This window comes from Hephaestia sp. MAHUQ-44 (assembly GCF_023806085.1).
In the GTDB taxonomy this organism is placed as follows: Bacteria; Pseudomonadota; Alphaproteobacteria; order Sphingomonadales; family Sphingomonadaceae; genus Sphingomonas.
On record NZ_JAMSLX010000008.1, the window covers coordinates 1 to 57,543 of the forward strand.

Below are 57,543 nucleotides of genomic sequence, written 5' to 3' on the forward strand. Positions count from 1 at the left end.
CGCCGAACGATCCCACGAAACAACATGGCGACGCATCGGCACCTTGCTCGACGCCTTCCCGCCAGCAGAATGCCGCAACTATCTGCTCAACGCAGGATACGGGTCAGCATGAGGTCATCTGACTCTAAAGCGCCATCGCCGCGTGGAGCGTCAGCGCGATCAGGCACAGCGTTGACAGCGCGAAGATCGAGAAGCGGATGATGACGCGGTTGGTCGTCACCTGCACCAGGCTGTGGAGCACACGCAGGCCGACATAGCCCCAGGCGATCATCGCGTTCATGCCGTCGCCCCAGCCGAGCAGTGCCAGCGTGATCGCGATCGCGTAAAACAGCGTCGGCTGTTCCATCAGATGGTTGTAATTGTCGGCGGGCCATTGCGCCTTGGGTTCGATCAGCTGGCGCAAATCACTGCCGGTGCCACCGACGAGATTCTTGGTATCGATCTTGGCGCGCGCCATCGCGGGAATGCGCGTCGCGTACATCCACACCCACATGACGAGTGACCAGGCGACCAGCGCCACCACGGGCGCGAGAATAGGCGAATGCTCGATCATGGTGTCCCCCCTGATGAATGAGGGGAATGCTGCGCGATTCGCGGCGATCCCGCAAGCCGCATGATCAGGCGTGCATCGTCATCCAGTCGGAGAAGTTCTCGGGCCAGCGCCGCGCCGATCGCGCCTCGGCAACGATGTTGTCGGTGCCGAAGCCGTGGTTGCCCTTTTCGTACAGATGCGCCTCCACCGGCACCTTGGCGGCACGGCACGCGGCGAGCATCGCGATCGAGTTGCCGGGATCGACCAGCCCGTCGTTCATCGCGTGCGCAAGGAACACCGGCGGTGTCGCGGCGGTAACGCGCTTGTCGATCGTATAGCGTGCGCTGATCGCCGGATCGGGGTTGGAGCCGAGCAAATTCTTGAACGTGTCGCCGCTGGCGCCGAACATCGGGTTGATCACCGGATAGATCAGCCCCGCAAAGGCCGGCCGCGCCGATTGCGTATCGGCGGCGTCCACGGCCGCGTACACCTTGTCCTCGAAGCTCGTCGCGAGCGATCCGGCGAGATGCCCGCCCGCCGAAAAGCCGACCACGCCGAGCTTGTCGGGGTTGATCGCCCAGGTGGCGGCCCGCGCGCGGATCAGCCGCATCGCGCGTTGGCCGTCCTGCAAGGGCACGTCCCATCGCGGCGTCCAGCCTTCGCCCGGCAGGCGATAGGCGAGCACGAACACCGTGATCCCCTCGGCGGTATAGGTTTTGGCGACCCCGATCCCTTCCTTCTGCACCGATACGAAGCTGTAACCGCCGCCGGGGATGGTTAGCAACGCGCGGCCATCGGGGTTGGGCGGGCGATAGACCGCCACGATCGGCTCGGGGATGCCATAAAGCCAGAATTGTCGGTTGGCCGCCGGGCCGTTCATCGTGTTGCGTGGGGTGGGCAGCGTCGCGGGCGCGCCGGGGATCTTGCCCTGCGGCCACAGCTTGAAATGCTCGGGCGGCCAGACGGGGCGATCGGGTGCCCCTTCGGCCGGCGTCGGCGACCCCCAGTCCTGCGCCCCCGCCGCGCTCGCGAGGCTGAGGCCAAGTCCGGCCCCGATCAGGCTGCGACGATCGATCGGCATCTGTGTTGTCCCCTTTGATTTGTCGCGACTTTAACCGCAGCACGGCCAAAACGAAACCTCGGAGGCCCATGCGGGAAGGGCATTATGAAGAAGGGGCCGAGGCTTCACGCCCCGACCCCTCGTCATCATCTGCCGCTTCAGCGCGTCATCAATCGAACATCTTGCCCCAGCGACGCACGGGCCGATCCTTCCAATGGCCGCGATGATAGGCGTCCGATGCCAGCAGCGGCATCACGCTGCCCGCTTCGGCATAGACCATCTGTTCGAGCGCGGTATCGACCTTGCCCCAGCTCGCGGCTTCCTTGAGCGTCGACGACGAGCACGCGCCGTCGCGAACGTCGGCGACGGTGATCTGCACCGCATATTTGTGCATCTCGGTGTTTTCGTGACCGAGGATTTCCGCGCAAACCACGGTATCCTGGATGAAATTCTTGGGCACCCCGCCGCCGATCATCAGCAGCCCGGTGGTGCCGGCTTCGATCTTGATGTCGGTCAGTTCGCGGAAATCGGCGACCGCGTCGATCGTGAGGTAAGGCTTGCCTTCCTTCATCCGCTCGACCTGATGCTTGACGAGCCCGAAGCCCGCCGAGCTGTCGACAAACGCTGGGCAGAAGATCGGCACATCATGCTCATAGGCGAGCTTGACGAGGCTGTTCTCCTTCTTGCCATGCTCGGAGAGATAGCGGCCCATCTCGCGGATGAACGCGCGCGACGAATAGGCCTTGGGCTCGAGCGCGTCGGCGATCGCGCCGATCGTGCCGTCGCACTCCTGCAGCTGTTCCTCGTCGATATAGGTATCGTAGATGCGGTCGATATAGAGCGAGCGCAGGATGTTATCGTCAGGAATTTCAAGCGCCTGATAGTGTTTGTGGCCTAGTCCTTCAAAGAAATCCATGTCGACGATCGTCGCACCGGTGGCGACCACGCCGTCGATCATGTTCGAGCGCAGCAGCTCGGCATAAAGATCCATGCACCCGCCCGCCGAGGTGCTGCCGGCGATGACGAGGAAGATCGAGCATTGCTTGTCGGCGAGCATCTGGTTGTAGATGCTCGTCGCACGCGCGAGGTCGCGGCTGGTGAAGCTCATCTTGCCCATCGCATCGATGATCGGGCGCGCATCGAAGCTGGTGATGTCGACATGCTCGACGGTCGTCGACAGCAATTCGGCCTTGCGCACGTCGTTGGCTGGGGCGTCGGGGTGCGAAACGGTCATTGATCAACTCCATGATTCCCCTCCCGTTTGCGGGCGGGGTTAGGGGAGGGCATGTCACGGCGCTCCCACGGATATCGAAACAAGCCCTCTCCCAACCCCGCCCGCAAACGGGAGGGGGGAAGAGTAGCGAAGCAAATTGTGCCTTACAGCGTGACGACGTTCGATGCGACCTCGGTGTCGGGCTCGAAATAGAGCGACGCCATCGGTTCGTCGGTGACGATCACCGTCTCGTCCGAGCCGAAGCCGTTGAACGCGGTGCGCATCGCCGCGCCGTATGCGCCGAGCATCCCGATCTCGATATAATCGCCTGCCCGCACGTCGGCGGGCAGTTCGAACGGGCCGGTCATCTGATCGAGGTCATCGCAGGTCGGGCCGTAGAAGCTGAACGGCATGTCGCGCGTGCTGCTCTCGGGCTCGCGCAGCAGGCGAACCGGGAAGCGCCAGCCGATATGCGCGGCATCGAACAGCGCGCCATACGCGCCGTCGTTGATGTACAGTTCATCGCCGCGCCGCTTTTCGACCCGCACGACCAGCGACGAATATTCGGCGCACAGCGCGCGGCCGGGCTCGGCCCACAATTCGGCCGAATAGCTGATCGGCAGGCTCTCGAAGCAGCGGTGAATGGTCTCGAAATAACGTTCGAGCGAGGGCGGTTCCATGCCGGGATAGACGCTCGGGAAGCCGCCGCCGACATCGACCACGTCGACCGTCACCGCCGCCTCGACGATCGCGTCGCGCACGCGCTCCATCGCGTTGACATAGGCCTCGGGCGCCATCGCCTGGCTGCCGACATGGAAGCAGATGCCGAGCGCGTCCGCCGCCTGGCGGGCCGCGAACAGCAGCGCCTTGGTCTCGCCGGGCATCGCGCCGAATTTCGACGCGAGGCTGAGCTTCGACAGATCGGACGACACCCGCAGCCGGACGCACAGCGTCAGGTCGGTTGCATCGTTCGTCGCGCGCATGATCTTCTCCAGTTCCTCGATCGAATCGAGGCTGAAGGTGCGCACGCCGTGCGTCTGATAGGCTTCGCGGATCGCTTCCTCGGCCTTGACCGGGTGCATGAAGCACAAGGTCGCGCCCGGCAGCGTTCGCGCCACGAGCCGCACCTCGGCGATCGAGGCGACGTCGTAATGCGTGATCCCGTTATCCCACAGGATCTGCAGCAGGTCGGGCGACGGATTCGCCTTCACCGCATACATCGAGCGGCCCGGAAACTTCTCGACGAAGAATCGGGCGGCGCGCGCCGCGGCGTGCGGACGAACGAGCGTTACCGGCTGGACCGGCAGACCATTGGCGATGTCGATGCCACAGGTGACATCAAGGGGGGCTGTTGCTAGCCCCAGCGCGCGATGATGCTTGACCAATTCAAGGGACCTCCAGGGCGTAGTTCGACACAAAGAGCTGCCTTGCGGTTGGAAGTCCCTTGGGGCAGCGGAAGCGCGACATAGGGTCACCGAAGTGCGATGTAAAGCATTGTGGAATGACGAAGGGCAAGACGTGACGATCGTACGACAACCCACCCGGGCCGGGGTTCGCGACGCGGCGGCGAAAGTCGCGCAAATCCTGCCTTTTTCGTCGCTGTTCGTCCACGAACTGGGCGGCGTCCAAATCGCCTTCAAGGCCGAGTGTCTGCAACCGGTCGGCGCGTTCAAGTTGCGCGGCGCGTGGCACCGACTCACCGCGCTCGAGGATCATGTCCGTGGCCGCGGCGTGGTCGCCTTTTCGTCGGGCAATCACGCGCAGGGAATCGCCTGGGCGGCGAAGCGGCTCGGGATGCCCGCGACGATCGTGATGCCCGCCGATGCGCCGCGCGCCAAACGCGATGCCACGCTCGCACTCGGCGCCGAAATCGTCAGCTACGATCGCGCGACCGAAAGCCGCGAAGCGATCGCCGCCCGCCTTGCCGAGGCCCGTGGCGCCACATTGGTGCCCAGCTTCGACGATCCGTGGGTGATCGAAGGGCAGGGGAGCGCCGGCATCGAGGCGGCACAACAGATGGAAGAACGTGGGTTGGGAGCCCCTGCGCGTGTGGTGGTGCCGTGCGGCGGCGGCGGGCTGGCGGCGGGGATCGCGCTCGCGCTGCCCGATGCGGCGATCACCGTCGTCGAGCCCGAGGGGTGGGACGATATGCGCCGCAGCCTCGAGGCGGGCTGGATCGAGCCGGTCGGCCCCAATCCACCCGCCACCGCGTGCGATGCGCTGCAAACCCTACGCGTCTCGCCGCTGACCTTCGAGGTGCTCGCGAATCGCGACGCGCACGGGGTTGCGGTCAGCGAGGCCGAGATTCGCGCCGCGCAGCGCTGGGCGGCCGAAAAGCTGCGGCTGGTGGTCGAGCCCGGCGGCGCGGTGGCGCTCGCCGCGCTGCTTGCGCACCGGATCGAGCCCGCCGAGCGCACGCTCCTCATCCTTTCGGGCGGCAATGTCGATCTGGATCGCTATGCCGCCGTGCTCGGCGGTGAGATCGCCGTGGCGCGAGAGCCGGCATGAACGCGCTCGAACACGCCGCCCCCGCGATCGCGATGCTCGCCGCCTTCGCGCTTGTCATCGGCGGGATCGTCCTGATCCGACAGGGCCAAGACCGCCGCAAGGGCGTGCTGATGCTCGTGATGGCCGCTGTGTTGATAGGGAATGTGCTGATCTGGACAATGTGAAGCGAGGGATTGAACTGATGGGGTGGATGCTCCCTTCGGTCGGCATCGTATGATGCCTGACCGGCACTGTGCCGGTGACAGAGGAACATATGACCGACGTTCACATTCCCGCGATCGACCTTGCCAAGTGAGCTGCTACCCGCTGAGTGGTCCAGACTATCTTAGTCCCTGGGCCACTCAGCGGGGGGCAGACCAGTGCAGTGGCGCGGACGGATGCAGGGGAGACGAGGACCGATTTACGAGATGAGTTGGCGCGGAAGTTCCATCTTGCTTGCCGCGCCGGGGTCAAGGCCACCGACCCCTGCCATAAACATCGGGGCCAGCAGCGGGGACAGGTTCTTCTCCAGCCTGACGCTGCCAGTACCCTGCGCCTTCGGGCGTGGGGTGCTGCTATGAGGGCCGCTTACGCGCCGCGCTGCTGCTTATGATTTGCTTACGGGAAAACCGTAAGCAGTTTCGGAGCGATTTGCGCTGCGAGTATCTGCTTGATTTTATTGGTAAATATGGTGGACGCACTAGGGCTCGAACCTAGGACCCGCTGATTAAGAGTCAGCTGCTCTACCAACTGAGCTATGCGTCCGTCCCCCAACGGCGCTCATTGCGCGCGCCGTTCCGCGGTGGAGGCGGCCAACTAGCATCGCTTTGGGCGGTTGCAAACCCCTTGTTCGTACTTTTTCAGAAGTGCGGCGATTTGCGATTGTTGCGGTCGATCGACATCAGGATGCCCAGGCACATCAGCACGGTCATCTGCGCCGACCCGCCATAGCTAAATAGCGGCAGTGGGATGCCCACCACGGGGGCCAGGCCCATCACCATCGCCAGGTTGATCGCCACGTAGAAGAAGATCGTCGACGCGAGCCCGGCTGCGGCGAGTTGGGAGAAGCGCGTGCGCGCGCGCAGCGCCACGCCAATGCCCCAGCCGATCATCAGAAAGAAAGCGAGGATGAGCAGGTAACCGCCGACCAGTCCCCATTCTTCGGCCATCGTCGCGAAGGCAAAATCGGTCTGGCCTTCGGGCAGGTAATCGAGATGGCTTTGGGTGCCGTTGAGATAACCTTTGCCGAAGAGGCCTCCCGAGCCGATCGCGATCTTCGATTGGCTGATGTGATAGCCCGCACCGAGCGGGTCGCTTTCGGGGTCGAGGAAGATCAGCACGCGATCGCGCTGATAATCGTGGAGCATGAAATTGACCGCAAGCGGCGCGGCAATAGCAAATGCCAGCGCGCCGCCGATGAACAGCCGCAACGGCACCCCGGCGAGGAACATCACCGTCGCACCGCTCGCGCAGATCATCAACGCGGTACCCAGATCGGGCTGGAGCATGACCAGCAGTGCGGGCACCCCCAGCATGATGCCGGCAGGGATCAGCGAGGCATAGCGACGTGTCTCGTTGGGAGGGAGCATGTCGTAGAATTTCGCCATCGCAAGGACGATGCACGGTTTCATCAGTTCGGACGGCTGGAGCCGGATCGGCCCAAGATCGAGCCAGCGCTGGCTGCCGCCGCGGACCGCGCCGAGCAGTTCGACGAGGATCAGCAGCACCACCAGCACCGCATAAGCGGGCAGGGCGCCTGCGCTCCACACGCGCTCGCGGACACGTGACAGCATCATTGCGCCGACCAGGAACGCGATCAGCCTTGTTCCTTGCGGGATCACCCATGGGCGCACGCTGCCGCCCGCGGCCGAATAGAGCATCATCAGCCCGAAGCCGCCGATCATCAGCGTGAGCAGGATGACCTTCCACGGCAATTGCGCGAGCGGTTCGGGAACAACGTCGAGCGGTCTCATCGCGCCTCTCCGCCGCCACCGGCGTCGGGCGATCCGGTTTCGGCCGGGGAAACCCCGGTGGCGTGCGTGTTGGCAACGGCCTCGGCGCTCGCATCGGCCTGAGCGGTGGCCTCTTCGACGGCAGCGGAACTGGTGGGTGCGGCCGCGTCGAGTTCGGTCCCGGCGGGAATGCGTTTGGCGTGCGCGGCGCGGTAGACGGCTTCGTCGGTCGCCATGCGGGTTGCGATATCGCCTCCCCAGGTCTTTTCGGCCGCCTCAAGCGAGGCGATCGCACGCGGGCGATCGTACAGATAGGTATAGATGTCGCGCGCGATCGCGGGCGCGTCGAGATTACGGATCAGATGCGCGTTGTGTTCGAGCACGATGGCGAGCGCATAGCGCGGGTCGGCCGAGGGTGCGAAACTGATGAACAGTGCGTGGTCACGCAGCTTGTAGGGAAGGGCGGCGTTGTTGAGCACGCCCGTCCGGCGCTCGGCCATCGTGATCCGGCGCACCTGCGCGGTACCGGTCTTGGCGGAAACGTCGATGCCGGGCAGGTAGAGCCGTGAAGCGCCCCCCGTGCCGCCGTCATTGACCGTGGCGTACATCGCGTCGCGCACGATTGCGAGATGCTTCTGATCCATCGACAACACGGGCGCAACCTCGTGCGGCTGATCGAGAATCAGCCGGGGCACGACCTTGCGGCCCGACGCGATCCGCGCCGCCATTACCGCAAGCTGGAGTGGATTGCTCAGCACATAGCCCTGGCCGATCGAAGCGTTGAGCGAATCGGCCACGGTCCATTTGGTATGATATTTCTTGAGTTTCCACGCGCTGTCGGGGACGGTGCCGTAGCGTTGTGAGGGGAAGGGGATATCGAATTCCTGCCCCATGCCCAATTCGCGCGCGGTGGGGGCGAACGCATCATAACCCAGCTCGCGCGCCATCTGGTAGAAATAGATGTCGCAGCTCTGCGAGACCGCGCGGCGCATATCGACATGGCCGTGCCCGCGCCGCCGCCAGCAGTGAAAGGTGCCGGTCCCGACTTTGAGAGCGCCGCTACAGAATACGGTCTGGTGCGGATCGATGCCGTTGCGCAGCAGCGCCAGCGAGTTCATCGGCTTGACGGTCGAACCCGGCGGATACAGCCCCTGCAACACCTTGTTCATCAACGGAACATGGTCGTTTTTCGAGAGCATGTTCCATTCGAGGTGGCTGATTCCGTCCGAAAAGGCATTGGGATCGTATGACGGCATCGAGCACATCGCGAGCACGTCGCCGGTCAGGCAATCGAGCACCACCGCCGAACCCGAATTGGTGCCCAGTCGCCGCGCGGTATATTCCTGAAGGCCGGCATCGATCGTGAGCCGCACGGTATCGCCTGGCTGATCGGGTCTCGTCGCGAGTTGACGGACGAGCTTACCGCGCGCGGTGACTTCCTCGCGTTTGGCGCCCGGCTTGCCGCGTAGGCGATCCTCGAGCGCGTGTTCGAGCCCATCCTTGCCGATCTTGAAGCCGGGGGTGACGAGCAGCGGGTTCTTGGATTTCTGATATTCTTCGGCAGATGCGGCGCCGACATAGCCGGTCAGATGCCCTACCGCCGCACCGGCGGGGTAATGGCGGGCAAAACCCTGGGTGCGCGCAACGCCGGGCAGTTCGGGCATCCGCACGCTGATCGCGGCATAGCGTTCCCACGGCAGGTTCTCGGCGACCTGAACCGGCTGGAACCCTGCCGCCTGCTTCAGATCAGCGAGGATTCGCGCCATGTCGTCGGGGGCAAGCCCGAGTAGTTCCTGGAGCAAGGCCAGCGTGCGGTCTTTGTCCTCGAGCCGATCGGGGATGATGTCGACGCGGAAGTCGGTGCGGTTGTCGGCGATCGGGTGGCCGTTGCGATCGATGATCCAGCCGCGGCGCGGCGGGATCACCGTATTGTTGATGCGGTTGCTTTCGGAAAGCAGCTTGTAATGCTCGTTCTCGGCGATCGCGAGCCACGCCATTCGCCCGGCGAGGACGATGCCCACCGCGGCCTGCGCACCGCCCAGCACCACCGCGCGCCGGCTGAAGCTGAAGTTCTGCTGCGCTTGATTGATCGTGCGCGTGGGCTTGTTCATGCGCGCAGGCGCGTGCGGTCGAGCCGCGCGACCAGCCGCGCGATCAACGGAAACACGAGGATAGAGACCAGAATCTGCAAGGCCATGATCGTATCGACATGCGCCTCGATTGGCGAGGCCAGCGCGCGGCCGGCAAGCAGGGTAAAGCCGATCGCCCCCGCTGCGATCAGCCAATCTTGCCAGAAATCGCGGAATACCAGCCGGATCTCGATCAACTCGATGACGAAAAAGCACAATGTCCACAGCAGCATCGCGCTGCCGAACGGCTGGCCGCTCAGTAAATCATCGAACAGACCGAGCAGCACCGGCGTCCAGATCTTGAGCGATTCGGGGCGCAACAATCGCCATGCGAGCAGCATCATCAGCCCCAGCGGCGGCAGCAGTCCGCCGGGGAAGATTACGGGCACGATCGTGGCCAGCGAGCCCAGCATCACCGAAACGATGGGGATGATCCAGGTCCGCGGCGGGGTGCGTCCCGCGTCGTCCTCAAGCCCCATCGGGATGAGCGCGCTCACGGTGCCGGGTCCGGCGTCACGATCGTCGTCGGGGCCGGGGGTGCGTTGTGCGACGGCGGCAAGGGGGGAGGCAGTGGAAAGAACGCGCGCTGGACCATCGCCACGTCGAGCGTGCCGGGCCGGGCGAACGGACGCGCGATCGCGGCATCGCGCCCAACCTGGAGCACGCGCGCAACGGGGATGTCGGGTGGGTAGATGCCACCGATGCCCGACGACATCAGCACATCGCCCGGCTTGGGAAGCGGATCGCCCATGCTCACCGGCCGCACCTCGACCAGCCCGTCGCCGCGGCCGGTTGCCATTGCGGGCAGCCCGTCGCGCGTCCGGCGCACCGGCACGACACTGTCGGGATCGGTGATCAGCAGAATCCGCGCGACATCGGGTCCGACTTCGAGCACACGCCCGATCAACCCTTCGGGCCCGCGCACTGGCTGGCCTTCGCGCACGCCCTGTCGACGGCCTGCGTTGAGCAACCCGAACCGCCTTGTGCTCGATCCCGACGAACTGACGATCCGCGCCACCGCGACCGTGTCGCTGCTCCGTTCGCGCACTGCGAGCAGCGCCTTCAGCCGCCGATTGTCATAGGCAAGCGTGCGCGCGCGCGTCAGCAATACGCGCTCATCGGCGATCTGCTGCTTGAGGCGTCGGTTTTCGTCGACCGTTCCGAAATGATCGCCGATCGCACGGGGGATCGAGGTCACACCGCGGGTCACCGAGGACAGTGCCGTCGATACCGGCGCGGTCGCTTCTGCCGCGGCCATGCGCAGCGAGGCGAAGCCGCTGGGGTCGATCGCCGAGATGACAAGCAGGATCGCGCCGACAAGCGCGCCTGCGGCGGCGATCACATAACCGAGGAAGAGACCGTATTGCGCCCGCCGCGAAAATCCCGGGCGCCGGTTCTTTGGCGGCGCCATGGCCCGTATCCCCTTGAACCGATCAGGCGTTTACCAATACGCCGCGATAGATCGGGTCTTCAAGCGCGCGCCCGGTGCCGAGTGCGACGCAGGTGAGCGGATCCTCCGCGATCGTCACCGGCAGGCCGGTTTCGTCGCGCAGAACCTCGTCGATGCCCTGAAGCAGCGCGCCGCCGCCGGTGAGCACGATGCCCTGATCGACGATGTCGGCGGCCAGTTCGGGCGCCGTATTTTCAAGCGCGATCCGCACGCCCTCGACGATCGTTCCGACCGGTTCGCTCAGCGCTTCGGCGATCTGACCCTGGTTGATCTGGATTTCCTTGGGCACGCCGTTGACGAGATCGCGGCCCTTGATGTGGATCGTCTGGCCGATGCCATCGGCGGGCGCCTTGGCGACACCGACTTCCTGCTTGATCCGCTCCGCCGTGGCTTCACCGATCAGCAGATTGTGGTTGCGGCGCACATAGCTGACGATCGCTTCGTCCATCTTGTCGCCGCCGACGCGTACCGAGGTGGTGTACGCCAGCCCGCGCAGGCTGAGCACCGCGACTTCGGTGGTGCCGCCGCCGATGTCGACCACCATCGAGCCGATCGGCTCGGTGACGGGCATGTCGGCGCCGATCGCGGCGGCCATCGGCTCCTCGATCAGGAACACCTGACTCGCGCCTGCATTCTGCGCGGCGTCACGGATCGCGCGGCGCTCGACCGAGGTCGAGCCCGACGGCACGCAGATCACGATTTCGGGCCAGCGCATGAACTTGCGGCCGCCGTGCACCTTGCGGATGAAATGCTTGATCATCTCTTCGGCGACATCAATGTCGGCGATCACGCCGTCACGTAGCGGCCGAATCGCCTGAATGCTGTCGGGGGTCTTGCCCATCATCAGCTTGGCGTCGTCGCCGACGGCCTTGACGCGCTTGACGCCGTTCAGGGTTTCGATCGCGACCACCGACGGTTCGTTGAGCACGACCCCGCGTCCCCTCAGGTACACCACGGTGTTCGCGGTGCCGAGATCGATCGCCATATCGTGCGACATCATTTTGAAAAAGCGGGAGAAGAACATCAGTCGAGTTGGTCCGTCGCTGGCCGGGCGGTCCGGCGGTTCGCACAAGTGATCACGTCTGCCGCGCGAGCCTGGAAATCCACGCGCGGGCTCTGGGTCGATGCGGCTCGCGGGACGTCGCCGCTTGGGCTAGGACGCATAGCATGTCAATACGTCGCCTGCCCGAACATCTTGTCAATCGTATCGCTGCCGGTGAAGTGGTCGAAAGACCTGCCAGTGCGTTGAAGGAGCTTGTCGAAAACGCGATTGACGCCAACGCAACGCGGATTGCGGTGACGCTTGCGGCTGGTGGAATCGATCTGATCGATGTGGTCGACGATGGGGGCGGTATGACCCCCACCGAGATGCGTCTCGCGCTCGAACGTCACGCCACCTCCAAACTCCCCGACGACGCGATCGATTATGTGACGACGTTGGGCTTTCGCGGCGAGGCCTTGCCTTCGATCGCGAGCGTCGCGCAGCTTACGCTGGAAAGCCGGGTACGCGGCGCCGAAGGTTGGCAACTCGTCATCGATAACGGCGCGGTCGCCCGCGAAGGGCCCGCGGCGCTGCCGCCCGGCACGCGGGTCCGCGTCGAGCGCCTGTTCGAGCGGGTGCCCGCGCGGCGCAAGTTCCTGCGCACCGCCCGATCAGAATATGGCGCGTGCCTCGATGCGCTGCGGCGGCTGGCGATGGCGCGGCCGGACATCGCCTTCAGCCTCGAGCATGACGGGCGCCGGGTATTTTCGGTCGCCGCAGTCGAGGGGCGGCCCGATCGGGTCGCCGCGCTCACCGACAGCGCGCTGGTCGACAATTGTGTCGCGATCGATCTCGACCGGGAGGGCCTCAAGCTCGGCGGAATCGCCAGCCTGCCGACCTTCAACCGTGGCGTCGCCGATCATCAGTATCTGTTCGTCAACGGGCGACCGGTGAAGGATCGACTGCTCGCGGGGGCCGTGCGCGGGGCCTATGCCGAACTGCTCGCGCGCGATCGGCATGCGCTGGTGGCGCTGTTCCTCGATGTGCCCGCCGATGCCGTCGACGTGAACGTCCATCCGGCCAAGACCGAGGTGCGCTTCCGTGAACCCGGCATGGTACGCGGGCTGATCGTCAGCGGCCTGCGACGCGCGCTCGACGCCGAGGGATTCCGCAGTGTGCAACGCCCGAGCGAAGCGGCGCTCGGCATGTGGCAGGCCGAGCCCGCCGCGCCGCCGGCGCCCACCTTGTGGAGTCAGCCGGGGATCTCGCAGAGCAACGCGATGGTCGCCGATCGCCGGCCGTCATTCACGCCGCCACCCTTGGCGCGCGCCGAACCCGCTTATGCACCGCCCCCCGAATCGACCAGCTTTCCGCTCGGGGTCGCGCGCGGGCAGGTCGCCAAGACCTATATTGTCGCCGAGGCCGAGGACGGACTGGTGATCGTCGATCAGCACGCCGCGCACGAACGGCTGGTGCTCGAACGGATGCGCGCCGGCATGGCGGGGCAGGGTGTGCCGAGCCAGGCACTGCTGCTCCCCGAGGTGGTCGAGATCGACGAAGCGGGCTGCGATCGGCTGGAGGCGCGCGCCGGTGAACTGGCCGAACTGGGATTGCAACTCGAACGGTTCGGCCCGCGCGCGATGCTCGTACGCGGCGTGCCGGGGCCGTTGGGGCAAAGCGACGTCCACGGTCTGATCGCCGACCTTGCCGACGAACTGGGCGCCTATGACGACGCGCTCAGCCTCAAGGAACGGATCGATCACGTTGCCGCGACGATGGCGTGCCACGGTTCGGTGCGCGCGGGCCGCGTGCTCTCGGTCGCCGAGATGAATGCCTTGCTGCGCGAGATGGAAGCCACCCCGCATTCGGGCCAGTGCAATCACGGCCGCCCGACCTGGGTAAAGCTGGCCCACGGCGACATCGAGAAGCTGTTCGGAAGGCGTTGAAACTCAGGCGCCGCCTGGATCTTGCGGCCGATGGGGGACGAGGATCAGGGTGCGGCCCTCGACGCGCCAGGAGGCGAGCCGCGACAGGAAGTTCATGCCGAGCACATTGGTGTCGCCGAACGCGGGCGAGGTGACGACTGGCAGGTCGCGCGCGACGATCGTACCGAAGCGCAACTCGTTCACGGTGGCGCCACGCGCGGAGACCGTGCCGTTCGCGGTCTTGAGCACGATCGGGAACATCTCATCCTCGATGGTGATCCCGCTAGCCGCGACGGTAGTGTTCGACAGCGCGGTGATCGTGGCGCCGCTATCGATCAGCAGCCGCCGCGGCACGCCGTTGATCGTCGCGCGTGCCCAGAAATGGCCGTCGGGCGCCATGCGGATTCGCACTTCATCGCCAACCACCTGCTGATCGCCGATATCGAGCAATTCGGCGACACGCGCGAAATACGGGTCGAATCGGCTGCGCTGGTTGAGCAGGATCAGCAACGTCCCGACCATCAGCAGCGTGATGGCGATATTCACGACCACCCGGATCGGACGCACCCGCCGCGCCACGAGCAGCAGCACGAATACGATCGCAAGGATGATATAAAGCGTCGGGTGCGACGCCGGGTCGGGGATCATCCTGCCAATCTAAAGACTTTGTGCCGCGAATTGAAGCAAGTCCCTTTGCCGATTATTCCATGGCCACCCTCCCGCATTGCGCAGCATCCGTGGTCCGAAACACGTCTGGCGCGAGCGACGCAGTGGTTTGCGCCCCGATCTCAACCGATATGGGCCTGTGGTGGTGTCGGTGGCGCGGGGCCGGGGGTAGGCACATCGATGTCGGGTTGGGGCGGTATCACCTCGGGTGGAGGTGGTTGCGGGGTGGCCGGCGGCGTGGGTTGCGGGGGCTGGGTGGCCATCGTTTCTCTCCTTCCCCTTCCCAACGAAACAGGCTACCTCCGGTTGCCTCTGGACCCTCGCTGTATGGCTGCTATAGACGCCGCCGACCTCGCGCTGGCCGATGCGGGCGTGGCGGAACTGGTAGACGCGCCGGATTTAGGTTCCGGTATCGCAAGATGTGGGGGTTCGAGTCCCTTCGCCCGCACCAGATTCGTCGCCCGAAACCGGCGTAATTCCGATTTCTTCAAGCAAGGGCTTCGAACGAATGCAGACTGTCGAGACGTTGAACGAGGGCCTGAAGCGCGCCTATACGTTGACCATCACCGCCAAGGATATCGACAAGCGAGTCGATGCCGAGGTCAAGCGTGTTGCGCCGCAGGTGCGCATGCCGGGGTTCCGTCCGGGTAAGGTTCCCGCCAACCTCGTGCGCCGGATGCACGGCGAGGCGTTGATGCAGGACGCGCTCAACAGCTCGATTCAGGAAGGCGTGCAGAAGGTGATCGCCGATCACAAGCTGCGCCCGGCGATGCAGCCGTCGGTGGCGCTCGGTGAAGGCTATGAGGTCGGCAAGGATGCCGAGATCACGGTCGAACTCGAAGTGTTGCCCGATGTGCCCGCGCCCGCGATCGACGGCATCAAGCTCGAGCGGCTGACGGTGCCGATCGACGATGCCGAAGTCGACGCGCAGCTTGAGAAGTTTGCCGCCCAGCAGAAACGCTGGGACGATGCCGCCAAGAGCCACAAGGCCAAGACCGGCGATCTCGTCGTGATGGATTTCGTCGGCAAGGTCGACGGTACCCCGTTCGAGGGTGGCACCGGCGAGGACATGTCGGTCGAGATCGGCTCGGGGCGTCTGATTCCGGGCTTCGAGGACCAGCTCGTCGGGGTCAAGGCCGGCGACGAGAAGGTGATCGATGTCACCTTTCCTGACGATTACAACGCCGAGCAGCTCAAGGGTAAGCCGGCGACGTTCGATCTGACGATCAAGACGATCCGCACCGCCAGGGATGCGGTGATCGACGAGGAACTCGCGACCTCGCTCGGGCTCGAAAGCCTCGATCAGTTGAAGGGCTTGCTCAAGGGCCAGATCGAGCAGGAGCACAACAATCTCACGCGCACGCATATGAAGCGCAAGCTGCTCGATCAGCTCGCCGCGGGCCATGATTTCCCGGTGCCGCCGTCGATGGTCGAGGCCGAATTCCAGCAGATCTGGGCGCAGCTCGAGCATGAGGCGAGTCACGAGGAAGATCCCAAGGCCGCGCTGGCCGAAATGGAAGCCGAGCGCGACGAATATCGTGCGATCGCCGAGCGCCGCGTGCGGCTGGGGCTGCTGCTCTCCGAAATTGGCCAGGCGAATGGCGTCGAAGTGACCCAGCAGGAAATGAGCCGCCTGATCATGCAGGCCGCGCAGCAATATGGCCCCGAGGATCGCGAGCGCTTCATCCAATATGTTCAGCAGGAGCCGATGGCGGCGGCCCAGCTGCGCGCGCCGCTGTATGAGGACAAGGTCGTCGATTTCCTGTTTGAAAAGGCGGAAATCACCGATCGCGACGTAACTCGCGAGGAAATCGAAGCCGCGATCGAATCGGAGGAGGGTTTCTCGACGGGCACCCATACCCACGATCACGACAACCATAAGCCGGGCAAACCCTCGGCGGCAAAGAAGGCTGCTGCCAAGAAGGCGACAGCCAAGACTGACGAGCCCGTGAAGAAAGCGGCGACCAAGGCTGCGCCGTCGAAGGACGACGCGCCGGCCAAGAAGCCGGCCACGAAGGCGAAAACCGAGGCTCCGGTGAAGGACGCCGCGCCGAAGAAGGCACCGGCCGCGAAGAAGCCGGCAGCCAAAAAGACCCCGGCGAAGAAGGCCGACTAACGTACGTCAATCCGCAGAGGCGGGGCCTCCTTTCCTGACGAAGCCTTTACCGGTGTGCCGGTATTGAGCACAGCAGATGGGAGCCCCGCCTTGGCGGGGAGGACGGGAACAGGGTCAATGCCGGGAACCAACGCGCTCAGAATCGCAGTCCTGCTGCCCTGCTATAATGAGGAAGCCGCGATTCGGCAGACGATCGCCGGTTTCCGCGCGGCGCTACCGCAGGCGGAAATCTACGTTTACGACAATAACAGCAGTGACGGTACGATCGCCGTCGCCCGCGAGGCAGGTGTGATCGTCCGCACCGAGCGAATGCAGGGCAAGGGCCATGTCGTCCGCCGCATGTTCGCCGATGTCGACGCCGACCTCTACGTCATGGCCGATGGCGACGCGACCTACGATGCCGCCTCGGCGCCCATGCTGATCGCGCGATTGCTCGATGAGCAACTCGATATGGTGGTCGGCAGCCGCGTCGGCGAGGCGGCCGAGGCGTATCGGCGCGGACACCGGTTCGGCAACAAGCTGCTCACGGGGATGCTCGCGCGGCTGTTCGGGCGCAGCTTTGGCGACATTCTGTCGGGGTATCGCGTGTTCTCGCGGCGGTTCGTCAAGAGTTTCCCGGTGCTGTCGACCGGGTTCGAGATTGAGACCGAGATCAGCGTCCATGCGCTCGAACTCAAGATGCCCGTTGCCGAGATCGACACTCCCTATTTCGCGCGGCCCGAGGGCTCCGAATCGAAGCTGTCCACCTATGGCGACGGCCTGCGCATCCTGCGCACGATCGTCAGCCTCTATCGGATCGAACGGCCGATGCTGTTCTTCGGCATGATCGGGCTGCTGTTTGCACTGGCGGCGATCATCCTCGCCGCGCCGCTGGCGGTGACGTATCTGCATACCCATCTGGTGCCGCGCCTGCCCACCGCGATGCTGGCAACGGGGCTGATGATCCTCGCCTTTCTCAACGTCTTCGCGGGGTTGATCCTCGACACGGTGGTGCGGGGCCGGCGCGAGGTGCGGCGGCTCGCCTACCTCGCCCACCGCGCACCAGAAGGCGGGGGTTGAACTCACTCGCGCCAGCGCCGATGTAGGCACTCCATAGGGCATAAGGACCTGAGATTCTCCATGCACAATCCGTTTGAAACCGGCGATTTCGCGAATCCTCTCGCCCAGGCCGGCGTCGGCCTGCGGCAGACCAGTGCAGGGCTCGTGCCGATCGTGATCGAGCAATCGAATCGCGGCGAGCGCAGCTTCGACATTTTTTCGCGACTGCTGCGCGAGCGGATCGTGTTCGTCACCGGCGGCGTCGAGGACCAGATGGCCTCGCTGATCACCGCGCAGTTGCTCTTCCTGGAGTCCGAAAACCCCAAGAAGGACATCTATATGTACATCAACTCGCCGGGCGGTGTGGTCACGGCGGGCATGGCGATCCATGACACGATGCAGTACATCCGCCCGCGCGTCGGGACGGTGTGCATCGGCCAGGCCGCGTCGATGGGCAGCTTCCTTCTCGCGGCAGGCGAGCCGGGGATGCGCGTGGCGCTCACCAATGCGCGGATCATGATCCACCAGCCTTCGGGCGGGGCGCAGGGCATGGCCTCGGACATCGAGATTCAGGCCAGGGAAATTCTGCGTATTCGTGCGCGGATGAACGAGCTCTATGCTCATTATACCGGCAAGCCGATCGAGCAGATCGAAAAGGCGATGGATCGCGACAAGTTCATGTCGTCGGACGAGGCCAAGGAATTCGGGCTGATCGACGAGGTATTCGACAAGCGGCCGCAGCCTGCCGACGAGGCGTCGGACGTCGCGAAGCTGCCGAGCGACAAGGCGTAACGACATTTTGGTGATTGTAGCTTTGAATGTGGCCGCTACGATAGCGGCCGCTCGAACGCGCCCTGTAACCGGCGCAAGGATGGATTGAATGACGAAACTCAGCGGCGGCGACTCGAAGAGCACGCTCTATTGCTCGTTCTGCGGTAAATCGCAGCATGAGGTGCGCAAGCTGATTGCCGGGCCGACGGTGTTCATCTGCGATGAATGCGTCGAACTGTGCAACGACATCATCCGCGAGGAAACGAAGTCCGCGCTAGTCTCGAAGAAGGACGGCGGCGTCCCCACGCCGCAGGAAATCTGCGACGTGCTCGACGATTACGTCATCGGGCAGAAGCAGGCCAAGCGTGTGCTCTCGGTGGCGGTGCACAACCATTACAAGCGGTTGAACCACGGCGCCAAGGGGGCCGATGTCGAACTCGCCAAGTCGAATATCCTGCTCGTCGGCCCCACCGGCTGCGGCAAGACGCTGCTCGCGCAGACGCTGGCGCGCATCCTCGACGTGCCGTTCACGATGGCCGATGCAACGACGCTGACCGAGGCCGGTTATGTCGGCGAGGATGTCGAGAACATCATCCTCAAGCTGCTCCAGGCATCGGATTACAACGTCGAGCGGGCGCAGCGCGGCATCGTCTATATCGACGAGATCGACAAGATCAGCCGCAAGGCCGAAAATCCTTCGATCACGCGTGATGTGTCGGGCGAGGGCGTCCAGCAGGCATTGCTCAAGATGATGGAGGGCACCGTTGCCAGCGTGCCGCCGCAGGGTGGCCGCAAGCATCCGCAACAGGAATTCCTCCAGGTCGACACGACCAACATTCTATTCATCTGTGGCGGCGCCTTCTCGGGGCTCGAAAAGATCATCGGCGATCGCCTGCAGGGCAAGTCGATCGGGTTCGGCGCGTTTGTCGCGTCGCCCGAGGAGCGCCGCACCGGCGAAGTGCTCAAGTCGGTCGAGCCCGAGGATCTGCTCAAATTCGGGCTGATCCCCGAATTCGTCGGCCGTCTGCCAGTCATCGCGACCCTCGAGGATCTCGATATCGACGCGCTGGTCAAGATTCTGACCCAGCCCAAGAATGCGCTGGTCAAGCAATATCAGAAGCTGTTCGACCTCGAATCGGTTGGCCTCGGTTTTACCGACGACGCGATGGTCGCGGTGGCCCGGAAGGCGATCGATCGTAAGACCGGTGCGCGCGGGTTGCGCTCGATCCTCGAAAGCATCCTGCTCGATACGATGTTCGAACTGCCGGGTATGGACGGCGTCGATGAGGTGATGATCGACAAGGATGTGATCGAGGGCCGCAAGGAGCCGATCCGCGTCTATGCCAAGAAGGAAAAGGCCGGCGACGCGGCGTAGGCATTATCGCAGCGTTATCGCGCGAAAGATAAGAGGGCGCCGATCTCACGGGATCGGCGCCCTTTTTCTTTTCGTCATGCCGGACGTGTTCCGGCATCCAGCCATCCGCAAGCGCTGGCGTTCGGGGCGCGTTGGTCCCGTGACGAGCGGTACGCAAAAAAGGGCGCGGGAGCGCGCCCTCACCCCATCGCCTTCGCCAGCCCCTTCGACAATTGCAATGCGCCGTTGAGGCGGCTCTTGGGGTCGTTCCATACCTTGGTGATGACGAGCTTGCTGTCGGGCCGCAGCTTGGCGACGCCCTCAAGCCGCGCCACATAACCGAGCAGACCCTCGATATTGCGCGGCGTATCGTCGTGGAACGAGACCAGGGCACCACGCGGCCCCAGTTCGATCCGCGCGATGCACGCCTTTTTGGCGTTCTGCTTGATCTCGATCAGGCGGATCAGATTCTCGGTCGGATCGGGGAGCTTGCCGAAACGATCGATCATCTCGGCGGCGAAGGCCTCGAGTCCGGCCTTGTCCTCGACCTCATTAAGGCGGCGGTAGAGCCCCATCCGCAGATCGAGATCTGGGACGTAATCGTCGGGGATCAGGATCGGTGCGTCGACCGTGATCTGCGGCGAGAAATCGCGCGGTCGCTCGAGGAGGCCACCGGCTTTGGCCTCAAGGATCGCCTCTTCGAGCATCGACTGGTAGAGTTCGTAGCCGACCTCCTTGATATGTCCCGATTGCTCGTCGCCGAGCAGATTGCCCGCGCCGCGAATATCGAGATCGTGGCTCGCGAGCTGGAACCCCGCACCAAGGCTGTCGAGATCGGACAATACCTTGAGGCGCTTTTCGGCCCCTTCGCTCATCAGCCGGTCGGGCGTGGTCGTCAGATACGCGTAAGCGCGCGTCTTGGCGCGTCCGACCCGCCCGCGAAGCTGGTAAAGCTGCGCCATGCCGAAGCGATCGGCACGGTTGATGATCATCGTATTGGCCGAAGGGATGTCGAGCCCGCTTTCGACGATCGTGGTCGAGACGAGGACGTCGTAATGCCGGTCGTAAAAGGCTGACATGCGTTCCTCGACCTGGCTCGGCGCCATCTGCCCATGGGCGATGATGTAGCGCACCTCGGGCACCTGCTCACGCAGGAATTCCTCGAGGTCGGGTAGATCGGCGAGGCGCGGGGTGACGATGAAGCTCTGTCCGCCGCGATAATGCTCGCGCAGCAACGCCTCGCGCATCACCACCGGGTCCCACGGCATCACATAGGTTCTGACCGCGAGCCGATCGACTGGCGGGGTCTGGATCACCGATAGCTCGCGCAGCCCCGACATCGCCATCTGCAAGGTGCGCGGAATCGGCGTGGCGGTGAGCGTGAGCACGTGGACATCGTGCTTGAGCGCTTTTAATCGCTCCTTATGGGTGACGCCGAAGCGCTGCTCCTCGTCGACCACGACCAGCCCGAGCCGCTTGAACGCCAGCGATTTGCCGAGCACCGCGTGCGTGCCGACGACGATATCGATCGTTCCATCGGCCAATCCCTCGCGCGTCGCCTTCGCCTCATTGGCGGGCACAAGGCGCGAGAGGCGACCGATCTTTAACGGGAACCCTTCGAAGCGCGTGACAAAATTCTGATAATGCTGGCGTGCGAGCAAGGTCGTCGGGCAGACGATCGCGACCTGCATCCCCGCCATGGCGGCGACGAAGGCGGCGCGCAGCGCGACCTCGGTCTTGCCGAAGCCGACGTCGCCGACGATCAGCCGGTCCATCGGCCGCGCTGCGGCGAGATCGGCGAGCACGTCGGCAATCGCCCGATCCTGATCGTCGGTTTCGGCGAAGGGGAAGCGATCGACGAAAGCGGCATAGCCCTGCGTGTCGGGCTCGGCGACCTCGCCGGGGCGCAGCGCTCGCTCGGCGGCGATCGCGATCAACTCGCCGGCGATCTCGCGGATGCGCTCCTTCATCCGGCTTTTGCGCCGCTGCCATGCCTCGCCGCCAAGCCGATCGAGGCTCGCGCTTTCCTCGCTCGAGCCGTAGCGCGACAGCACGTCGATATTCTCGACCGGCACATAGAGCTTGTCGCCGCCCGCATATTGCAGCGCGACGCAATCATGCGGGCTGGTGCCGACGGGAATCGAGGTCAGCCCCTCGTACCGACCGATCCCGTGATCGAGATGGACGACGAGATCGCCGGGCGTGAGCGTCGCCAATTCGGCGAGGAAGGCATCGGCCGATTTGCGCCGCTTGGCCCGGCGCACGAGGCGATCACCGAGCATGTCCTGCTCGGTGAGCAAGGCGATATCGGGTGTGGTGAAGCCATGATCGAGCGGCAGCACGATCAGCGCGACATGCGTGTCGGCCTTGCCCAGCGCCTCGTGCCAGCTATCGGCGTGGCGCGCATTCTTGAGGCCGTGTTCGGCGAGCAGCCCCGTCAGGCGCTCGCGCGCACCGATCGAATAGCTGGCAAGGATGGTCTTGGTGCCGTTCTTGCACAGCACCGCCAGATGCTTGGCGACGGCTTCATAGATATTGGCGCCGCTCGCGCGTTCGGGCGTGAAGTCGCGCGCGTTGTCGACCGCGAAATCGAGTACCGTCGTGCTTTCGGGTTCGTGGAAGGGTGTTGCGAGGTGCGCGGGCGTGGCGGCGATCCGGGCCGCGGTTTCCTCGGCGGTCAGATAGAGCGTATCGGCGGGGAGCGGGCGATAGCTGCCGGGATTGCTCGATTGCGCACGCACACGGTTGGCGTGGTAATCGATGATCGCCTCGAATCGGCCTTCGTCGGCGGCAGGAACGCCAGGGGCACGGACGACGATTGTGCCGGGGTCTAGATGGTCGAACAGCGTCGCCATCTTGTCTTCGAACAGCGGCAGCCAATGCTCCATCCCAGCGAGCCGGCGCCCGTCGGAAATCGCCTGATAAAGCGGATCGCCGGTCGCGGTGGCGCCAAAGCGCTCGCGGTAGCGGCTGCGAAAGCGCTTGATGCTGTCCTCGTCGAGCAGCGCTTCGGATGCCGGGAGCAGGGTGAAGCCATCGACCCGGCCGGTGGTGCGCTGGTCGCCGGGATCGAAGGTGCGGACGCTCTCGATCTGGTCGCCGAAGAAATCGAGCCGCAGCGCATGATCCTCGCCGCTCGGAAACAGATCGACCAACCCGCCACGCACCGCAAATTCGCCCGAATCGGCAACGGTATCGACGCGGACATAGCCGTTCGCCTGCAGCAGTTCGGCGAGCCGATCACGCCCGATCCGCTCGCCGGGCGCGAGTCTGGCGACGAACTGACGGATACGAAAGGGCGTCAGCGTCCGCTGGCCGACCGCATTCGCGGTCGTGACCAGCAATTGCGGCCCGTTGGCGGGTTGCTGGAGCCGATGGAGCGCGGCCAGCCGCTCGGCCATCACCCCGAGCGTGGGCGAGGCACGGTCGTAAGGAAGGCAATCCCAGGCGGGATAGGAAAATACGTCGAGCTCGGGCGCGAACCACGCCGCGGTCGCTGCCATCGCACGCATCTCGCCCTCGTCGGCAGCGATGAAAACGGCGCGTGTGTGCGCCGCGCGTGCCAGGTCGGCGAGCAACCAGGGGAGGAAGCCGGTGGGGGTGCCGGACAGCGTCAGCGGTTGTTTGGCGGCAAGGATTTTCGATAGATCGGGCATCAATTACTCGTCATGCCGGACTTGTTCGGGCATCCGGGGTGCCGCCAAAGCCATAGGGTTCGTGATCGTGACGGGGGCCGCCCTCCCGAGTGGGTCGGGAAGGCGAAGTGTCATTCGGCGATGGGCACGTAGCCCATGGCTTTCATCTGTGCCATCATCGGCCCGTCGAATTGCGACGGCACCGCGATCGAGCCGATCGCCCAGCCCATGATGTCGACATCCTGCTCCTCGAGCAAAATCTCGTACCAGGCGATCTGTTCGTCGTTCCAGCTTGCACTATGGGCGTCGAAGAAGCCGCCGATCAGCAGGTCGGCTTCTTTGGTGCCGCGATGCCAGGCGCGGAAACGGAGGCGTTTAAGACGATGGTCTCGATTCATCTGGGTTCCATGGGCAAAGCACCGGCGGGCGCTGGCGGCAACCGTCGGCTCAGGGTAGAGCGTGGTGATAGTCATGCGGCCACAAATCCTCAATCCGCTGTTCGCCGAGATCACCGCGCTGAAGGGCGTGGGGCCCGGCCTCGCCAAGCCGCTCGATCGGCTGGGGATCGCGCGCGTGCTCGACGCGGCGTTTCATCTGCCGACGGGATTCGTCGATCGCGTGCCGCGTGACGATCTCGATGCCGTGGATGTCGGTCGCACGATCGCGATCACACTGACACCGATCGATTATCGCGTGAGCGCGGGGCGGGGGCCGACGCGCGTTCATGCCACCGACGCGCACGGCAATGCCGTGAGTCTCGTCTATTTCGGCGGCAGCTCGGGCTGGGTGAAAAAATTGCTTCCGCTGGGCGAGGCGCGCCGCGTGTCGGGGCGGCTCGAACAATATGGGCAGGAATTGCAGATCGTCCATCCGGACTATGTGCTCGCGCCCGAGGAGGCCGCCGACCAGCCCGAGCGCGAGGCGATCTATCCGCTGTCCGAAGGATTGACCGCGAAGCGGATGGGGCAACTCGCGCGCGCGGCGGTCGAGCGCGCGCCCGAATTGCCCGAATGGATCGAGCCGGGACTGAAAGACCGTCATGGCTGGCCCGACTGGCGTGACGCGCTGACGCGGATTCACGCCGATCCGTCCGATGCCAAGGCGCGGGGACGGCTCGCTTATGACGAGGTGTTCGCCAACCAGCTCGCGCTGATGCTCGTGCGGGCGGCATCGCGATCGCGCAAAGGACGCGCGCTGGCCGGCGACGGGCGGCTGCGCGCGATGCTCGCCTTGCCTTATGCGCCCACGGGCGCACAGGCGCGGTCGATCGCCGAGATCGAAGGCGATCTGGCGCAGGCGCAACCCATGCTCCGGCTGCTTCAGGGCGATGTCGGCTCGGGCAAGACGCTGGTCGCGGCGTGCGCGATGCTGATCGCGGTCGAGGCGGGTGCACAGGCGGCGTTTCTCGCGCCGACCGAAATCCTCGCGCGCCAGCATTATGAAACGTTGCGCAACCTGCTGGCAGGGCTGCCGATCAACCTCGCGATCCTCACCGGGCGCGACAAGGGCCGGGCGCGCGAGGCCACGCTCATGGGGCTGGCCGATGGCTCGATCGACATTCTGATTGGCACCCATGCGATTTTCCAGAGCGCGGTGACGTATAAATCTTTGGGGCTGATCGTGGTCGATGAGCAGCATCGCTTCGGCGTCGCGCAGCGGATGCTGCTGACGCAAAAGGCCGAGCATCCGCCGCATCTGCTGGCGATGACCGCAACCCCGATCCCGCGCACGCTGACGCTGGCGCAATATGGCGAGATGGATCAGAGCCGGCTCGACGAGATGCCGCCGGGCCGACAACCGATCGAGACGCGCGTCATTTCCGAAGACCGGCTGGGCGATGTCGTCGAGGCGCTTGGCCGCCACATCGCCACCGGTGGGCAGGCCTATTGGGTATGCCCGTTGGTCGAGGAGAGCGAGAAATCGGACCTTGCCGCCGCCGAGGATCGCGCCGCGACGCTGCGCGCGCGCTTCGGGGACAGGATCGGACTCGTCCACGGGCGGATGAAAGGGCCCGAGAAGGACGCGGTGATGGAGGCATTCGCCGGGGGCCGGATTGGGGTGCTTGTCGCGACCACGGTGATCGAGGTCGGGGTCGATGTGCCCAACGCGACGCTGATCGTGATCGAACATGCCGATCGCTTCGGCCTTGCCCAACTTCACCAGTTGCGCGGCCGCGTGGGGCGGGGGAGCGGAGCCTCAAACTGCCTGCTCATCCGTGGTGGCCAGTTGAGCGAGACCGCGCGCGCGCGGCTGGCGCTGCTGCGCGATACCAATGACGGCTTCCGCATCGCCGAGGAGGATCTTCGGCTGCGCGGGAGCGGTGAATTGTTGGGCACGCGGCAATCGGGCGAAGCGATGTTCCGGCTCGCCGATGCCGAGATGCTGGGGACGTTCCTGCCGGTCGCGACCGACGATGCGCGCCTGCTGATCGATCGCGACGGGGGGCTCGCCGGCGACCGTGGCCAGGCCGCCCGCACCGCGCTCTATCTGTTCGAGCGCGATGCGGGGGTCGCCTTGCTGCGGTCAGGTTAGGTGCTTCACCAGATCCGGACGCGCTCCGCGGGCGCGAGGTACATCTTCTGCCCCGGCTTGACGTCGAACGCCTGATACCAGGGATCGAGATTGCGTACCGTCGCCGCGCGCTGCTCGCCCGGCGCATGTTCGTCGGCGAGCAATTGTGCGCGCAGCGCGGGTTCGCGATATTTGGTCCGCCACACCTGCGCCCAGCCTTCGTAGAAGCGCTGATCGCCGGTCGTGCCGTCGAGCACCGGCGCGGGCTTGCCGTCCAGCGAGCGATGATAGGCATCGATCGCGACCGTCAGCCCGGCAAGGTCGGCGATATTCTCGCCCAGCGTCAGCCCGCCCTTCACATGGAGCCCCGGCAGCGGTTCATAGGCGTCATATTGCGCCACGAGCTTGTCGGTGAACACCTTGAAGCGCGTGACATCCTGCGGCGTCCACCAATCGGCGAGCGCGCCGTTCTTGTCATACTTGCGGCCCTGATCGTCGAAATGGTGGCTGATCTCGTGCCCGATCACCGCGCCGATGCCGCCGTAATTGACCGCCGGATCGGCCTTGGGATCGAAGAAGGGCGGTTGCAGGATCGCGGCCGGAAAGACGATCTCGTTCATCGTCGGGTTGGCATAGGCGTTGATCGTCATCGGCGTCATGAACCACTCGCCGCGATCGATCGGCTGGCCGAGATGGTTGAGCTTGCGCTGATATTCAAACCCGCGCGCGCGGGCGACATTGCCGACGAGGTCGTCACGCTTGATCTGGAGCGCCGAATAATCGCGCCACGTATCGGGGTAGCCGAGCTTGGGAGTGAAAGCGGCGAGCTTTTCGTGCGCCTTGGCTTTGGTTTCGGGTGCCATCCAGTCGAGCTTGTCGATCCGCGCGCCCATCGCCGCGATGAGGTTCTTCACCAGTTGATCGACGGCGGCCTTGGCTTCAGGCGGAAAATATTTCGCGACATAGACCTTGCCAATCTCCTCGCCCATATTGCCGCTGACGGTCGACACGCCGCGCTTCCAGCGCAGCTGTTGCTCGGGCGTACCCGACAGCGCGGTGCCGTAGAAGGCGAAATGGGCATCGTCGAACGGTTTGGACAGATATGAGGCGTAGCTGTTGAGCAGCTTGAGCGTCACATAATCCTTGAGCACCGCAAGCGGTGCCGCCGCGAAGGCTTTGGCTTCGCCCGCGACCGCGCTGGGCTGGCCGACGAGATACGCCGCCTGACCATCGATTCCGGCGGCGGCGAGATAGGCTTGCCATGGGAAACCGCCCGCCTGACCGGCGAAGTCGGCGGGTTTCCAGATGTTGTAATTGAGGTCGGCGTCGCGGGTCTTCACATTGTCCCAATGCGCGGTCGCGAGGGCCTTCTCGAAGGCATAGACCGCATCGGCGCGTGCCGCGGCGTTGGCCTCACCCGCGAGCGTGAGCATCTTGGCGAGATATGCCTTATAGGCGGTGCGCGTCGCGTCGAGTTCGGGGCTGTCCTTCAGATAATAATCGCGGTCGGGCATCCCCAGCCCCGCCTGATACATCGTCGCGATGTACCGATCGGGATGCTTGTCGTCCTGGCCGATGCGAAGTGTGACCAGGCCACCGACGCCGATCCTTGCCAGCCTGGCCATCTCGGTGGCCAGCGCGGTCTTGTCGCCGGCTGCCTTGATCGCCGCGAGCCACGGTTTGACGGGCGCGACCCCCTTCGCGTTGACCGCCGCCTCGTCCATGAAGCTCGCATAGAAATCGCCGATCTTCGAGCCCGGCTGCTGTTGCGCCGCCTCAAGGATGCCCTTGGTACGGTCGAGCGAGAGATCCTGAAGCGCGTGGAACATGCCGTAGCTCGATCGATCGGCCGGAATCGTCGTTTTGTCCTGCCAAATGCCGTTGACGTAGCGGTAGAAATCGTCGCCGGGCATGACGCTCGTTGCCATCCCCGCGCGGTCGATCCCGAAATCGCCGAGTTGCGCGTGATTCGCGGTGGCGGGCTGGACCGGGCCGATCGCCGCCTTGGCGAGCGGGTTTTCGGCGGGCGCGGTTTGCGCACCGGCGAAGGTTGCGATCGCGGCGGTGGCGAGCAGGGAGGTGACGATCAGCGAGTGGCGCATGGGACATCCTGGCTACAGAGAGTGATGCCGTGTCTTAGCCGGACGATACGCGCAGTCAAACTTGTAACGAATGCAATGATCTCGCCGTGGCCGGCGAGATCGGCTCAGCCGCGATCGCGCAGCAGCCGGCCCTGTTCGCGTTTCCAGTCGCGTTCCTTGATCGTCTCGCGCTTGTCGTGCGCCTTCTTGCCCTTGGCGAGCGCCAGTTCGACCTTGGCACGGCCGCGGGCGTTGAAGAAGATCGACAGCGGCACCAGCGTCATCCCCTCCCGCGCCACGGCACCGTGCAATTTATTGATCTCGCGTTCGTGGAGCAGCAGCTTGCGTGGCCGCCGGGGTTCGTGGTTGAAGCGGTTGCCGTGGCTGAACTCGGGAATGTTCGAGTTGACCAGCCATACCTCGCTGCCCTTCACCTCGGCGTAGCTCTCGGCGATCGAACCTTCGCCGAAGCGCAGCGACTTCACCTCGGTGCCGGTAAGCGCGATTCCCGCCTCGTAGACGGTCTCGATCGCATAATCGAACCGTGCGCGCCGGTTCTCGGCGACGGTTTTCACTTTGTCGAAGGTGGCGGGTTTCGGGCGGGACATGGGAGGCGGGATGTAGAGGCCGCGCGCCCGATAGGGAAGGGGCGACAGCATCACAAACGCCCTCGCCCCGGCGCAGGCCGGCGTTGATGCCGGGATAAGCCGAAAAAAGCCGGGTCGCGACCGATGCGGCGATGCCCCGGCTTGCGCCGGGGGCGGGATCAGATCAGCCCGGCATGGTCGAGCGCCGCGTCCACGGCCTTTCGGCTTGCCTCGCCCGGCCATGTCATCGGCAGGCGCAGCGTCTCGGGAAAGCCGGGACGCACGCGCGTCATCGCGTATTTGACCGGCCCCGGCGAGGCATCGGTGAACAGCGCATGGTGGAGCGGGTAGAGCGTGTCCTGCAAGGCGAGTGCCCTGGCGTAATCGCCTGTGGCGCACGCCGCCTGGAAATCGGCGCACAGCCGCGGCGCGACATTGGCGGTCACCGAGACGCAGCCCTTGCCGCCCATCGCCATGAAGCCCAGAGCGGTATCATCGTTGCCTGAAAGCTGGCAGAAATCGGCGCCCGCCGCTGCGCGCTGCGCCGAGACGCGGGCGAGCGCGCCGGTGGCGTCCTTGATGCCGACAATCGTGGGAAAGGCGTGCGCGAGCCGCCCGATCGTCTCGACGGCGATGTCGGTCACGGTGCGGCCGGGGACGTTATAGAGCACGATCGGCAGATCGCAGGCGCCGACCACAGCCTCGAAATGGCGGAAGATGCCGTCCTGATTGGGGCGGTTGTAATAAGGCGGCACCATCAGCGCGGCATCGGCGCCGGCTTCTTTCGCGGCCTTGATGTTGTCGATCGCGACGCGCGTGTCGTTCGAGCCCGCGCCCGCGAGGACGAGCACGCGGCCGTTCGCCTGATCGACGCAGGTGCGTACCACGCGGAAATGCTCGTCCTTGGGCATCGTCGCGGCTTCGCCGGTGGTGCCGCACGGGACGAGGGCCGCCGATCCTTCGGCGATCTGCCAGTCGACGAGATCGCGAAACGCTTTCTCCGCGAAGCCGCCCGATGCGTCGAAAGGGGTGACGAGGGCAGGGATCGAACCGGAGAACATGGCAACTCCTCGGCGCTGAATCGCTCTTGATTCGGCGTGTTTCAGGTAAAGATGGGTGGAGACAAATAGGAGCGGATGGCATAGCCTGTCCACATGGTAGCCGCGTTGAAGATCAGCATGCTCGCCGTCGCCTTGTCGGGTGCGGCGGTTTCCGCCCAGCTTACGCCCGAACAGATGCGGTGGTACGCCACCCAGCTCAACAGCGTGATGCCGCAATCGGCGCCCGCCAATATCCCGGCGGACCCGCTCGCCGAGGCGCTGCTGCAGTGGAAGCGTTTCCAGCAATCGGACAATTTCCCGTTTGAAAGCTATGCCGCTTTCCTGACCGCGCACCCTGGCTGGCCGGGCGAGACCGCGATGCGCCGGGCGGCCGAAAAGGCGATGAACCCCGCCGGCGGCTGGTCGCCCGCCGCGGCGGTCGCCTTCTTCCGGAAATATCCGCCGCTCTCGAACGCGGGCAAGGTGCGCTTTGCCGAAGCGCTGATGGTGACCGGCGACCGCGCCGGCGCGCTTGCCGCCGCGCGCGACGCCTGGGTGTCGGGGTCGCTCGCGACGGTCGACGAGGCCAAGGTGATCGGCGGCTTTTCAAGCGCGCTGACGCCCGCCGATCAGGACGCGCGGATGGACATGCTGCTGTGGCAGGGCGCGACCGCCGCCGCGCAGCGCCAGATCGCCCTGGTGACGCCTGCCAATCGGCCGCTGTTCGCGGCGCGGCTCGCTTGCCAGACCAAGACGGCCGATGCGGCGATGCTGGTGGGGCAGCTTTCCGATGAACAGCGCCGCGATCCCGGGCTGATCGCCGATCGGGCGTCGTGGCTGCGCGATACCTCGCAAAGCCCGGCGGCGCGCGCGCTGCTCGCCCAGCCGCACCGGCTGAGCAAACGGCCGGCGTCGGTGGCGGCATGGTATAAGGTATTGCTGACCAATGCGCGGGCGGCGGCGGCGGACGGCCAGTATCTGCTGGCCTATCAGATTGCGAGCCAGGTCGACGATGCCTACCCCGACGGGGTCGATCTCGAGGCGCAATCCTATGCCGAAAAGGATCGCTACACCGATCTGGTCTGGCTCGCGGGGCGGGCCGCGTTCGACAAACTCAACCGGCCGCGCGACGCGCAGGCGATGTTCGATCGCTATGCCAAACCCTTCCCCACGGCGCATACGCGCTCGAAGGGGCTGTATTGGGCCGGGCGGTCGGCGCAGGCGGCGGGCGATGCCGAGGCCGCGAACGCCTTTTACACGCGCGCCAGTGCCTTTGGCGATGCCTTTTACGGCCAGCTTGCAGCCGAACGGCTGGGCAAGCCGCTCGCGCCGCCGCAGCGGTTGACCGCGGTGACGGTGCCGATGACCGACCGCGCGGCGTTCTACAATCGCGAGGTCGTGCGCGCGGCGCAGTTTCTTGGGCAAGCGGGCGATCACGACGATCAGACCGCGTTCGTGCGCCAGATCGCCGCCGATGCGGCAACGCTGACCGATCACCGGCTGACCGATGAATTGTCGCGCACGCTGGCTCGCCCCGATCTTGCCGTGATGGTGGGGCGCAACATGCTCGCCGACGGATCGAACGATTACAATGCGGTGGGCTATCCCAGCGTCAAGCTGCCGGGCGCCCATCAGGACGATTTCACGATGATCCATGCGATCGCGCGGCAGGAAAGCCAGTTCGATCGCGCCGCGGTGAGCCATGCCGGCGCGCGCGGGCTGATGCAGTTGATGCCGGGCACCGCGCGCGAGGTCGCCAATCGGATCGGGCTCGATTATCAGCCGTCGTCGCTGACGGTCGATACCGACTACAACATCCAGCTCGGCTCGACCTATTTCAAGCGGATGTACGCCAATTACGGCAGCTATCCGCTGGCGGTCGCGGCGTACAATGCCGGGCCGGGCAATGTGAACAAATGGCTGGCCGCGAACGGCGATCCGCGCACCGGGGCGGTCGATATGATCGCGTGGATCGAAGCGATCCCGTTCACCGAGACGCGCAATTACGTCCAGCGGGTGCTCGAGAATGCGGTGGTCTACGACCTACTCGAGCCCGCCAGGGCGCGGTCGCGCGGGCCGGCGCGGTTGAGCTGGTACCTCGGCAAGTCGACGCCGGGCTAGGGCGGGATGACGGACCGCCCCAATTACATGACGCCTGCCGGTTTTTCAGCACTGCGGGCCGAATATGATGCGCTGTTCGGGACCGAACGACCGCAACTCGTCGAGACGATTTCGTGGGCGGCGGGCAATGGCGATCGTTCCGAGAATGGCGATTATATCTACGGCCGCAAGCGGTTGCGCGAGATCGATCGGCGGCTGAGCTGGCTCGCCCGGCGGATGAAGGCGGCCAAGGTGGTCGATCCCGCGCGGCAACCCGACAAGGCGCGGGTGTTCTTCGGCGCCACCGTCACGATCGCCGACGAGGATGACAACCATCGTACGCTGACGCTGATCGGTGACGACGAGGCGGATGCCGGGGCCGGACGGGTCGGCTGGAACGCGCCAATCGCGCGGGCGCTGCGCGGGGCGGCGGTGGGCGATGTCCGCCGGGTGACGCTGCCCGCGGGCGAGCGCGACTATGAAGTGATGGCGATTACCTATCCGAACGATTGAGGACATGCGATGGCGAACGACACCAAGGCCGGCAATATCGCGCTGCTGATCGATGCCGATAACGCCTCACCCCATGCGCTCGACCCGGTGCTGACGGTGCTCGCCGAACTCGGCACGGTGAACATCCGCCGCGTTTACGGCAATTGGCGCAAGCAGGCGCTCAAGACCTGGGCCGATCTGACGCTCAAGCACGGGATCGAGCCGCACCAGCAGTTCGATCTGACCAAGGGCAAGAACGCGACCGACATGAAGATGACGATCGACGCGATGGATTTGCTCTACACGCGGCGCGTCGACGGCTTCGGGATCATGTCGTCGGACAGCGATTTCATGCCGATCGCGATGCGCATCCGGCAGGACGGGCTGCCGGTTTACGGCTTCGGCACGAGCAAGACGCCCGAGGCGTTCAAACAGGCGTGCACGCGTTTCATCGATGTCGCCGCGCTCGGCAAGGCGGGGGAGGGCGCTGCCGCGGCCGAATCCGTGCCCGCCACGGCGCGCGAGAACGAACCGCGCGGCAAGCACGAACCGATCGGGCCCGATCTCGTCAAGCTGCTGATCGATGCCTATAACGCGGCGAAGCGTGACGAGCGCGGATACGTCAGCCTGACCGATCTCGGCCGCCGGGCGGGCAACCGATCGAGCTTCGATGCCCGCAGCTATGGTTTTTCGCGGCTTTCGGAACTGATCGAGGCGGTGCCCAATTTCCAGGCCGAACGGCGCGATGGTCAAACCTTCGTGAAACGGGTACGCTAAACGCTCCGTAACGGTCCGTCGCCGTCAGGGCTCGCCTGACGGCGGAAGCGGCTTAAATCACGATGAACGGAGCATCTGTCGTCTGCCGCGCTTTGGCCAGCCCGCTAGGGTCTGCTCGCCGGGCGGGTCGCCGGCCGTGGTTCGTGGAACAGAGAGTAAATGACGGTAACACAGCGTATCCTAGTAACAGGTCGCGTCCAGGGCGTCGGCTATCGGAACTGGACGATGGGCGCGGCGCGCGATCTCAAGTTGCGCGGCTGGGTTCGGAACCTCAACGGCAGCGATGTCGAAATCCTCGCGACCGGCGACGAGGAAGCGATCGCGGTATTGGTCGAGGCGTGCCATCAGGGCCCGCGGCTGGCGCAGGTCGACCGCGTCGATGTCCAACCCGCCGAGGATACCGGCTGGAAGGGTTTCACCAAGCGTTTCGGCGGCTGAGCGGCGCGGGGCGGCCGGAACCGCCCCGCGCGAACGATCAGAGCTGATCCGGTTCTAATTGAACCGGATCGTCCCTAGATTATCTTTTGTTTGCCGTGATTTCCGAGTCGCCAGATGATTCCATCTGGCTTGAAATCACTCTAACGCGTCAGCTTCTTGTACTGGAGGCGCGTCGGGCGATCGGCGGCGTCACCCAGGCGGCGGCGCTTGTCCTCTTCATACGCCTCGAAATTGCCCTCGAACCATTCGACATGGCTGTCGCCCTCGAACGCGAGGATGTGCGTGCACAGGCGATCGAGGAAGAAGCGATCGTGGCTGATGACGACCGCGCAGCCGGCGAAGCTTTCCAGCGCCTCTTCGAGTGCGCGCAGCGTCTCGACGTCGAGATCGTTGGTCGGTTCGTCGAGCAGCAGCACGTTGCCGCCCTGCTTGAGCATCTTGGCGATATGGACGCGGTTGCGCTCACCGCCTGAAAGCTGACCGACCTTCTTCTGCTGATCGGTGCCCTTGAAATTGAACGCGCCGACATAGGCCCGCGTGCCCAGTTCCTGCTTGCCGAAGCGAAACACTTCGAGCTTGTCCGAAATCTCTTCCCACACATTGTTGTTGGGATTGAGATCGTCGCGGCTCTGATCGACATAGCCGAGCTTGACGGTCGAGCCGACCTTGATCTCGCCGCTGTCGGGCTGTTCCTGCCCGGTGATGAGCTTGAACAGCGTCGATTTACCGGCGCCGTTGGGGCCGATCACGCCGACGATCCCCCCCGGCGGCAGGTTGAAATCGAGATTTTCGAACAGCAATTTGTCGCCATAGGCCTTGGACAGGCCCTTGGCCTCGATCACGTTGTTGCCGAGCCGCTCGGGGATCTGGATCAGGATCTGCGCCTTGCCGACGACGCGGTTTTCCTGCCGGGCGACCAGTTCGTCGAACGCACGGATGCGCGCCTTGGACTTGGTCTGGCGCGCCTTGGGGGTCTGGCGCATCCATTCGAGTTCGTCGCGGATCGCCTTCTGCTTGCCGGCTTCCTCGCGTTCCTCCTGTTCGAGCCGCTTGGCCTTCTTTTCGAGATAGCCCGAATAATTGGCTTCGTAGGTGTAATAACGCCCACGATCGAGCTCGAGCACCCAATTGACGACGTTATCGAGGAAATAGCGATCGTGGGTCACGAGGATGACGTTGCCGGTATATTCCTTGAGGAAATTCTCCAGCCACTGGACGCTTTCGGCGTCGAGATGGTTGGTCGGTTCGTCGAGCAGCAGGATATCGGGCTTTTCGAGCAGTAGCTTGCACAAGGCGACGCGCCGCTTTTCACCGCCCGACAGATTGGTCACCGGCGAATCGCCGGGCGGGCAGCGCAGCGCTTCCATCGCGATTTCGAGTTGGTTGTCGAGACTCCAGCCGTCGACCGCGTCGATCTTGGTCTGGAGATCGCCCATCTCCTCCATCAGCGCGTCGAAATCGGTATCGTCCTTGGGATCGCCCATTTCGGCCGAGATCGCGTTGAAGCGCTCGACCATCTGGGCGACCGGGCCGGCCCCCTCGCGCACATTCTCGATCACGGTCTTGTCCGGATTGAGTTGCGGTTCCTGCGGCAGATAACCGACCTTGACCCCCTCGGCGGCCCAGGCCTCACCGGTGAAATCGGGATCGATCCCGCCCATGATCTTCATCAGCGTCGACTTGCCCGAGCCGTTGGGGCCGATGATCGCGATCTTCGCCGAGGGCAGGAACTGGAGATGAATGTTGTTGAGAACGGGCTTGCTCGCGCCCGGGAAGGTCTTGGTCAGACCCTTCATCACATAGGTATATTGGACGGCCATGGCCGGGGAAACCTCGTTGCGTGTTCTGATGCGGGAAAGTTGCCGCGCACATAGCGATTGGCAGGTGCGTTGGCAAACGCGCGGACGTTTGTTACGCCTGCAACGATGATGAAAATCGCCTTGTCCGCGATCGCCGCCGTGATCGCTTCGCCCGCCGCCGCGCAGACGCTGCCAGCCGGCCAGATCACACCGGTAGCCGCTGACGTCGCGGCGTTGCGCGACGCGGCGCTCAAGGATGACATCGCGTGGGATATCGTCGAGGGGCTGACGACCGAAATCGGGCCCCGCCTTGCAGGCACCGAGGCCGAGGCGCGTGCCCGCGCGTGGGGCGCCGCCAAGCTCAAGGCGCTGGGTTTTCAGAATGTCCGCATCGAAACCTATCAGATGCCGGTCTGGGTGCGCGGCGAGGAGCGCGCGGAGGTCGTGTCGCCCTTTCCGCAGCCCTTGCGGCTGACCGCCCTGGGCAATTCGGGGGCGACGCCCGCGACAGGCCTGACCGCGCCGATCGTGTATTTCCCGACCTTCGGCGATCTCGTCCGTGCGCCCGAAGGCAGCCTCAAGGGCAAGATCGCCTTTGTCTCGCACGCGATGGCGGCGACCCAGGATGGCAGCAGTTACGGCGCGTACGGCGTGGCCCGCTTCGTGGGGCCGGGAATCGCGGCGAAAAAGGGCGCCGCGGCGATCGTGATACGCTCGATCGGCACCGATCGTGGGCGCGGACCGCACGCCGGGACGACCAATTTCCCCGATGGCGTCACGCCGATTCCGGCCGCCGCATTATCGGTGGCCGATGCGGAAAATCTCGAGCGGATCGTCAAGCGGGGCAAACCTGTCACGCTCAAGCTGGTGCTGACACCGCGCCAGACCGGCAACCATGAATCGGGCAATGTGGTCGCCGAGGTTCCGGGCAGCGATCCCGATGCGGGGATCGTGCTGATCGGCGGGCATCTCGATAGCTGGGATCTCGGCACGGGGGCGATCGACGACGCCGCCGGGGTCGCGATCACGGCTGCCGCGGCCAAACGGATCATGGCCGCGGGCCAGCCGCGGCGTACCATCCGGGTGGTCTGGTTCGGTGCGGAAGAAGTCGGCGGGTTCGGCGGCGAGGCCTATGCCAAAGCGCATGGCGACGAACGCCATGCGATTGCCGCCGAATCCGATTTCGGCGCCGATCGGGTCTGGCGGTTCGAGACCAATCTGCCGGCTAGCGCGGCGACTGTCGCGGACCGGCTTCAGACGGCGCTCGCACCGCTCGGCATCGTGCGCGGAACGGGGGTTGGCGGCGACGGCGCCGATGTCGAACCGATGATGGCCAGGGGAGTGGCGGCGATCGACCTCAATCAATCGGGGTTGCGCTATTTCGACTGGCACCACACGCCCGAAGATACGCTCGATCGGGTCGATCCCGAACAGCTTCGCCAGAACGTCGCGGCATGGACGGCGATGCTTGCGGTGGTGGCCAATGCGCCTGAGGAAATCGGGGCCGTAACCCCGCGCAAATGAGGCAGACCGATGGCCGAAACATTACGCTGAGATGAATTTGCGATTGACGGGAGGGTGAAGAGCGCTATTTGCGGTCCCCTCGCGACGGCACGGGCCGGATGCGAAACGTTATTTTTTCTTGGGAGCATTCGGATGAAGAAGATTGCCTTTGTCGTCGCTGCCGCCGGCCTGATGACCGTGGCCGCGTGCAACAGCAACCCGGCCGCGGACGCGGTTGAGAACAACGCGGACGTCGTCGCCGACAACCTCGAAGCATCGGCCGACAACCTCGAAGCCGCTGCCGGTGATACCGCGAACGCCGTGGTTGCCGACACGCTCGAGAACGCTGCCGACAACGCCAATGCGGCCGCGGACAACGTTCGCGACGCTGCGGATGCGGCTGCCGCCAACGTCCAGTAAGCTTTTCGGGCTTCGGCCCGGAAGTTGATGGAAAAAGAGGGTGCCCCTTCGTGGGGCGCCCTTTTTTATTGCTTCTGCCACGGCGCCGCAAACGCATCTTCGCCTCGATAGGACGCAACCGGAGCCGTACGATGCGGCGGCGATGGTGAGATCACGATAGGGTGAGCGTTATGGCCGGCCCGGTGCACCTGCTTGCAGAAGCGTTGGCGCTGCCCGTTCGATCGGGGCGCCGCCGCGACCGCCGCTGTAATGGCGTGGAATTGCCAGCATAATGGTCGGGAAGAGAGGATTCGAACCTCCGGCCCCTGCCTCCCGAAGGCAGTGCTCTACCAGGCTGAGCTACTCCCCGACGGAGTATACACGCACGCTCCAGAACGGGGCGGGTGGATCGGCTGGACGCGCCTATACCGAGGACCAGGCAGGCGCGCAAGCGGGTTGGTGGCGCAATTTCATCCGGCGCCGCGCGCGCCCAGAAGGGCGTCGATGCTGGTGAACTTTTCGCGCGGCGCACCGTCGCGGGCACGCTCGATTTCGGCCTGCTCGATCCGCTGCCAATCGCGGAAGGTGACCAGATCGACCCCACGTTCGGCGAGCAGCGCATCGAGCCCCGTGCGGCCTTGCTTGCCGCCGTCATCGGGCAGGTCGTTGGCGAGATGCTCGGCGAGCGCATAGCCATCGGGCCGGTTGGTGCCGATCGTTCCCGATGGCCCACGCCGGGCCCAGCCGACCGCATAGAGCCCCGGTGCGATCCGACCATCCTGATTGGCGAAGCGGCCGAGCGCGGCATCGTAGGGAACGCCGTCGATCGGCGGGGTGCGATAGCCGATGCAACTCACCACCAGCCCGGCGGGCACGGCATAGGTTTCGCCGGTGCCCACCGCATTGCCGTCGGAATCGATCCGGGTGCGCTCGACGATGATGCGTTCGACTTTGGCATCGCCTTCGAAGCGCACCGGCCGGGCGAAGAAATCGAACACGATGCCGATCGGCTTGTCCTGCGGATCGGCGGCGAAGCCGCGCAGCAGCGCAACCGACTTGCGCTGGCCGGGTTCGAGCAGCGCGTCGTTGAAGGCAGGCGGGAAGTCGGCGGGGTCGACGCGCGGGCTCGCGCGTTCCAGATGGCCAAGCTCGCCCAGTTCCTTGGGAGTCATCGCGATCTGGTGCGGGCCGCGCCGGCCCAGAATCGTGATCGTGCCGATCGTATGCCGGTCGAGCTGATCGAGCGCATAGGCGACGATGTCGGAGCCCTCGAACTCGGCTCTGGTCTTGGCGAGGATGCGTGCGACGTCGAGCGCGACGTTGCCGTTGCCGATCACCGCCACCCCCGGCCCGTCGAGTGGGGGAGCCAGATCGGCGAAATCGGGATGGCCGTTATACCAGCCGACGAACGCGGCCGAGCCGATGACTCCGGGCAGATCCGCGCCTGGAATGTCAGGGGGGCGATCCGATGGCGCCCCGGTTGCCAGCACGACCGCATCGTAGAGCGTGTGGAGTTCGTCGATCGTCACGTCCTTGCCGACGGTGACGTTGCCGACGAAGCGGACATTGTCGGTCAGCGCGACGCTTTCGTAGCGCCGCGATACGCCCTTGATCGATTGGTGATCGGGGGCGACCCCGGATCGAATCAAGCCGAAAGGCACCGGCAGGCGATCGATGATGTCGACGCGGACGCCGTCGCCGAAGGTCTTCTGGCAGGCCTCTGCGGTGTAATAGCCCGCCGGCCCCGATCCGATCACCGCGACGTGACGCATATTGCAGCCTCCCCTCGTTGGACCACACAGGTCTATCGGGCTCGGCGATGCGTGGGAAGGGCGTCGTGCCGGGCGGCGGCGTATCGACTGCCGCCCGGCGTAACGTGCGTTATTGCGCTTCCGGCGCCGCCGCCGCGGCATTGCTCGGCAAGCCGCCGAGTTGGGTCACCAGCCGGGTGTACGCGTCGAGATAGGCGAGGACGATGACCTGCCCGATCTCGGTATTCTGGTAGCCGCTGGCACCGACCGCGCCGAAGCCGCTCCACCAGTTCGCACGGCCGCTGCCGCTGAAGCCGATGTCGGTCTTGCGGGCATAGCCCTCGGTCAACGCTTCCTCTTCGGTGGTCCGGGCGTTGACGATCGACAGCGTGACGTTGGCTTCCTTCTTCTTCATGTTGATGCCGCCGGCCACCGCACCGATGCCGCCGAGTACGCCCCGCCCGCCGAGCAGGCCGCCCAGCGCGCCACCGATGCTGTTGCCGCCCGAATTGCTGTTCGACGACACGATATCGGGTTCGAGGAAGTAATCGGCGGCACGGACCTGCCCGCCACCGAGATTCGAGCCCGCCTGCAATTCGCCCTGATCGGCAAGCGCGCGCTCCATCGCCCGGCTCTGCATCGAGCGGCCGCGATTGACGAGCCGGAAGCAGCCCGATTGCTGGATGAAGACCTTCAGAATCGCTTCCGGTGAGCCGAGATTGAACTCACGCCACCATTGGTTCTCAGGCTCGACGATCGCAATCGTGCCGAGATTGCGCGTGCAGCGCGGAATTTCCTGCGTACCCTGTGCCTGCGCCTTGCGGCCCGATGATTGTGCCTCGGCGGGGGATACGCCAAAAGCCAGCGACGCCAGGGCTGCGCTGATAGCTAAAATCTTCATATTCCACCTTTGTTGTTGGGTCCTCCCCGTTCACACCTCACCGATCCGAGATCGGCGACCCTATTTTAGCGCTTCCGGGATGGGTTTCGCGTAGCAAGGCAAGGTATAAAATGTAAGATCAATTACGTTTTTGCAGGCGCAGGCAAGGCAGCGATGCCGCGTTGACGCTTTGGCAAAGCCGCGCGCGCCTGCTATCGGCGCGACACCCCTCATTCAGGCAAGAATCGATCCGTGGCCACTCCGCTCGAAAATATCAGAAATTTCAGCATTATCGCGCATATCGACCATGGGAAGTCGACGCTTGCCGACCGGCTGATCCAGGCGACCGGCGGGCTGACCGCGCGCGAGATGAGCGAGCAGGTGCTCGACAATATGGATATCGAGCGCGAGCGCGGGATCACGATCAAGGCGCAGACCGTGCGGCTCGCCTACACCGCGACCGACGGCCAGGTTTACGAACTCAACCTGATGGACACGCCGGGGCACGTCGATTTCGCTTATGAAGTCAGCCGCAGCCTTGCCGCGTGCGAAGGCGCGTTGCTCGTTGTCGATGCCGCGCAAGGAGTGGAGGCGCAGACGCTCGCCAACGTCTACCAGTCGATCGAGCACGACCATGAGATCGTGCCCGTCATCAACAAGGTCGATCTGCCCGCCGCCGAGCCCGACAAGGTCAAGGCCGAGATCGAGGACATCATCGGGCTCGACGCGTCCGACGCGGTGTTGACCTCGGCCAAATCGGGGCTCGGCATCACCGAGGTGCTCGAAGCGATCGTCACGCGCATCCCGCCGCCCAAGGGCGATCGCGATGCGCCGCTCAAGGCGATGCTCGTCGATAGCTGGTACGACCCGTATCTGGGCGTCGTCATCCTTGTTCGGGTGATGGAAGGCACGCTCAAAAAGGGCCAGCAGATCAAGTTCATGCAGACCGGAACGACGCATCTGGTCGACCGGGTCGGTTGTATGCGGCCCAAGATCGAGCAACTCAGCGAACTGGGCGCGGGCGAGATCGGTTTCATCACCGCGCAGATCAAGGAAGTCGCGCAGACCGCGGTCGGCGATACGATCACCGACGCGAAGAAGCCCGCGGCCGAAGCGCTGCCGGGGTTCAAGCAGGTTCAGCCGGTGGTGTTTTGCGGGCTTTTCCCCGTCGATGCCGCCGATTTCGAGAAATTGCGCGAATCGATCGGCAAGCTGCGACTCAACGACGCCTCGTTCAGCTTCGAGATGGAAACCTCGGCCGCGCTCGGTTTCGGCTTCCGTTGCGGTTTTCTGGGTCTGCTGCACCTCGAAATCATTCAGGAGCGGCTGACGCGCGAATATGATCTCGATCTGATCACCACCGCTCCCTCGGTGGTGTATCAGATCGAGTTGACGCATGGCGCGGGCCATATCGAACTCCACAACCCGGCCGACATGCCCGATCCCAACAAGATCGAAACGATCGCCGAGCCGTGGATTCAAGCGGTAATCTACTGCCCCGACGAATATCTCGGCGCGATCCTCAAGCTCTGCCAGGATCGCCGAGGCATCCAGAAAAACCTGACCTATGTCGGCGATCGGGCACAAGTGACGTACGAACTGCCGCTCAACGAAGTGGTGTTCGATTTCTATGACCGGCTCAAGTCGATCAGCCGCGGCTATGCGAGCTTCGATTACCACCAGATCGGCTATCGCGAGGGCGATCTCGTCAAGATGGGAATCCTCGTCAACGCCGAACCGGTCGATGCGCTGAGCATGATCGTTCACCGGTCGACCGCCGAAAGCCGGGGCAGGGGGATGTGCGAGCGGCTGAAGGATTTGATTCCGCGCCACCTGTTCAAGATCCCGATCCAGGCGGCGATCGGCGGCAAGGTGATCGCGCGCGAGACGATCGCGGCGATGCGCAAGGACGTGACCGCCAAATGCTATGGCGGCGATATCTCGCGCAAGCGCAAGTTGCTCGACAAGCAGAAGGAAGGCAAAAAGCGGATGCGCGAATACGGCTCGGTCAGCATTCCACAGGAAGCCTTTATCGCCGCGCTGCGCATGGGTGACGAGAATTAGGGCGGAACCCTGCCGCCATCGGCGGGTTCGCTTACCGACGCGTGACAACAATAACGGGAGAAGAGTGATGCGATTCATTGCAACGACGGGAGCAGCGGCGCTCGCGATGGCATTGGCGGCGTGCTCGGGCGGGACCGCGACGACCAACGATGCCGCGCTGAACGATGCCTCGCTGAGCAGCGACCTCGGCATGGACAACATGGCCGATGGCAACATGATGGCGGCGGGCGGTACCGCGATCGCCCTGCTCAAGACCGCTGATGGCAAGGATGCAGGCACCGCCACGGTGACCGCGGCCGATGGTGCGCTCAACCTCACCTTCAACGCGGTCGGCCTGCCGGCGGGCGCGCACGGGGTTCACATCCACACCACCGGCAAGTGCGATGCACCCAAGTTCGAGACGGCGGGTGGCCATTGGAACCCGGCCGACAGCCATCATGGCGTCAACAATCCCGCATCGCCCAAGCCGCATCTGGGCGATCTGCCCAATATGGACATCGCCGCCGACGGCACTGGAACGCTCAGCGCGACGATTCCCGGCGCGACGCTGGCGGGGCTGCTTGACAGCGACGGGGCGGCGTTCGTCGTCCATGCCGATGCCGATGACCTCAAGAGCGATCCTGCCGGCAACAGCGGCGCACGCATCGCCTGCGGCGTGTTCACCGCGCAATAACGGCCAACCACACGCGTTGACATGAGCCATGCCGCATGATCGGATGCGGCATGGTATCGCTATCGAGACGCGCCGTGCTTGGCGGCATGGCCGCATCGGGCGTCGCGGCCGCCGCGGCGCCCGTATCGCCCAATTGGTCGAGCCTGCGCGGCGCATTTTCGGTTCCCGACTGGTTCCGCGACGCCAAATTCGGCATCTGGGCGCATTGGAGCGCGCAATGCGTGCCCGAAGCGGGCGATTGGTACGGACGGCTGATGTACGTCCAGGGCCATCCGATGTACGCGCACCATCGCGCGCATTACGGCCACCCCGCGGACACCGGCTTCCTCGAGATCGAGAACCGCTGGCACGCCGAGCATTGGCAGCCCGAGGCGCTGGTCGACCTCTACAAGCGCGCTGGTGCCCGCTATTTCATGGCGCTGGGATGCCATCACGACAATCTCGACGCGTTCGACAGCGCGCATCACGCGTGGAACACGCTGCGCGTCGGGCCGAAGCGCGATATCGTCGGCGCGTGGGAGAAAGCGGTGCGCGCCGCGGGGCTTCGCTTCGGAATCAGCAACCACAGTTCGCACGCCTGGCATTGGTGGCAGACCGCTTATGGTTACGACGCCGAGGGCCCGCGTGCCGGTGAGCGTTATGACGCGTTCAAGCTGACCCGTGCAGACGGAAAAGGGCGCTGGTGGGACGGGCTCGATCCACAGGAACTCTATGTCGGGCCCAGCTTCGTGCCGCCCGACGGCATCGCCTCGATCGATGCGATGAACGCGTGGCACGACGTGCATGACGGGCGCTGGATCGAATTCACGCCCCCGGCCAATCCTGCCTTCGCCGCCAACTGGCTCGCACGGCAGAAGGATATGGTCGAGAAATATCGGCCCGACATGGTTTATTTCGACGATAGTGGTTCACCATTCGGAAGCTATGGGATCGAGGCGCTCGCGCATTATTACGCACAGGGGCGCGGTGCCGATGGCGCGCTCGACGTGGTGCTCACCGCCAAGAAGCTCGACGATTATCAACGCGGCGCGTTGGTCGAGGATGTCGAGCGCGGCTTTTCCGATCAGCTGCGGCCCCAGCCATGGCAGACCTGCACGTGCATCGGTGATTGGCACTATAATCGCGCGCGCTTCGACCAGAAAAGTTACGTCCCGGCCGAGCAGGTGGTCCAGCGCCTGTGCGATGTCGTGGCCAAGAACGGCAATCTGCTGCTGTCGATTCCCGTCCGTGGCGACGGCACGATCGACAGCGAGGAAGAGAAGATCGTCGCGGGAATTACCCGGTGGATGGCGCGGAACGGTGAGGCGGCGATCTACGGCTCGCGACCGTGGCACGTCTTTGGCGAGGGCCCGACCGCGGTGCCCAAAGGGGTGATGAACGAGGGCGAGGCCAAGCCCTTCACCGGCCACGACGTGCGCTTCACGACCAAAGACGGCGCGCTCCATGCGATCCTGCTGGCCTGGCCGACCGGACCGGTCACGATCGCCGCGCTCGGGCGCCGTGCTTTGCCGGACGCCATAATCGAGCGCGTAAGCCTGATCGGTGGCGGGCCACTTGCCACCGATCGCGACGATGCCGGGCTTCGGCTGACCCTGCCGCCGGCGGGGGCGGAGGAGATCGTGCCTGTCATCAGGATCGAGGGGCGGGGCCTCGCCGCCGCCTGAGCGTCAGAACAATTCGCCTTGTGCGCCTGCGGGCGGACGAAACAGATCGGTGCGCAGGACGATCCGTTCGTTGGTGAGGCCCGAGCGCTTGCACGCCATCGCGAACCGTGCGCGGATGAGCGCGGCCCATGCGCCCTGGCCGCGCATCCGGGTGAAGAAATCGGGATCGTTATCGCGACCGCCGCGAATCGAGCGGATGATCGCCATCACCTTGCCCGCGCGATCGGGGAAATGCGTCGCCAGCCATGCGCGGAACAGCGGCGCGACCTCATGCGGCAGCCGCACCGGCAGGAAGAAGGCGCCGCGTGCGCCCGCTTCGGCGGCGCGCGCGACGATATGCTCGATCTCATGGTCGGTGATCGCGGGCACGATCGGCGCGATCGACACATAGACCGGCACCCCCGCATCGGCGAGCCGCCGCACCGCCGCCAGCCGCCGCGCGGGCGCTGGCGCGCGAGGCTCGAGCGTCATCGCGATCCGTGGGTCGAGCGAGGTCACCGATACGACCACCGCCACCAACCGCTTGCGCGCCATCGGTTCGAGCAGGTCGAGATCGCGCAGCACGCGATCCGATTTGGTGGTGATCGTCAGCGGATGCTGCGTCTCGGCGAGCAGATCGATGCAGCCGCGGGTGATCCGCCATCTGGCCTCGATCGGCTGATAGGGATCGGTATTGGTGCCGAAGGCGATCGGGCGGACGGCATAGCCGTGCTTCGCCAGCGCCGCGCGCAGCAATGCGGGGCCATCGGGCTTGGCGAACAGCCGGGTCTCGAAATCGAGCCCCGGCGACAGATCGTGATAGGCGTGGGTCGGCCGCGCGAAACAGTAGATGCAGCCGTGTTCGCAGCCGCGGTAGGGATTCACCGAACGGTCGAATCCGATGTCGGGTGACGCGTTGAAGGTGAGGATCGTCCTGGGCTTTTCGACCGTCACGGTCGTGCGTAGCGGGGGCGGGGCGCCGTCGATATTGTCCCGCGCGTCGAGCCAGTCGCCATCGGCCTCGGTTTGCGGCAGATTGAAGCGTGCGCTCTCGCGGTTGAGGGTGGCGCCGCGCACGGCGCGTTGCTTGATCGCCATTGACAGGAGATAGCGCGCCAGTAAGAACATATCAAGAACATATACAGGAGGCCATGATGCCCGCACGGATCAATTATCTCGAACTCCCGGTTGCCGACACCGGGGCCGCAAAGACCTTTTATGGTGCCGCGTTCGGGTGGAATTTCGCCGATTTCGGCCCGACCTATGCCGCCACGACAAGCGGCGACACCGATATCGGGTTTCAGGCCGACCCGACCGAAAAGACGATTGCGGCCTTGCCGGTGATCGAGGTCGACGATCTCGACGCGGTCGAGGAAGCGGTATGGGCGGCAGGCGGGACGATCACCACGCCGACCTTCGCCTTTCCGGGCGGCCGTCGGTTCCATTTTCGCGATCCCGATGGTCACGAACTGGCGGTGATGCAACCACTGGCGGGATAGCGACGGTGTCTGCTATCAATCGGGACTAAGGTGATGGGGGAAGACAGAAAATGGTGCTCTTTCCGGGGGTGTTGCTGGCCGCCGCGCTGATGGCGGACAAGCCGGCCGAGGACCCGCTGCTCAACCTGCGCAAGCCCGAAGCGGTGGCGCAGGCGCTCCAGCAGGCGGGCTACAGGGCCGAGATCAAGACCAGCAGCAAGGGCGACACCTATATCGCCAGCGCGGCGAACGGCCAGAATTTCTCGATCCAGTTCTACGATTGCGGCGACGATGGCTGCAACTCGCTCCAATTCTATAGCTGGTACAAGAAGCAGGATTATTTCTCGCCCGCGCTGACCAACGACTGGAACGCCCACAAGCGCTTCCTCAAGGTCGCGATCGACGATGACGGCGATCTTTCGGAATATCTCGACGTCAGCACGGTGGGCGGGATGACGCAGAAGAATTTCGACGACCTGGTCGACTGGTTCGCAGTGATGGACGCCGAGCTGGCCAAATTTCTTGATGAGCGCAGCGGCAAGGCTTCGACCAAGACCGCGCCGATCAGCACCAGCGACACGACACCGGCGGGCTGATCGGATCACGTGGCCTGAGCGAACGTTCCGAAAGTTCCGGGAAAGCGACATAGCCGCATTCTGGCTTAAAGAGCCGGTCTAAGGATGTGGCGATGCGACAATGCGAAAGAGCGGCTCCACAATTGAGCGCTTGGAACATTATAGGAACTTACCGTTGTAGGACAGGCTTTTCGACCTAGCGCTCGCGCAGGCGCGGCATCAGGTCGACGAAATTGCAGGGCTTGTGCCGGCTATCGAGCTGGTCCTTGAGGATCCCGTCCCAGCCATCCTTCACTGCGCCGGTCGAACCGGGGAGCGCGAAGATATAGGTGCCGCGTGCGACGCCGGCGCATGCCCGCGATTGCACAGTCGAGGTGCCGATCGACTGGAAGCTTAGCCACCGGAACAACTCGCCGAAGCCGGGGATCATCTTGTCGGCGACGCGCTCGACCGCTTCGGGGGTCACGTCGCGCCCCGTCACGCCGGTGCCGCCGGTGGTGACGATACAATCGATTTGAGGATCGTCGACCCATGCGTTGAGGCAGGTAACGAGGGTCTCGACATCGTCAGCCACGATCGCGCGATCGGCGAGGATGTGGCCTGCATTTTCGAGGCGTTCGACAAGCGTGTCGCCCGAGCGGTCGTCCTGGGGGCTTCGCGTGTCGGAGACCGTGAGCACCGCGATCCTGACCGGGAGAAACGCGGCCGTCTCGTCAATCGACACGAGCGGTCATCGTCGCGCGCGGCGTATCGCCCATGCGGATCGCGGTGGCGCCCGCCATGCCGGGGAAGCGCGGCCACATGCCCTGTGCGAGCGCGGCACGGCTCGGCGAGGCCTGCTTCCCGGTCTCGCCCTCGTAGATCCAGTAATTGCGCAGCACCGTCGCCACATAACCGCGCGTTTCCCAATAAGGGATCGATTCGATGTAGAGCAGCGGATCGCCGTTATCGCGCGTCGAGGCGTTCCACGCGGTCACCGGGACCGGCCCGGCGTTATAGGCGGCGATCACCTTGGGCAGCAGCCCGCCGGTCGAGGGCTGATCGCGCAGCCGTTCGAGATAGGATTGGCCGACCTCGATATTGGTCGATGGCCGGGTGAGCGCGACGCGATCGATCACACGGCCTTGGAGCCGGCCGATATCGGTTGCCGCCGCGGGCATGATCTGCATCAGCCCATAGGCGCCCGCTGGGCTCACCACATCGGTGCGGAAGCGCGATTCCTGAAGCGTATGCGCGTAGACCAGCGCCTTATCGACGCGCCAGCCGCCATCGGGCACCCAATCGGGCGCGGGGAAACGCGCCGAGGCCACCGCGGCGGCGCCCTGCGGCGCGTTGTGGGCGAGCCAGAGTTGGGTACTGGCGAGGTTCATCGCGCCCGCAATGTGGATCAGTGCGGCATAATCGCCGGCATCGCCGATCTGTGCCTGATGGCGGATCACTGTGTCGGCGAGGCCGTTCTCGCCGATCTCGACCAGTGCCGCCGCGACCGGCGCGTTGGGGCGGCGCCCGATCTGCTTCCAGTCGGCCGACACGTTGGCGGTCCGAAACAGCGGCGCATTGATCCCAAGCGCCTGCCGCGCGAGCTGGCCGTAAAAGGTCTCGTCATATTGCGCGGCGCCCTGAAGCTGGCCCTGCACCTTATCCGGCCGGCCACATGCCAGGGCGGCGCGCGAGGCCCAATAGAGCCCGGCGGCACGCATGTCCGCATCGCCCGCGCGCATCGCCACCGCCTCGAATGACGTGCCAGCGGCCGTGCAATCGCGCTGGCGCCACGCGGCGAGCCCGGCAACCCATTGCGCCTGCATCCCCCATTCGCCGGGATCGCCGGCGGCCATGGCCGCGACGCGCCGGGCATTGGTATCGTCACCCTGGAGATAATAGATCCACGCCACGCGCTGGCGCCATTCGGTGGTCGCCTCGGGGGTGAGATCCTGCGTTTCGCCGAGCAAGGCTTCGGCGGCGATGCCGTCGTCGGCCTTGATGAACGGCTGCATCTTCTGCGCCAGCGCCGCCGACGCGGTGTCGCTGATCCCCTTCGCGCGGCGCCGCGATGGCGCGCCCGCAACCCAGCGCATGTCATGCAATTCGGGAAGCGGCGGCAGATCGGCGTCGGTCGCCCCGCGCAGCCTGGCGAGCCGCGACAACTGGGCCGCCTGCGGGAGTTCGGGGGCCTCGCGCAGCAAGGTCAGCAACGGTTGGAGCTCGACCTTCGGGCTGCCGGCGGCGGTATAGAGCAGCGCGCGCGCCGTGGCATGGAGCGGCCCCGGCTTCATCGCATCGAGCCCGAGTTGGGCATCCGCCCAGCGTTTGTCGCGGATCGCCGCGAACACCGCGCGATAGCCGTCGCGCTGCTGGGGATCGAGCTGGGCCGGGATCACGCCGCTGCGCCGGGCGTCGGCGCGCGGCAGGCGGGTATCGGCGGCGTCGGCCGGAGAAGCGGCATGTGCGGGCGCAGGAAGCGCGGCGATCGCGCAGATCAGCAACCACCCTCGCATCATGCCAGATCCCCGATCACCAATTGCAGATCTTTCCACGCTTCCGCCTTGCGCGCGGGTTGTTCGAGCAGGAACCGCGGCGGGAAGCTGGCGACTGCCTCCGTTTGTCCGTTGCCGTGGTTAAGTATATGTAAACGCCCGCGTCCCGCAGCCCCGTTGACCCCGAGCAGCGCACGGCTGGCCGCATTGCCCATCAGCAGCAGTCGTTGGGGGCGGCACAAAGCGAGCCGATGACGCGCGAGTTCGGCAAGCCGGGGCGCATGGTCGTCGAGGATCTGGCCCGAAATCGGGCGGATCGCGCACAGCGGGGCGAGGTAGATGTTTGACCGGTCACGCCCGATTGCGGCGAGCATCCGATCGAACAGCGCACCGGCTGGGCCGTCGAGCAGGGTCTCACCGTCGTCGCGCTCGGGCATATCGACCAGAATCGCGAGCGTGGCGGCAGGGTCTCCCGATGCGGCGATCGGGCGGCCGGGCCATCCCGCCTCGGGCGCATCGGGGCCGACACGCCATGCTTCGAACGCCTCGATCGTGTCGGGCAAGGTCAAGGGCGCGGCGGGAGGGGGCGCGGCGGCGATAGTGGCCGAGCGTGGTTCGACAGCAAGCGGTTCGCGTAGCCACGCGCGCGGCGTATCGTCAACCAGCGTGTCGACGCCCGCCTCGTGCCACCAATCGAGCGCACTTGCCGTCGCGCGCCGCCAGTTTATGGTCTGATCTGCCCCCATGTCCCGATCAATAGAGTCACCGGTTGACGAGCCGGTCAATTGACGGGCAGTGACCCTCGGACAGAACGTTGCTGCAACGCGACGAGCGCAGCCCGGCAGTGCGGTGTGGAGAGATTTGGTGAGCGAACGTGAATCGATGCCTTACGATGTGGTGATCGTCGGCGCAGGTCCTGCGGGGCTCGCGGCGGCGATCCGGCTCAAGCAGCGCGCGAACGACGCGGGGCGCGAGCTGTCGGTCTGCATCCTCGAAAAGGGCTCCGAGGTCGGCGCGCATATCCTGTCGGGTGCGGTGGTCGATCCCAAGGCGCTCGACGAATTGCTGCCCGAATGGCGCAGCATGGGCTGCCCGCTCGCCGCAACGCCGGTGACCGAGAACCATCACTGGATCCTGAGCGAAACGCGCAAGCGCGAGATGCCGCATTTCCTGCTGCCGCCGCTGATGAGCAACAACGGCACCTATACCGGAAGTCTCGGTAATCTGTGCCGCTGGCTGGCCGAGCAGGCCGAAGGGCTGGGGGTGGAGATTTTCCCCGGCTTCGCGGCGGCCGAGATCCTGTTCAACGACGATGGATCGGTAAAGGGAGTCGCGACCGGCGACATGGGCGTTGCGCGCGACGGCACGCACAAGCCCGATTACCAGCCCGGGCTTGAGTTGCACGCCAGATACACTTTCCTGGCCGAAGGCGTGCGCGGGCACCTTTCCAAGCAATTGATCCGCCAGTTCGATCTGGCGCGCGACAGCCAGCCGCAGGTTTATGGGCTGGGGATCAAGGAATTGTGGGACATCGCGCCCGACAAGCACGTGCCGGGGCGCGTGATCCACACCCAGGGCTGGCCGCTGGGCGAGGACGCCAATGGCGGGGGCTTCCTGTATCATCAGGCCGGCGGGCAGGTCGCGCTGGGCTTCGTCACCTGGCTCAATTACCAGAACCCCTATCTTTCGCCGTTCGAGGAGATGCAGCGCTGGAAGACGCATCCCGCGATCCGTGCGGTGCTCGACGGCGGCAAGCGCGTGTCGTACGGCGCGCGCGCGATCAACGACGGCGGGTGGCAATCGGTGCCCAAGCTCGTGTTTCCGGGCGGCGCGCTGATCGGTTGCTCGGCGGGGTTCGTCAACGTGCCGCGGATCAAGGGATCGCACACCGCGATGAAGACCGGGATGATGGCCGCCGATGCCGCGTACGAGGCGGTCGAGGCCGACCGCGCGCATGACGAACTCGCCGCTTATCCCGCCGCGTACGAGAAGAGCTGGGTCTACAAGGAGCTCAAGAAGGTCCGCAACGTCGTGCCGCTCGTCAAGAAATACGGCGATTTCCTTGGCTCGGGGCTGGCCGGGATCACGATGTGGGCCGAGCAACTCGGTATCACCATGCCCTTCACGATGGGGCATCACCCCGATCATGAGAGCCTGTGGCGCAAGGATCTGGTACGCAAGATCGCCTATCCCAAGCCCGATGGCGTGATCAGTTTCGACCGGCTGTCGTCGGTGTTCCTGTCCAACACCAATCACGAGGAGGACCAGCCGGTTCATCTGACGCTGCGCGACCCCGACATCCCGGTCGATTACGACCTGCCGATGTATGACGAACCCGCGCAGCGTTATTGCCCGGCGGGCGTTTACGAGATCGTGGGCGAGGAAGAAGGCAATCCGAAATTCGTGATCAACGCCCAGAATTGCGTCCATTGCAAGACGTGCGACATCAAGGACCCGACCCAGAACATCAACTGGGTGGTTCCCGAAGGCGGTGGAGGCCCCAATTATCCGAACATGTAAGGTCGCGCTGATCGCGGCATCGCTTGCCGTTCCCGCCGTCGCGATACCGGCGGCGGCAAGCACGCGCCCGGCCGACCTTTCCGATTACGTCAAGGCGCGTGCCGCCGATGCCGATGGCGATGCGCGCCGGGCCGCCGCTGGCTATGGCGCCGCACTGACGGCCGCGCCGGGCAACGCGCTGGTCGCGATCCGCGCCTATCGCGCAGCGATGGAGGCGGGCGACGTGACGCTCGCCGATCGCGCGTTGACGGTGCTCGAACAGGCCGATGTCGCGCCGACCGACGGCGCGCTGTGGCGGCTCGCCGCTGCCGTGGCGGCGCAAGACGACAAGGCGGCAAGCCGCGCGACCGAGGCGTTGCAGCGCGGGCCGCTGGCGTTCACGATGCCGATCGTGAAGGCCTGGCAGGCGATGGGGCGCAAACGCGATCCCTTTCCGGCGCTGGCAACGGGAACCGATAATCCACTGTTCAAGCGGTATGAGAGCGAAAATCACGCGTTGCTGCTGATCGCGCGCGGCCATGTGGCGGACGGCGTGGCGGCGATCCGGGCGGTGTCGAGCCTCGATCGATCGGGCGTCGATACGCGGATCTCCGCCGCCCGCCTGCTGATCGGCGCGGGCCATGCCGAGCAGGCGCAGGCGCTGCTTGCCGGCCATGATCCCGAAGTCGCCGCGGTTGCGGCCGGGTTGAAGGGGGCCAGGCCCTCGTTCGGGTTCGGGGTATCGCAACTCTTCGCGCGGCTTGCCGACGATCTCGCCGCTGGCGACCCCATTCCCTTGTCGCTGGTACTCGCGCGGGCGGCATTGCGCGCCGATCCCGCCAACGATCGGGCACGGCTGTTGCTGGCGGAGTCGTTGAGCGATCTCGGCGAAACGGCACTCGCGCTCGAGGCGCTCGATGCGGTCGATCCCAATGGCGCGTTCGGCCCCGCGGCGGCCGACGCACGGGTGAGCGTGCTCGCCCGCGCGGGCGACGATGCCGAAGCCCTGGTCGCGGCGGCGGCGCTGGCCGAAGCGCCCGATGCCGGGGTCATCGCGATCCAGCGCTATGGCGACCAACTCGTCGCCGCCAAACGCTATGCCGAGGCCGCAGGTGTGTATGACAGCGCGATTGCGCGCGCGGGCGATCGTGCGACCTGGTTGTTGTGGCTCCAGAAGGGCGGAGCATACGAACAGGCCGGCGATTGGGCCAATGCCCGGCCCGCGCTCGAAAAGGCGCTCGAACTGGCACCGGACGAGCCGATCGTGCTCAATTATCTGGGCTATTCATCGCTGGAGAATGGCGGCGATCCGGCCAGCGCGCTGGCGCTGGTCGAGCGGGCGCATGCGCTTGAGCCCGACGATCCCGCGATTACCGATTCTTTGGCCTGGGCGCATTTTCGCCTCGGCGATATCGCGACGGCGTTGCCGCTGCTTCAACAGGCAGCGAAAAAATCACCCGCCGATGTCGAGATCAACGAGCATCTGGGCGACGCTTACTGGCAGGCCGGCCGCGAATTTGAAGCGCGCTACGCCTGGCGGGCCGCGGCGATCTATGCCGAGGGCGACGATGCCACGCGGCTCGCCGACAAGCTCGCGGCGGGCTTGCCCGCACAGGAGCGTGCGGCGCGGTGATCGTCGAACCCGCGCCGGCCAAGATCAATCTCGCGCTCCACGTTCGCCATCGCCGGCCGGACGGCTATCACGCGATCGAGACGCTGTTCGCCTTTGTGCGCGATGGCGATGTGGTGCGCCTCGAACCGGCGGACTCGACGCGCCTGACGATCACCGGGCCGTTTGCGGCGGGGCTTTCGACCGAGGAAAACCTTGCGCTCGCGGCGGTCGCGGCGTTTTCGGGCGCATTTGGCGCGTGCGGGCCACTCGCGATCGAGCTCGACAAACGTCTGCCGGTCGCTTCGGGGATCGGCGGAGGGTCGGCAGATGCCGCCGCAACGCTGCGCGCGCTGGCACGATTGAAGGACGTTGCGCGCGACGATCCGCGGTTGATGGCGTGCGCGGTCGGGCTGGGCGCCGACGTGCCCGCCTGCCTCGCCGGGCGTACCGCGTTGGGCTCCGGGCGCGGCGACGTACTTGCGCCCGTCGATAGCTTGGCGGGGACGCCGGTGCTGCTCGTCAATCCGCGCGTCGCGGTTTCGACAGCGGCCGTGTTCGCGGCGTGGGATGGCCGCGATTCGGGGCCGATCGCGGACGGCGGATTGCTGGAACGCGCGGTGGCGAGCGGTAACGATCTCGAAGCGCCGGCGCGTGCGATCGCGCCTGTCATCGTTGACGTACTGACGGCGCTGGACGATGTCGGCGCGCCGCTGCTTGTGCGGATGTCGGGTTCGGGCGCGACCTGCTTTGCGCTCTATGCAAGCGCGGAGGATCGCGCGATCGCCGCCACCGCGATCCGTGCGGCGTACCCCAACTGGTGGTGCCTCGAAACGGCGCTGGCGTAAGCGGAACGGCGCGCTGCCGCAGCCGTTTCGGTGCCCGTGACTTTCGCGCGCATCTCCGGCAACAGCGGCATCATGATCCGAACCATATTTGATGGCCCGATCGCGACAATCGTGCTCGACCGGCCCGCCGCGCGTAATGCGATTGCGATCACGGCGTGGCACGCGCTGGCCGACGCCGTGGCGGCATTGCCCGATACGACGCGGGTTGTGCTGCTCACCTCGGCGGTCGACGGCATCTTCTCGGCGGGGGCCGACATCACCGAATTCGGCGCGTTGCAGACCGATCCGGCGGCGCGCGAGCGCTTTCGGGTGGCGATGCGCGTGGGGATAGAGGCGGTCGCGCGCGCGCCGATGCCGGTGATCGCGGTTGTCGACGGCGCGTGCTTTGGCGCGGCGGTCGCGCTGGCGCTGGCGTGCGACATTCGGGTGGCGGGCGATGGCGCGCGTTTTGCCGTGACACCGGCCAAGCTGGGCATCGGCTATCCGGCCAAGGATGTCGCGCGGCTGATCGCCCATATCGGCAAAGGGCAGGCGAGCCGGATGCTGTTTTCGGCCGATGCGGTGGAGGCCGACGAGGCCCGTGCGATCGGCCTTGCCGACCTGCGCGCGCCCGATGCCGCCATCGCCGCGCGGGCGCTTGCCGATCGGATCGCGTGTCATGCGCCACAGGCGGTGCGCGACCTGAAGCGTGTGCTTGCCGACCCGGCCGATCCCGAACACACCGCCGCGTTCGACGCCGCATTTGAGGGCGATGCTTTCGCGGCGGCTTTTGCCCATTTCACCCGGAGCCGCTCATGAGCCAGCCGACGATCCTCGATGGCGATGCCGATATCCTGTTGCTGTGCGATCATGCCTCGAACGTGGTGCCTGAAGGCATTACGCTCGGCATCGCCCCAGACTTGCTCGATCTCCACATCGCGGTCGATATCGGCGCCGAGCCGCTGACCCGCGCGCTGGCCGAACGACTCGATGCGCCGGCGATCCTCGCCACGGTGTCGCGCCTCGTGATCGATCTGCATCGCGAGCCCGATCACCCCGCGCTGATCCCGACCGCGAGCGACGGGCACGCCATTCCGGGCAATAGAGCGGCCGATCGCGACGAGCGGATCGACCGGTTCCACCGCCCCTATCACGAGGCGCTCGCGCGGCTGATCGACGCCAGGGCGCCCAGATTGCTGGCCTCGATCCACAGCTTCACCCCGCAGCTCGAACAGGGTGGCGCGCCGCGGCATTGGGAGGCGGGGATTCTCTATAATGCGGACGATCGCGCGGCGCGGGTCGCGATCGACCTGCTGCGCGCGCGACGACTCGAGATCGGCGATAACGAGCCGTATTCGGGCAAATTGCTCAACGCGACGCTCAACCGGCACGGCGAGGCGCGCGGGTTGCCCTATCTGGCGATCGAAGTGCGTAACGATCTGATTTCAGACGCTGCCGGGGTGTGGCGATGGACCCAAATCCTGAGCGAAATTATCGCCGAAACGCGTAACAGGGTTGCGTAGGACAGCGCGTTCGGGAAATAGGCTGTCGCCATGACCCGTCAATTCGATAAATCCCGCTTGCCGAGCCGCTATGTGTCGGTCGGCCCCGAACGTGCGCCGCAGCGTAGCTATTATTACGCGATGGGCATTCCCGAGGAAGATATCGCCAAGCCTTTCGTCGGATTGGTGAGCGCCGGAAACGACAGCGCGCCGTGCAATATCACGCTCGATATGCAGGCCGACGCCGCGCGGGCGGGCGTGTTCGCGGGCGGTGGACTGCCGCGTCGGTTCAACACCATCACCGTCACCGACGGGATCGCGATGGGCCATCAGGGGATGAAGGCCTCGCTGGTGAGCCGCGAAGTGATCGCCGATTCGGTCGAGCTTTCGGTGCGCGGGCATTGCTACGACGCGCTCGTCACCTTTGCGGGGTGCGACAAATCGCTGCCCGGCATGATGATGGCGATGCTGCGGCTCAACGTGCCGTCGATCTTCGTCTATGGCGGCTCGATCCTGCCGGGCCATTTCAAGGGCGAAGACGTGACCGTGATCGACGTGTTCGAGGCGGTTGGCCGGCATGCCGCAGGCGGGTGTCCGTTGCAGGAACTGATCGCGCTCGAAAAGGTCGCGTGCCCCGGCGCGGGTGCGTGCGGCGGCCAATATACCGCCAACACGATGGCGTGCGTGGGCGAGGCAATCGGGCTGTCGCTGCCCAATTCCAATATGATGCCTGCGCCCTATGCCGATCGCGCGGCGCTCGCGGTAGCGGCGGGCGAGCAGGTGATGGAACTGGTCGCGCGCAATCTGCGCCCGCGCGACATCTGCACGCGCGCGGCATTCGAGAATGCCGCCCGGATCGTCGCGGCCACCGGCGGCTCGACCAACGCGGCGCTCCATCTGCCCGCGATGGCGAGCGAAGTGGGGATCGAGTTCGATCTGTTCGACGTCGCCGAGATATTCAAATCAACGCCTTATATCGCCGACTTGAAACCGGGTGGCAGATATGTCGCCAAGGACATGTACGAGGCGGGCGGCGTCTACATGCTGATGAAGACGATGCTCGCCGAAGGACTACTCGACGGCAATTGCATGACCGTCACCGGCAAGACGCTGGGTGAGAATATCGATCAGGTGACGTGGAACCCCGACCAGAAGGTGATCCGCGACGCCAAGACCCCGATCACGCCGACCGGCGGGGTCGTGGGGCTTCGCGGCACGCTGGCGCCCGACGGCGCGATTGTGAAGGTCGCGGGCATGCATCGGCTGCGCTTCGAGGGGCCGGCGCGGGTGTTCGATTGCGAGGAAGAAGCGTTCGAGGCGGTTGAGAATCGCGAGATTGCCGAGGGGTCGGTGATCGTGATCCGTTACGAAGGCCCCAAGGGTGGCCCGGGGATGCGCGAGATGCTCGCGACCACCGCGGCACTGTACGGGCAGGGGATGGGCGAGAAGGTCGCGCTTATCACCGATGGCCGTTTTTCGGGCGGCACGCGCGGCTTCTGCATCGGCCATGTCGGCCCCGAGGCGGCCGATGGCGGCCCGATCGCGCTGGTCGAGGATGGCGACATCATCCTGATCGACGCGACCGAGGGGGTGATCGACCTCCAGGTCGCCGACGACGTGCTCGCCGAGCGCCGCACGCGCTGGCAGGCGCGGACCAACGATTACGGATCGGGGGCATTGTGGCGCTATGCGCAGAATGTCGGCCCGGCCTATAAAGGCGCGGTCACCCATCCGGGAGCCCGAGCCGAAACCCATGTCTACGCGGATATCTGAAGGCAGAGATCGCATTTCTCCGCTGTTGGGGGCGGGGGCAGCTATAGTGTTCGCGCTGGGCGGGTGCGGGCAGGCGGCGCCCGACTCGCCGGCGCCGCAGCCTGCCGAAACCGGTGCATCCGGCGCGGCGAGCGGCAATCACATCGCTTGCGCGCCCGAAGGTGCGGCCGGGTTCAGCACGGTCTGCACGCTGGAGCGGGAGGGCGATGTCCTTGTCGTCCGCAATCCCGACGGCGGCTTTCACAGACTGAGTATCGGCGAAGATGGCAGCATCACGGCCGCCGATGGCGCCGAAGCGGCCGGGGTTACAGCGCTCGCCGGCAACCAGATCGAGGTCATGATCGGCGGCGACCGCTATCGCTTGCCCGCCACATCATGACGCCGCTTGCCGGTCTCTCCGTACTCACCGCAGCAGAGATGCGCGCGGCCGAGCAGCGGGTGATCGACGCGGGCGATTCGGTGGCGGCATTGATGGAGCGCGCGGGGCGCGCGGTGGCGGGCGCGGTGGCGCGGCTGGGGTCGCGCGGGCGCGTGCTCATCCTGTGCGGGCCGGGCAACAACGGCGGCGATGGCTATGTCGCCGCGCGCCATCTCGCCGGGATGGGGTTGGACGTGCAGGTGGCCGCGAGCGCCGACCCGGCAACCGATGCAGCGCGACAGGCGAGGGCGGCATGGTCCGGCACGGTGGTGCCGATCGCCGCGGCCGTGCCCGCGCCGGTGCTGGTCGATGCCTTGTTCGGAACCGGGCTCAAGCGTCC

General features: G+C 65.4%; 49 protein-coding genes, 3 tRNA genes and 1 pseudogene (1 of these 53 only partly in view). 29 read left to right on the forward strand and 24 right to left on the reverse strand.

Annotated elements, in window-relative coordinates:
• A pseudogene (locus tag NFE57_RS10045) lies at positions 1-112 on the forward strand (IS630 family transposase); the annotation flags it as partial.
• A gap of 12 nt (positions 113-124) precedes the next feature.
• On the opposite strand, the gene NFE57_RS10050 reads toward NFE57_RS10045, so the two are convergent.
• The 4 genes from NFE57_RS10050 to NFE57_RS10065 form a co-directional block, all read right to left on the reverse strand.
• Positions 125-553 (reverse strand): MAPEG family protein, encoded by a 429-nt coding sequence (locus NFE57_RS10050; RefSeq protein ID WP_252135450.1) that lies wholly within the window; start codon positions 551-553, stop codon positions 125-127.
• A gap of 64 nt (positions 554-617) precedes the next feature.
• Positions 618-1,613, reverse strand: a complete 996-nt coding sequence (locus NFE57_RS10055; RefSeq protein ID WP_252135451.1) for an alpha/beta hydrolase — start codon at positions 1,611-1,613, stop codon at positions 618-620.
• 148 nt (positions 1,614-1,761) lie between these two features.
• Complete coding sequence (locus NFE57_RS10060) at positions 1,762-2,826, reverse strand: 1,9-bis(guanidino)-5-aza-nonane synthase (RefSeq protein WP_252135452.1); 1,065 nt, start codon at positions 2,824-2,826, stop codon at positions 1,762-1,764.
• Between the two features lie 143 nt (positions 2,827-2,969).
• Complete coding sequence (locus tag NFE57_RS10065; RefSeq protein WP_252135453.1) at positions 2,970-4,190, reverse strand: type III PLP-dependent enzyme domain-containing protein; 1,221 nt, start codon at positions 4,188-4,190, stop codon at positions 2,970-2,972.
• A 133-nt stretch (positions 4,191-4,323) separates the two neighbouring features.
• On the opposite strand from NFE57_RS10065, the gene NFE57_RS10070 reads away from it, so the two are divergent.
• Together NFE57_RS10070 and NFE57_RS10075 are read left to right on the forward strand one after the other, a co-directional pair.
• Positions 4,324-5,313, forward strand: a complete 990-nt coding sequence (locus NFE57_RS10070; protein WP_252135454.1) for a threonine ammonia-lyase — start codon at positions 4,324-4,326, stop codon at positions 5,311-5,313.
• Positions 5,310-5,477, forward strand: a complete 168-nt coding sequence (locus NFE57_RS10075) for a hypothetical protein (RefSeq protein ID WP_252135455.1) — start codon at positions 5,310-5,312, stop codon at positions 5,475-5,477. Before NFE57_RS10070 ends, NFE57_RS10075 begins: the two co-directional genes overlap by 4 nt.
• A 504-nt stretch (positions 5,478-5,981) precedes the next feature.
• Here the strand turns inward: NFE57_RS10075 and NFE57_RS10080 are convergent.
• The 6 genes from NFE57_RS10080 to NFE57_RS10105 all read right to left on the reverse strand — a co-directional run bounded on the left by NFE57_RS10080 (position 5,982) and on the right by NFE57_RS10105 (position 11,847).
• Positions 5,982-6,057: transfer RNA gene (locus NFE57_RS10080), tRNA-Lys, on the reverse strand.
• 95 nt (positions 6,058-6,152) lie between these two features.
• Positions 6,153-7,265, reverse strand: coding sequence for a rod shape-determining protein RodA (gene rodA / locus NFE57_RS10085; RefSeq protein WP_252135456.1), 1,113 nt, complete (start codon positions 7,263-7,265; stop codon positions 6,153-6,155).
• On the reverse strand, positions 7,262-9,355 hold the full coding sequence (gene mrdA, locus NFE57_RS10090) for a penicillin-binding protein 2 (RefSeq protein WP_252135457.1): 2,094 nt from the start codon (positions 9,353-9,355) through the stop codon (positions 7,262-7,264). The genes rodA and mrdA overlap by 4 nt, the downstream gene beginning before the upstream one ends.
• The gene (gene mreD / locus NFE57_RS10095; RefSeq protein ID WP_353653903.1) at positions 9,352-9,870 is read right to left on the reverse strand and encodes a rod shape-determining protein MreD; all 519 of its coding nucleotides are present in this window, start codon (positions 9,868-9,870) and stop codon (positions 9,352-9,354) included. Before mreD ends, mrdA begins: the two co-directional genes overlap by 4 nt.
• Positions 9,867-10,784, reverse strand: coding sequence for a rod shape-determining protein MreC (locus tag NFE57_RS10100; RefSeq protein ID WP_252135458.1), 918 nt, complete (start codon positions 10,782-10,784; stop codon positions 9,867-9,869). The genes mreD and NFE57_RS10100 overlap by 4 nt, the downstream gene beginning before the upstream one ends.
• 22 nt (positions 10,785-10,806) lie before the next feature.
• Positions 10,807-11,847: a rod shape-determining protein gene (locus tag NFE57_RS10105; RefSeq protein WP_252135459.1), complete on the reverse strand. Its 1,041-nt coding sequence runs from the start codon at positions 11,845-11,847 to the stop codon at positions 10,807-10,809.
• 143 nt (positions 11,848-11,990) lie between these two features.
• On the opposite strand from NFE57_RS10105, the gene mutL reads away from it, so the two are divergent.
• A complete protein-coding gene (mutL, locus tag NFE57_RS10110; RefSeq protein ID WP_252135460.1) occupies positions 11,991-13,751 on the forward strand; it encodes a DNA mismatch repair endonuclease MutL in 1,761 nt (586 codons plus the stop codon).
• A gap of 3 nt (positions 13,752-13,754) precedes the next feature.
• On the opposite strand, the gene NFE57_RS10115 is transcribed toward mutL, so the two are convergent.
• Complete coding sequence (locus tag NFE57_RS10115; RefSeq protein ID WP_252135461.1) at positions 13,755-14,378, reverse strand: retropepsin-like aspartic protease family protein; 624 nt, start codon at positions 14,376-14,378, stop codon at positions 13,755-13,757.
• A gap of 384 nt (positions 14,379-14,762) precedes the next feature.
• Between NFE57_RS10115 and NFE57_RS10120 the strand changes: the two genes are divergently transcribed.
• The 5 genes from NFE57_RS10120 (at position 14,763) to clpX (ending at position 19,696) form a co-directional block, all read left to right on the forward strand.
• Positions 14,763-14,847 (forward strand) — tRNA-Leu (locus NFE57_RS10120).
• 57 nt (positions 14,848-14,904) lie between these two features.
• Positions 14,905-16,512, forward strand: a complete 1,608-nt coding sequence (gene tig, locus NFE57_RS10125; RefSeq protein ID WP_252135462.1) for a trigger factor — start codon at positions 14,905-14,907, stop codon at positions 16,510-16,512.
• Between the two features lie 117 nt (positions 16,513-16,629).
• A complete protein-coding gene (locus tag NFE57_RS10130) occupies positions 16,630-17,571 on the forward strand; it encodes a glycosyltransferase family 2 protein (protein WP_252135463.1) in 942 nt (313 codons plus the stop codon).
• Positions 17,572-17,631: 60 nt separating this feature from the next.
• A complete protein-coding gene (gene clpP / locus NFE57_RS10135; protein WP_252135464.1) occupies positions 17,632-18,342 on the forward strand; it encodes an ATP-dependent Clp endopeptidase proteolytic subunit ClpP in 711 nt (236 codons plus the stop codon).
• A gap of 88 nt (positions 18,343-18,430) precedes the next feature.
• A complete protein-coding gene (clpX, locus tag NFE57_RS10140; protein ID WP_252135465.1) occupies positions 18,431-19,696 on the forward strand; it encodes an ATP-dependent Clp protease ATP-binding subunit ClpX in 1,266 nt (421 codons plus the stop codon).
• Between the two features lie 179 nt (positions 19,697-19,875).
• Here clpX and mfd read toward each other — a convergent pair whose 3' ends face one another.
• Positions 19,876-23,331: a transcription-repair coupling factor gene (mfd, locus tag NFE57_RS10145; protein WP_252135466.1), complete on the reverse strand. Its 3,456-nt coding sequence runs from the start codon at positions 23,329-23,331 to the stop codon at positions 19,876-19,878.
• Between the two features lie 110 nt (positions 23,332-23,441).
• On the reverse strand, positions 23,442-23,708 hold the full coding sequence (locus NFE57_RS10150; protein ID WP_252135604.1) for an FAD assembly factor SdhE: 267 nt from the start codon (positions 23,706-23,708) through the stop codon (positions 23,442-23,444).
• Between the two features lie 73 nt (positions 23,709-23,781).
• Between NFE57_RS10150 and recG the strand changes: the two genes are divergently transcribed.
• Positions 23,782-25,842, forward strand: a complete 2,061-nt coding sequence (recG, locus tag NFE57_RS10155; protein ID WP_252135467.1) for an ATP-dependent DNA helicase RecG — start codon at positions 23,782-23,784, stop codon at positions 25,840-25,842.
• Positions 25,843-25,847: 5 nt separating this feature from the next.
• On the opposite strand, the gene NFE57_RS10160 is transcribed toward recG, so the two are convergent.
• From NFE57_RS10160 to dapA, 3 genes are all read right to left on the reverse strand, one after another.
• Positions 25,848-27,923, reverse strand: a complete 2,076-nt coding sequence (locus NFE57_RS10160; RefSeq protein ID WP_252135468.1) for a M13 family metallopeptidase — start codon at positions 27,921-27,923, stop codon at positions 25,848-25,850.
• A 104-nt stretch (positions 27,924-28,027) separates the two neighbouring features.
• Positions 28,028-28,510: an SsrA-binding protein SmpB gene (gene smpB, locus NFE57_RS10165; RefSeq protein WP_252135605.1), complete on the reverse strand. Its 483-nt coding sequence runs from the start codon at positions 28,508-28,510 to the stop codon at positions 28,028-28,030.
• A 158-nt stretch (positions 28,511-28,668) separates the two neighbouring features.
• Positions 28,669-29,550, reverse strand: coding sequence for a 4-hydroxy-tetrahydrodipicolinate synthase (gene dapA, locus NFE57_RS10170; protein ID WP_252135469.1), 882 nt, complete (start codon positions 29,548-29,550; stop codon positions 28,669-28,671).
• 93 nt (positions 29,551-29,643) lie between these two features.
• Here dapA and NFE57_RS10175 point away from each other — a divergent pair, with 93 nt between their 5' ends.
• From NFE57_RS10175 to NFE57_RS10190, 4 genes are all read left to right on the forward strand, one after another.
• Positions 29,644-31,650 carry a lytic transglycosylase domain-containing protein gene (locus tag NFE57_RS10175; RefSeq protein ID WP_252135470.1) on the forward strand — a complete coding sequence of 669 codons (2,007 nt, stop codon included), beginning with the start codon at positions 29,644-29,646 and terminating at the stop codon, positions 31,648-31,650.
• A gap of 6 nt (positions 31,651-31,656) precedes the next feature.
• Positions 31,657-32,142 (forward strand): transcription elongation factor GreB, encoded by a 486-nt coding sequence (gene greB / locus NFE57_RS10180; RefSeq protein WP_252135471.1) that lies wholly within the window; start codon positions 31,657-31,659, stop codon positions 32,140-32,142.
• A 9-nt stretch (positions 32,143-32,151) separates the two neighbouring features.
• Positions 32,152-32,898 carry an NYN domain-containing protein gene (locus NFE57_RS10185; protein WP_252135472.1) on the forward strand — a complete coding sequence of 249 codons (747 nt, stop codon included), beginning with the start codon at positions 32,152-32,154 and terminating at the stop codon, positions 32,896-32,898.
• 159 nt (positions 32,899-33,057) lie between these two features.
• Positions 33,058-33,336: an acylphosphatase gene (locus tag NFE57_RS10190; protein ID WP_252135473.1), complete on the forward strand. Its 279-nt coding sequence runs from the start codon at positions 33,058-33,060 to the stop codon at positions 33,334-33,336.
• Positions 33,337-33,476: 140 nt separating this feature from the next.
• Here NFE57_RS10190 and ettA read toward each other — a convergent pair whose 3' ends face one another.
• Positions 33,477-35,156 (reverse strand): energy-dependent translational throttle protein EttA, encoded by a 1,680-nt coding sequence (gene ettA, locus NFE57_RS10195; RefSeq protein WP_252135474.1) that lies wholly within the window; start codon positions 35,154-35,156, stop codon positions 33,477-33,479.
• A 105-nt stretch (positions 35,157-35,261) separates the two neighbouring features.
• Between ettA and NFE57_RS10200 the strand changes: the two genes are divergently transcribed.
• Both NFE57_RS10200 and NFE57_RS10205 read left to right on the forward strand, forming a co-directional pair.
• Complete coding sequence (locus NFE57_RS10200; protein WP_252135475.1) at positions 35,262-36,659, forward strand: M20/M25/M40 family metallo-hydrolase; 1,398 nt, start codon at positions 35,262-35,264, stop codon at positions 36,657-36,659.
• Between the two features lie 132 nt (positions 36,660-36,791).
• Positions 36,792-37,058 carry a hypothetical protein gene (locus NFE57_RS10205; RefSeq protein WP_252135476.1) on the forward strand — a complete coding sequence of 89 codons (267 nt, stop codon included), beginning with the start codon at positions 36,792-36,794 and terminating at the stop codon, positions 37,056-37,058.
• A gap of 272 nt (positions 37,059-37,330) precedes the next feature.
• Here NFE57_RS10205 and NFE57_RS10210 read toward each other — a convergent pair.
• The 3 genes from NFE57_RS10210 to NFE57_RS10220 all read right to left on the reverse strand — a co-directional run bounded on the left by NFE57_RS10210 (position 37,331) and on the right by NFE57_RS10220 (position 39,689).
• Positions 37,331-37,407: transfer RNA gene (locus NFE57_RS10210), tRNA-Pro, on the reverse strand.
• Between the two features lie 100 nt (positions 37,408-37,507).
• Positions 37,508-38,809 (reverse strand): FAD-dependent oxidoreductase, encoded by a 1,302-nt coding sequence (locus NFE57_RS10215; RefSeq protein ID WP_252135477.1) that lies wholly within the window; start codon positions 38,807-38,809, stop codon positions 37,508-37,510.
• 109 nt (positions 38,810-38,918) lie between these two features.
• The gene (locus tag NFE57_RS10220) at positions 38,919-39,689 is read right to left on the reverse strand and encodes a CsgG/HfaB family protein (RefSeq protein WP_252135478.1); all 771 of its coding nucleotides are present in this window, start codon (positions 39,687-39,689) and stop codon (positions 38,919-38,921) included.
• 231 nt (positions 39,690-39,920) lie between these two features.
• Here NFE57_RS10220 and lepA point away from each other — a divergent pair, with 231 nt between their 5' ends.
• The 3 genes from lepA to NFE57_RS10235 all read left to right on the forward strand — a co-directional run bounded on the left by lepA (position 39,921) and on the right by NFE57_RS10235 (position 44,069).
• Positions 39,921-41,732 carry a translation elongation factor 4 gene (gene lepA, locus NFE57_RS10225; protein ID WP_252135479.1) on the forward strand — a complete coding sequence of 604 codons (1,812 nt, stop codon included), beginning with the start codon at positions 39,921-39,923 and terminating at the stop codon, positions 41,730-41,732.
• A 67-nt stretch (positions 41,733-41,799) separates the two neighbouring features.
• Positions 41,800-42,405 (forward strand): superoxide dismutase family protein, encoded by a 606-nt coding sequence (locus NFE57_RS10230; RefSeq protein ID WP_252135480.1) that lies wholly within the window; start codon positions 41,800-41,802, stop codon positions 42,403-42,405.
• 50 nt (positions 42,406-42,455) lie between these two features.
• The gene (locus NFE57_RS10235) at positions 42,456-44,069 is read left to right on the forward strand and encodes an alpha-L-fucosidase (RefSeq protein WP_252135481.1); all 1,614 of its coding nucleotides are present in this window, start codon (positions 42,456-42,458) and stop codon (positions 44,067-44,069) included.
• 3 nt (positions 44,070-44,072) lie between these two features.
• Here the strand turns inward: NFE57_RS10235 and NFE57_RS10240 are convergent, their stop codons facing one another.
• Positions 44,073-45,146 carry a PA0069 family radical SAM protein gene (locus tag NFE57_RS10240; RefSeq protein WP_252135482.1) on the reverse strand — a complete coding sequence of 358 codons (1,074 nt, stop codon included), beginning with the start codon at positions 45,144-45,146 and terminating at the stop codon, positions 44,073-44,075.
• A gap of 56 nt (positions 45,147-45,202) precedes the next feature.
• On the opposite strand from NFE57_RS10240, the gene NFE57_RS10245 reads away from it, so the two are divergent.
• On the forward strand, positions 45,203-45,547 hold the full coding sequence (locus tag NFE57_RS10245) for a VOC family protein (protein ID WP_252135483.1): 345 nt from the start codon (positions 45,203-45,205) through the stop codon (positions 45,545-45,547).
• 50 nt (positions 45,548-45,597) lie between these two features.
• Positions 45,598-46,122, forward strand: coding sequence for a YbjN domain-containing protein (locus NFE57_RS10250; protein WP_252135484.1), 525 nt, complete (start codon positions 45,598-45,600; stop codon positions 46,120-46,122).
• Between the two features lie 175 nt (positions 46,123-46,297).
• Here the strand turns inward: NFE57_RS10250 and moaB are convergent, their stop codons facing one another.
• From moaB to NFE57_RS10265, 3 genes are read right to left on the reverse strand one after another with little or no spacing between them, the layout of a single operon-like run.
• The gene (gene moaB / locus NFE57_RS10255; RefSeq protein ID WP_252135485.1) at positions 46,298-46,825 is read right to left on the reverse strand and encodes a molybdenum cofactor biosynthesis protein B; all 528 of its coding nucleotides are present in this window, start codon (positions 46,823-46,825) and stop codon (positions 46,298-46,300) included.
• Positions 46,815-48,599, reverse strand: a complete 1,785-nt coding sequence (locus tag NFE57_RS10260) for a lytic transglycosylase domain-containing protein (RefSeq protein ID WP_382280287.1) — start codon at positions 48,597-48,599, stop codon at positions 46,815-46,817. The genes moaB and NFE57_RS10260 overlap by 11 nt, the downstream gene beginning before the upstream one ends.
• Positions 48,596-49,321, reverse strand: a complete 726-nt coding sequence (locus NFE57_RS10265; protein ID WP_252135486.1) for a uracil-DNA glycosylase family protein — start codon at positions 49,319-49,321, stop codon at positions 48,596-48,598. Before NFE57_RS10265 ends, NFE57_RS10260 begins: the two co-directional genes overlap by 4 nt.
• A 118-nt stretch (positions 49,322-49,439) precedes the next feature.
• Here NFE57_RS10265 and NFE57_RS10270 point away from each other — a divergent pair, with 118 nt between their 5' ends.
• The 8 genes from NFE57_RS10270 to NFE57_RS10305 all read left to right on the forward strand — a co-directional run.
• A complete protein-coding gene (locus tag NFE57_RS10270) occupies positions 49,440-51,095 on the forward strand; it encodes an electron transfer flavoprotein-ubiquinone oxidoreductase (RefSeq protein WP_252135487.1) in 1,656 nt (551 codons plus the stop codon).
• A complete protein-coding gene (locus NFE57_RS10275; RefSeq protein ID WP_252135488.1) occupies positions 51,067-52,707 on the forward strand; it encodes a tetratricopeptide repeat protein in 1,641 nt (546 codons plus the stop codon). The genes NFE57_RS10270 and NFE57_RS10275 overlap by 29 nt, the downstream gene beginning before the upstream one ends.
• A complete protein-coding gene (locus tag NFE57_RS10280; protein ID WP_252135489.1) occupies positions 52,704-53,531 on the forward strand; it encodes a 4-(cytidine 5'-diphospho)-2-C-methyl-D-erythritol kinase in 828 nt (275 codons plus the stop codon). Before NFE57_RS10275 ends, NFE57_RS10280 begins: the two co-directional genes overlap by 4 nt.
• A gap of 72 nt (positions 53,532-53,603) precedes the next feature.
• Positions 53,604-54,329, forward strand: a complete 726-nt coding sequence (locus tag NFE57_RS10285) for an enoyl-CoA hydratase/isomerase family protein (protein WP_252135490.1) — start codon at positions 53,604-53,606, stop codon at positions 54,327-54,329.
• A complete protein-coding gene (locus NFE57_RS10290; RefSeq protein ID WP_252135491.1) occupies positions 54,326-55,033 on the forward strand; it encodes an N-formylglutamate amidohydrolase in 708 nt (235 codons plus the stop codon). The genes NFE57_RS10285 and NFE57_RS10290 overlap by 4 nt, the downstream gene beginning before the upstream one ends.
• A gap of 30 nt (positions 55,034-55,063) precedes the next feature.
• Positions 55,064-56,785 (forward strand): dihydroxy-acid dehydratase, encoded by a 1,722-nt coding sequence (gene ilvD / locus NFE57_RS10295; protein ID WP_252135492.1) that lies wholly within the window; start codon positions 55,064-55,066, stop codon positions 56,783-56,785.
• 46 nt (positions 56,786-56,831) lie between these two features.
• Entirely contained in the window at positions 56,832-57,164 is a 333-nt protein-coding gene (locus NFE57_RS10300) for a hypothetical protein (protein ID WP_252135493.1), read from the forward strand.
• On the forward strand, positions 57,161-57,543 hold the 5' end (the start) of the coding sequence (locus NFE57_RS10305; RefSeq protein WP_252135494.1) for an NAD(P)H-hydrate dehydratase. 1,000 nt of this gene lie beyond the right edge of the window; the window shows 383 of its 1,383 coding nt (coding positions 1-383); it begins with the start codon at positions 57,161-57,163; its stop codon lies off the right edge, out of view. Before NFE57_RS10300 ends, NFE57_RS10305 begins: the two co-directional genes overlap by 4 nt.

Coding starts and splice junctions, on each gene's coding strand:
- NFE57_RS10050 (WP_252135450.1), bottom strand. CDS start 553: ATGATCGAGCATTCGCCTATTCTCGCGCCCGTGGTGGCGCTGGTCGCC.
- NFE57_RS10055 (WP_252135451.1), bottom strand. CDS start 1,613: ATGCCGATCGATCGTCGCAGCCTGATCGGGGCCGGACTTGGCCTCAGC.
- NFE57_RS10060 (WP_252135452.1), bottom strand. CDS start 2,826: ATGACCGTTTCGCACCCCGACGCCCCAGCCAACGACGTGCGCAAGGCC.
- NFE57_RS10075 (WP_252135455.1), top strand. CDS start 5,310: ATGAACGCGCTCGAACACGCCGCCCCCGCGATCGCGATGCTCGCCGCC.
- rodA (WP_252135456.1), bottom strand. CDS start 7,265: ATGAGACCGCTCGACGTTGTTCCCGAACCGCTCGCGCAATTGCCGTGG.
- mrdA (WP_252135457.1), bottom strand. CDS start 9,355: ATGAACAAGCCCACGCGCACGATCAATCAAGCGCAGCAGAACTTCAGC.
- NFE57_RS10100 (WP_252135458.1), bottom strand. CDS start 10,784: ATGGCGCCGCCAAAGAACCGGCGCCCGGGATTTTCGCGGCGGGCGCAA.
- NFE57_RS10105 (WP_252135459.1), bottom strand. CDS start 11,847: ATGTTCTTCTCCCGCTTTTTCAAAATGATGTCGCACGATATGGCGATC.
- mutL (WP_252135460.1), top strand. CDS start 11,991: ATGTCAATACGTCGCCTGCCCGAACATCTTGTCAATCGTATCGCTGCC.
- NFE57_RS10115 (WP_252135461.1), bottom strand. CDS start 14,378: ATGATCCCCGACCCGGCGTCGCACCCGACGCTTTATATCATCCTTGCG.
- tig (WP_252135462.1), top strand. CDS start 14,905: ATGCAGACTGTCGAGACGTTGAACGAGGGCCTGAAGCGCGCCTATACG.
- NFE57_RS10130 (WP_252135463.1), top strand. CDS start 16,630: ATGCCGGGAACCAACGCGCTCAGAATCGCAGTCCTGCTGCCCTGCTAT.
- clpP (WP_252135464.1), top strand. CDS start 17,632: ATGCACAATCCGTTTGAAACCGGCGATTTCGCGAATCCTCTCGCCCAG.
- clpX (WP_252135465.1), top strand. CDS start 18,431: ATGACGAAACTCAGCGGCGGCGACTCGAAGAGCACGCTCTATTGCTCG.
- mfd (WP_252135466.1), bottom strand. CDS start 23,331: ATGCCCGATCTATCGAAAATCCTTGCCGCCAAACAACCGCTGACGCTG.
- NFE57_RS10150 (WP_252135604.1), bottom strand. CDS start 23,708: ATGAATCGAGACCATCGTCTTAAACGCCTCCGTTTCCGCGCCTGGCAT.
- recG (WP_252135467.1), top strand. CDS start 23,782: ATGCGGCCACAAATCCTCAATCCGCTGTTCGCCGAGATCACCGCGCTG.
- NFE57_RS10160 (WP_252135468.1), bottom strand. CDS start 27,923: ATGCGCCACTCGCTGATCGTCACCTCCCTGCTCGCCACCGCCGCGATC.
- smpB (WP_252135605.1), bottom strand. CDS start 28,510: ATGTCCCGCCCGAAACCCGCCACCTTCGACAAAGTGAAAACCGTCGCC.
- dapA (WP_252135469.1), bottom strand. CDS start 29,550: ATGTTCTCCGGTTCGATCCCTGCCCTCGTCACCCCTTTCGACGCATCG.
- NFE57_RS10175 (WP_252135470.1), top strand. CDS start 29,644: ATGGTAGCCGCGTTGAAGATCAGCATGCTCGCCGTCGCCTTGTCGGGT.
- greB (WP_252135471.1), top strand. CDS start 31,657: ATGACGGACCGCCCCAATTACATGACGCCTGCCGGTTTTTCAGCACTG.
- NFE57_RS10185 (WP_252135472.1), top strand. CDS start 32,152: ATGGCGAACGACACCAAGGCCGGCAATATCGCGCTGCTGATCGATGCC.
- NFE57_RS10190 (WP_252135473.1), top strand. CDS start 33,058: ATGACGGTAACACAGCGTATCCTAGTAACAGGTCGCGTCCAGGGCGTC.
- ettA (WP_252135474.1), bottom strand. CDS start 35,156: ATGGCCGTCCAATATACCTATGTGATGAAGGGTCTGACCAAGACCTTC.
- NFE57_RS10200 (WP_252135475.1), top strand. CDS start 35,262: ATGATGAAAATCGCCTTGTCCGCGATCGCCGCCGTGATCGCTTCGCCC.
- NFE57_RS10205 (WP_252135476.1), top strand. CDS start 36,792: ATGAAGAAGATTGCCTTTGTCGTCGCTGCCGCCGGCCTGATGACCGTG.
- NFE57_RS10215 (WP_252135477.1), bottom strand. CDS start 38,809: ATGCGTCACGTCGCGGTGATCGGATCGGGGCCGGCGGGCTATTACACC.
- NFE57_RS10220 (WP_252135478.1), bottom strand. CDS start 39,689: ATGAAGATTTTAGCTATCAGCGCAGCCCTGGCGTCGCTGGCTTTTGGC.
- NFE57_RS10230 (WP_252135480.1), top strand. CDS start 41,800: ATGCGATTCATTGCAACGACGGGAGCAGCGGCGCTCGCGATGGCATTG.
- NFE57_RS10235 (WP_252135481.1), top strand. CDS start 42,456: ATGGTATCGCTATCGAGACGCGCCGTGCTTGGCGGCATGGCCGCATCG.
- NFE57_RS10240 (WP_252135482.1), bottom strand. CDS start 45,146: ATGGCGATCAAGCAACGCGCCGTGCGCGGCGCCACCCTCAACCGCGAG.
- NFE57_RS10245 (WP_252135483.1), top strand. CDS start 45,203: ATGCCCGCACGGATCAATTATCTCGAACTCCCGGTTGCCGACACCGGG.
- NFE57_RS10250 (WP_252135484.1), top strand. CDS start 45,598: ATGGTGCTCTTTCCGGGGGTGTTGCTGGCCGCCGCGCTGATGGCGGAC.
- NFE57_RS10260 (WP_382280287.1), bottom strand. CDS start 48,599: ATGATGCGAGGGTGGTTGCTGATCTGCGCGATCGCCGCGCTTCCTGCG.
- NFE57_RS10265 (WP_252135486.1), bottom strand. CDS start 49,321: ATGGGGGCAGATCAGACCATAAACTGGCGGCGCGCGACGGCAAGTGCG.
- NFE57_RS10285 (WP_252135490.1), top strand. CDS start 53,604: ATGATCCGAACCATATTTGATGGCCCGATCGCGACAATCGTGCTCGAC.
- NFE57_RS10290 (WP_252135491.1), top strand. CDS start 54,326: ATGAGCCAGCCGACGATCCTCGATGGCGATGCCGATATCCTGTTGCTG.
- ilvD (WP_252135492.1), top strand. CDS start 55,064: ATGACCCGTCAATTCGATAAATCCCGCTTGCCGAGCCGCTATGTGTCG.